Source organism: Streptomyces sp. 5-10, from assembly GCF_014712245.1.
Taxonomy (GTDB): Bacteria; Actinomycetota; Actinomycetes; order Streptomycetales; family Streptomycetaceae; genus Streptomyces; species Streptomyces violaceusniger.
This window is the reverse complement of record NZ_JACVYG010000009.1, coordinates 1-57,671: the sequence shown is the minus strand read 5'-3', so window position 1 is coordinate 57,671 and position 57,671 is coordinate 1. Positions and strand designations below refer to the sequence as shown.

The 57,671-nt window shown below is 70.9% G+C and carries 48 protein-coding genes and 1 tRNA gene (1 of these 49 running past the window's edge); 32 read left to right on the top strand and 17 right to left on the bottom strand.

What is annotated here, in order from left to right; all coding sequences use genetic code 11:
* Window positions 1-157 carry the 5' portion of a hypothetical protein gene (locus IEJ02_RS13795; RefSeq protein WP_191065268.1) on the bottom strand. 53 nt of this gene lie to the left of the window's left edge, so the window shows 157 of its 210 coding nt (coding positions 1-157); it begins with the start codon at window positions 155-157; its stop codon lies beyond the left edge, outside the window.
* Between the two features lie 172 nt (window positions 158-329).
* Between IEJ02_RS13795 and IEJ02_RS13790 the strand changes: the two genes are divergently transcribed.
* The 4 genes from IEJ02_RS13790 to IEJ02_RS13775 all read left to right on the top strand — a co-directional run bounded on the left by IEJ02_RS13790 (window position 330) and on the right by IEJ02_RS13775 (window position 4,678).
* On the top strand, window positions 330-1,325 hold the full coding sequence (locus IEJ02_RS13790; protein ID WP_191065132.1) for an AraC-like ligand-binding domain-containing protein: 996 nt from the start codon (window positions 330-332) through the stop codon (window positions 1,323-1,325).
* 92 nt (window positions 1,326-1,417) lie between these two features.
* On the top strand, window positions 1,418-1,705 hold the full coding sequence (locus tag IEJ02_RS50375; RefSeq protein ID WP_191065131.1) for a lactococcin 972 family bacteriocin: 288 nt from the start codon (window positions 1,418-1,420) through the stop codon (window positions 1,703-1,705).
* 157 nt (window positions 1,706-1,862) lie between these two features.
* Window positions 1,863-3,968, top strand: a complete 2,106-nt coding sequence (locus IEJ02_RS13780) for a bacteriocin-associated integral membrane family protein (protein ID WP_191065130.1) — start codon at window positions 1,863-1,865, stop codon at window positions 3,966-3,968.
* 71 nt (window positions 3,969-4,039) lie between these two features.
* Window positions 4,040-4,678 carry an ATP-binding cassette domain-containing protein gene (locus IEJ02_RS13775; RefSeq protein ID WP_191065129.1) on the top strand — a complete coding sequence of 213 codons (639 nt, stop codon included), beginning with the start codon at window positions 4,040-4,042 and terminating at the stop codon, window positions 4,676-4,678.
* A gap of 80 nt (window positions 4,679-4,758) precedes the next feature.
* Here the strand turns inward: IEJ02_RS13775 and IEJ02_RS13770 are convergent.
* Window positions 4,759-4,843: transfer RNA gene (locus IEJ02_RS13770), tRNA-Leu, on the bottom strand.
* A 243-nt stretch (window positions 4,844-5,086) separates the two neighbouring features.
* Here IEJ02_RS13770 and IEJ02_RS13765 point away from each other — a divergent pair.
* Window positions 5,087-6,424 (top strand): M20/M25/M40 family metallo-hydrolase, encoded by a 1,338-nt coding sequence (locus tag IEJ02_RS13765; RefSeq protein WP_191065128.1) that lies wholly within the window; start codon window positions 5,087-5,089, stop codon window positions 6,422-6,424.
* Between the two features lie 365 nt (window positions 6,425-6,789).
* Window positions 6,790-7,689, top strand: a complete 900-nt coding sequence (locus tag IEJ02_RS48485; protein ID WP_223863776.1) for a chaplin — start codon at window positions 6,790-6,792, stop codon at window positions 7,687-7,689.
* 180 nt (window positions 7,690-7,869) lie between these two features.
* Here IEJ02_RS48485 and IEJ02_RS13755 read toward each other — a convergent pair whose 3' ends face one another.
* On the bottom strand, window positions 7,870-8,058 hold the full coding sequence (locus IEJ02_RS13755) for a DUF5703 family protein (protein WP_014059547.1): 189 nt from the start codon (window positions 8,056-8,058) through the stop codon (window positions 7,870-7,872).
* A 47-nt stretch (window positions 8,059-8,105) separates the two neighbouring features.
* Here IEJ02_RS13755 and IEJ02_RS13750 point away from each other — a divergent pair, with 47 nt between their 5' ends.
* Window positions 8,106-8,798 (top strand): hypothetical protein, encoded by a 693-nt coding sequence (locus IEJ02_RS13750; RefSeq protein WP_191065127.1) that lies wholly within the window; start codon window positions 8,106-8,108, stop codon window positions 8,796-8,798.
* A 339-nt stretch (window positions 8,799-9,137) separates the two neighbouring features.
* On the opposite strand, the gene IEJ02_RS13745 is transcribed toward IEJ02_RS13750, so the two are convergent.
* Window positions 9,138-11,750 (bottom strand): helix-hairpin-helix domain-containing protein, encoded by a 2,613-nt coding sequence (locus tag IEJ02_RS13745; RefSeq protein WP_191065126.1) that lies wholly within the window; start codon window positions 11,748-11,750, stop codon window positions 9,138-9,140.
* Entirely contained in the window at window positions 11,747-12,727 is a 981-nt protein-coding gene (locus IEJ02_RS13740) for an aldo/keto reductase (RefSeq protein ID WP_191065125.1), read from the bottom strand. The genes IEJ02_RS13745 and IEJ02_RS13740 overlap by 4 nt, the downstream gene beginning before the upstream one ends.
* A 127-nt stretch (window positions 12,728-12,854) precedes the next feature.
* Here IEJ02_RS13740 and IEJ02_RS13735 point away from each other — a divergent pair, with 127 nt between their 5' ends.
* Both IEJ02_RS13735 and IEJ02_RS13730 read left to right on the top strand, forming a co-directional pair.
* A complete protein-coding gene (locus IEJ02_RS13735) occupies window positions 12,855-13,904 on the top strand; it encodes an LLM class F420-dependent oxidoreductase (RefSeq protein ID WP_191065124.1) in 1,050 nt (349 codons plus the stop codon).
* A 239-nt stretch (window positions 13,905-14,143) separates the two neighbouring features.
* The gene (locus tag IEJ02_RS13730; RefSeq protein WP_191065123.1) at window positions 14,144-14,950 is read left to right on the top strand and encodes a ferritin-like domain-containing protein; all 807 of its coding nucleotides are present in this window, start codon (window positions 14,144-14,146) and stop codon (window positions 14,948-14,950) included.
* 63 nt (window positions 14,951-15,013) lie between these two features.
* Here IEJ02_RS13730 and corA read toward each other — a convergent pair whose 3' ends face one another.
* Window positions 15,014-16,006, bottom strand: a complete 993-nt coding sequence (corA, locus tag IEJ02_RS13725) for a magnesium/cobalt transporter CorA (protein ID WP_191065122.1) — start codon at window positions 16,004-16,006, stop codon at window positions 15,014-15,016.
* A 99-nt stretch (window positions 16,007-16,105) separates the two neighbouring features.
* Here corA and IEJ02_RS13720 point away from each other — a divergent pair, with 99 nt between their 5' ends.
* The 4 genes from IEJ02_RS13720 to mshC all read left to right on the top strand — a co-directional run bounded on the left by IEJ02_RS13720 (window position 16,106) and on the right by mshC (window position 19,859).
* On the top strand, window positions 16,106-16,801 hold the full coding sequence (locus IEJ02_RS13720; protein ID WP_191065121.1) for a histidine phosphatase family protein: 696 nt from the start codon (window positions 16,106-16,108) through the stop codon (window positions 16,799-16,801).
* Window positions 16,802-16,924: 123 nt separating this feature from the next.
* Window positions 16,925-17,515: a DUF3090 domain-containing protein gene (locus tag IEJ02_RS13715; protein WP_137977274.1), complete on the top strand. Its 591-nt coding sequence runs from the start codon at window positions 16,925-16,927 to the stop codon at window positions 17,513-17,515.
* Window positions 17,479-18,411: an SCO1664 family protein gene (locus IEJ02_RS13710; protein WP_191065120.1), complete on the top strand. Its 933-nt coding sequence runs from the start codon at window positions 17,479-17,481 to the stop codon at window positions 18,409-18,411. The genes IEJ02_RS13715 and IEJ02_RS13710 overlap by 37 nt, the downstream gene beginning before the upstream one ends.
* 218 nt (window positions 18,412-18,629) lie before the next feature.
* A complete protein-coding gene (gene mshC, locus IEJ02_RS13705) occupies window positions 18,630-19,859 on the top strand; it encodes a cysteine--1-D-myo-inosityl 2-amino-2-deoxy-alpha-D-glucopyranoside ligase (protein WP_191065119.1) in 1,230 nt (409 codons plus the stop codon).
* A 174-nt stretch (window positions 19,860-20,033) separates the two neighbouring features.
* Here the strand turns inward: mshC and IEJ02_RS13700 are convergent, their stop codons facing one another.
* A complete protein-coding gene (locus IEJ02_RS13700; RefSeq protein WP_191065118.1) occupies window positions 20,034-21,203 on the bottom strand; it encodes a PAC2 family protein in 1,170 nt (389 codons plus the stop codon).
* Between the two features lie 218 nt (window positions 21,204-21,421).
* Between IEJ02_RS13700 and IEJ02_RS13695 the strand changes: the two genes are divergently transcribed.
* The 7 genes from IEJ02_RS13695 to IEJ02_RS13665 all read left to right on the top strand — a co-directional run bounded on the left by IEJ02_RS13695 (window position 21,422) and on the right by IEJ02_RS13665 (window position 29,290).
* Window positions 21,422-22,861: an enolase C-terminal domain-like protein gene (locus tag IEJ02_RS13695; RefSeq protein WP_191065117.1), complete on the top strand. Its 1,440-nt coding sequence runs from the start codon at window positions 21,422-21,424 to the stop codon at window positions 22,859-22,861.
* Window positions 22,858-23,634 (top strand): SDR family NAD(P)-dependent oxidoreductase, encoded by a 777-nt coding sequence (locus IEJ02_RS13690; RefSeq protein WP_191065116.1) that lies wholly within the window; start codon window positions 22,858-22,860, stop codon window positions 23,632-23,634. The genes IEJ02_RS13695 and IEJ02_RS13690 overlap by 4 nt, the downstream gene beginning before the upstream one ends.
* A gap of 100 nt (window positions 23,635-23,734) precedes the next feature.
* Window positions 23,735-24,769 (top strand): sugar ABC transporter substrate-binding protein, encoded by a 1,035-nt coding sequence (locus IEJ02_RS13685; RefSeq protein WP_191065115.1) that lies wholly within the window; start codon window positions 23,735-23,737, stop codon window positions 24,767-24,769.
* Between the two features lie 2 nt (window positions 24,770-24,771).
* Window positions 24,772-26,358, top strand: coding sequence for a sugar ABC transporter ATP-binding protein (locus IEJ02_RS13680; protein ID WP_191065114.1), 1,587 nt, complete (start codon window positions 24,772-24,774; stop codon window positions 26,356-26,358).
* The gene (locus IEJ02_RS13675) at window positions 26,355-27,389 is read left to right on the top strand and encodes an ABC transporter permease (RefSeq protein WP_191065113.1); all 1,035 of its coding nucleotides are present in this window, start codon (window positions 26,355-26,357) and stop codon (window positions 27,387-27,389) included. The genes IEJ02_RS13680 and IEJ02_RS13675 overlap by 4 nt, the downstream gene beginning before the upstream one ends.
* 16 nt (window positions 27,390-27,405) lie before the next feature.
* Window positions 27,406-28,413: an aldo/keto reductase gene (locus IEJ02_RS13670; RefSeq protein WP_191065112.1), complete on the top strand. Its 1,008-nt coding sequence runs from the start codon at window positions 27,406-27,408 to the stop codon at window positions 28,411-28,413.
* A 25-nt stretch (window positions 28,414-28,438) separates the two neighbouring features.
* Complete coding sequence (locus IEJ02_RS13665; protein WP_191065248.1) at window positions 28,439-29,290, top strand: amidohydrolase family protein; 852 nt, start codon at window positions 28,439-28,441, stop codon at window positions 29,288-29,290.
* Between the two features lie 306 nt (window positions 29,291-29,596).
* Here IEJ02_RS13665 and IEJ02_RS13660 read toward each other — a convergent pair whose 3' ends face one another.
* From IEJ02_RS13660 to IEJ02_RS13635, 6 genes are all read right to left on the bottom strand, one after another.
* On the bottom strand, window positions 29,597-30,268 hold the full coding sequence (locus tag IEJ02_RS13660) for a FadR/GntR family transcriptional regulator (RefSeq protein WP_137977271.1): 672 nt from the start codon (window positions 30,266-30,268) through the stop codon (window positions 29,597-29,599).
* 146 nt (window positions 30,269-30,414) lie between these two features.
* Window positions 30,415-30,885, bottom strand: a complete 471-nt coding sequence (locus IEJ02_RS13655; RefSeq protein ID WP_191065111.1) for a hypothetical protein — start codon at window positions 30,883-30,885, stop codon at window positions 30,415-30,417.
* Between the two features lie 375 nt (window positions 30,886-31,260).
* The gene (locus IEJ02_RS13650; RefSeq protein ID WP_191065110.1) at window positions 31,261-32,874 is read right to left on the bottom strand and encodes a glycerol-3-phosphate dehydrogenase/oxidase; all 1,614 of its coding nucleotides are present in this window, start codon (window positions 32,872-32,874) and stop codon (window positions 31,261-31,263) included.
* A gap of 3 nt (window positions 32,875-32,877) precedes the next feature.
* The gene (glpK, locus tag IEJ02_RS13645; RefSeq protein ID WP_191065109.1) at window positions 32,878-34,425 is read right to left on the bottom strand and encodes a glycerol kinase GlpK; all 1,548 of its coding nucleotides are present in this window, start codon (window positions 34,423-34,425) and stop codon (window positions 32,878-32,880) included.
* A gap of 33 nt (window positions 34,426-34,458) precedes the next feature.
* Window positions 34,459-35,253, bottom strand: a complete 795-nt coding sequence (locus tag IEJ02_RS13640) for an MIP/aquaporin family protein (RefSeq protein ID WP_191065108.1) — start codon at window positions 35,251-35,253, stop codon at window positions 34,459-34,461.
* A gap of 275 nt (window positions 35,254-35,528) precedes the next feature.
* A complete protein-coding gene (locus IEJ02_RS13635) occupies window positions 35,529-36,293 on the bottom strand; it encodes an IclR family transcriptional regulator (protein WP_191065107.1) in 765 nt (254 codons plus the stop codon).
* Between the two features lie 238 nt (window positions 36,294-36,531).
* Here IEJ02_RS13635 and metH point away from each other — a divergent pair, with 238 nt between their 5' ends.
* The 4 genes from metH to IEJ02_RS13615 all read left to right on the top strand — a co-directional run bounded on the left by metH (window position 36,532) and on the right by IEJ02_RS13615 (window position 44,479).
* Window positions 36,532-40,035: a methionine synthase gene (metH, locus tag IEJ02_RS13630; RefSeq protein ID WP_191065106.1), complete on the top strand. Its 3,504-nt coding sequence runs from the start codon at window positions 36,532-36,534 to the stop codon at window positions 40,033-40,035.
* Window positions 40,036-40,192: 157 nt separating this feature from the next.
* Window positions 40,193-40,894, top strand: a complete 702-nt coding sequence (locus IEJ02_RS13625; protein WP_137977266.1) for an HAD family hydrolase — start codon at window positions 40,193-40,195, stop codon at window positions 40,892-40,894.
* A gap of 338 nt (window positions 40,895-41,232) precedes the next feature.
* Entirely contained in the window at window positions 41,233-42,831 is a 1,599-nt protein-coding gene (locus IEJ02_RS13620) for an ABC transporter substrate-binding protein (protein WP_191065105.1), read from the top strand.
* Between the two features lie 52 nt (window positions 42,832-42,883).
* Window positions 42,884-44,479, top strand: coding sequence for an ABC transporter substrate-binding protein (locus IEJ02_RS13615; RefSeq protein WP_191065104.1), 1,596 nt, complete (start codon window positions 42,884-42,886; stop codon window positions 44,477-44,479).
* Window positions 44,480-44,582: 103 nt separating this feature from the next.
* Here IEJ02_RS13615 and IEJ02_RS13610 read toward each other — a convergent pair whose 3' ends face one another.
* Both IEJ02_RS13610 and IEJ02_RS13605 read right to left on the bottom strand, forming a co-directional pair.
* Window positions 44,583-45,254: a response regulator gene (locus IEJ02_RS13610; protein ID WP_009719179.1), complete on the bottom strand. Its 672-nt coding sequence runs from the start codon at window positions 45,252-45,254 to the stop codon at window positions 44,583-44,585.
* A 185-nt stretch (window positions 45,255-45,439) separates the two neighbouring features.
* Window positions 45,440-46,327: a RecB family exonuclease gene (locus IEJ02_RS13605; protein ID WP_370467037.1), complete on the bottom strand. Its 888-nt coding sequence runs from the start codon at window positions 46,325-46,327 to the stop codon at window positions 45,440-45,442.
* Between the two features lie 129 nt (window positions 46,328-46,456).
* On the opposite strand from IEJ02_RS13605, the gene IEJ02_RS13600 reads away from it, so the two are divergent.
* The 3 genes from IEJ02_RS13600 to IEJ02_RS13590 all read left to right on the top strand — a co-directional run bounded on the left by IEJ02_RS13600 (window position 46,457) and on the right by IEJ02_RS13590 (window position 49,543).
* Window positions 46,457-47,707: a site-2 protease family protein gene (locus IEJ02_RS13600; protein ID WP_191065103.1), complete on the top strand. Its 1,251-nt coding sequence runs from the start codon at window positions 46,457-46,459 to the stop codon at window positions 47,705-47,707.
* 68 nt (window positions 47,708-47,775) lie between these two features.
* Complete coding sequence (locus IEJ02_RS13595; RefSeq protein WP_191065102.1) at window positions 47,776-48,780, top strand: tRNA (adenine-N1)-methyltransferase; 1,005 nt, start codon at window positions 47,776-47,778, stop codon at window positions 48,778-48,780.
* A 175-nt stretch (window positions 48,781-48,955) separates the two neighbouring features.
* Window positions 48,956-49,543 (top strand): hypothetical protein, encoded by a 588-nt coding sequence (locus IEJ02_RS13590; protein WP_317985789.1) that lies wholly within the window; start codon window positions 48,956-48,958, stop codon window positions 49,541-49,543.
* An 18-nt stretch (window positions 49,544-49,561) separates the two neighbouring features.
* Here IEJ02_RS13590 and IEJ02_RS13585 read toward each other — a convergent pair whose 3' ends face one another.
* The gene (locus IEJ02_RS13585; protein WP_137977259.1) at window positions 49,562-49,852 is read right to left on the bottom strand and encodes a ferredoxin; all 291 of its coding nucleotides are present in this window, start codon (window positions 49,850-49,852) and stop codon (window positions 49,562-49,564) included.
* Between the two features lie 257 nt (window positions 49,853-50,109).
* Here IEJ02_RS13585 and arc point away from each other — a divergent pair, with 257 nt between their 5' ends.
* From arc to prcA, 5 genes are all read left to right on the top strand, one after another.
* On the top strand, window positions 50,110-51,876 hold the full coding sequence (arc, locus tag IEJ02_RS13580) for a proteasome ATPase (RefSeq protein ID WP_137977258.1): 1,767 nt from the start codon (window positions 50,110-50,112) through the stop codon (window positions 51,874-51,876).
* A gap of 259 nt (window positions 51,877-52,135) precedes the next feature.
* Entirely contained in the window at window positions 52,136-53,647 is a 1,512-nt protein-coding gene (dop, locus tag IEJ02_RS13575) for a depupylase/deamidase Dop (RefSeq protein ID WP_137977257.1), read from the top strand.
* Between the two features lie 135 nt (window positions 53,648-53,782).
* The gene (locus IEJ02_RS13570; protein ID WP_020872584.1) at window positions 53,783-54,001 is read left to right on the top strand and encodes a ubiquitin-like protein Pup; all 219 of its coding nucleotides are present in this window, start codon (window positions 53,783-53,785) and stop codon (window positions 53,999-54,001) included.
* 109 nt (window positions 54,002-54,110) lie between these two features.
* Entirely contained in the window at window positions 54,111-54,956 is an 846-nt protein-coding gene (gene prcB, locus IEJ02_RS13565) for a proteasome subunit beta (RefSeq protein ID WP_191065100.1), read from the top strand.
* A 54-nt stretch (window positions 54,957-55,010) separates the two neighbouring features.
* Window positions 55,011-55,778, top strand: a complete 768-nt coding sequence (gene prcA, locus IEJ02_RS13560) for a proteasome subunit alpha (protein ID WP_191065099.1) — start codon at window positions 55,011-55,013, stop codon at window positions 55,776-55,778.
* 853 nt (window positions 55,779-56,631) lie between these two features.
* Here the strand turns inward: prcA and IEJ02_RS13555 are convergent.
* A partial coding sequence (locus IEJ02_RS13555; RefSeq protein ID WP_223863772.1) for a LacI family DNA-binding transcriptional regulator occupies window positions 56,632-57,671 on the bottom strand: 1,040 nt, incomplete at its 5' end.

Below are 57,671 nucleotides of genomic sequence, written 5' to 3'. Positions count from 1 at the left end.
TCGTGGTGACGACGAAGGCCACATCGGCCATCGCGAGCTCCTGAAAGAGGTCGGGGGAGATCCGCGAACAGCGGATCGAACGGTCAACGCAAGAAGGAAACCCCGGCCCATGGCCGGATCCGACCGTCGTTGACGGGTCCCATACGGCGATCAGCACGCCTTTGACGCGACTCTTACGGACCCGTCCGCCATCTCGATCATGGCGCGTCGCGCCCTGCGCTCCGGCGTCCGCCTCCACCAGTTGTCCGACGGCGCCCTTTTCCGGCAGGTCCGCGGCAGGGAACGTGATAGCGACGGTACAAACCAGGTAAAGAGGGGGACCGGGTTCAATGCTGGAGAGGGTGTTCGATTGTCAGGACCTGCCAGTGGCGGACCGTGTGGAGGCGTGGCGTGACATCACGGCAAGCGCGCTGATACCCAATGAGTTCATCATCGACCGTGCGGTTGAATTCCGGGCTTCGCTGGAAGCCGCGGACTTGGGCGGGGCGCAGGTGACCGCCTTGACCTACGCGTCCATGGAATCACGACGGACACCTCGGCTGATCCGCCAGTCCGACCCCGAAATGTATGCCGTGGGACTCATCCACCGCGGTCATCAAGTTATCCACCAGGAGCGGTGCGAAGCGTCACTCGGGGCAGGCGATCTCGTGGTGTATTCCACCTCCCACCCCTACGCGGCGGTGGTGGATGCCAGGCAAGGCACAGCAGCGTCGGTAGTGGTGCAGATTCCTCGAGCGATGGTGCCGCTGTCGTCGCACCACGTGGACCGGGTGATGGCCGCCCGGTTGTCGGGACGCGAGGGTGTGGGAGGCCTGCTCGCCGGCTTTCTCACTCACCTGGCCACCGACCCCAGCCCCTGCGGGCCCGCCGACGGTCAAAGGCTGGGCAATGTACTTGTCGACCTGATCACCGCATGGCTGGCCCATCACGCTGATGCCACGGACCAGACACCCACCGAAACCCGCCAGCACATGCAATTCCTGGAGATCCAGGACTTCATCCATCGGCATCTGGGCGACGTCGAACTCTCTCCTGCCACTATCGCCGCCGCTCACCACATCTCGCTGCGCAGCCTGCACCGTCTCTTCCACCATCACGCTCACGGTGCCACCGTGGCCTCCTACATCCGCCGCCAGCGCCTGACTCGCGCCCGACGCGATCTCGCCGACCCAAGCCTGGTCACACGACCTGTCCACGCGATAGCGGCCCGTTGGGGCTTTGTCCGGCCCGCCGACTTCACCCGCGCCTTCCGCACCACGTACGGGACCACCCCCACCGACTACCGCCATGCATCCCTGCGCGCGCATCCTGGCATCCAGCGCTAAGCGGTTGGCGCGGAGTGCTATCCACACGCCGCGAGCCTCTCGGAAGAGTGAAGGCGCTCAGAAGGGATCTGAGCGTAGGGAGGGGCACAACAGTGAGAAAAACGATCGCGAAATTCGGGGTCGCCGTCGGCGGCCTCATCCTGGTCACCGCCACCCCTGCTCTCGCCACCATCACCTATCCGCCCGAGGGTGGAACGTGGGACCACGGGATCAGCCCCGGCATCGTGTGGTCGAACTACCAACACGACAGCAAGTGCCACGGCTCGACCTCGGTGGGCGCGTACACCGACCGCAGCCCCAACACGCCGGCCGGCCAGGTGTCGTACACCAGCGCCAACGCGAAGGTCAGCGGCAACAAGGCGTACTACCGCATCTGCTGATCCTCCGCCGGTGGCCGAGCGACGAACTCGCTGAAGCTCATGCGCCTGTGGGGGCGGCCTGAGCAGCCGTGTTCTCACAGGCGCAGGAGACTCCTCATCAGCAGCGCCACCCCGATCTGCCGTACGCCAAGCGCTCCGCATAGGGAACAGGCAGGCGATGTTGCACAGAGGTATCACGTTCGTCCATGCCGCGGCCCTGGCTTTCGCGGCGCTGCTGGCGTTCCTCGTCGTCTCGGACCTCGACGAGAAGATGGTCCTGGGCAACCGGGCAGTGCTGTTCGTTGACGCGTCAGACGGGTCCACGAGCGGTGGAGAGGTGGCGCGAGCGCTCACGGAGTTCGCGGCCGCACGAGGGGCCGTGATCGGGCGTGAGCTGCCCGATCTGGAGAACTCCGAGGGACGCCGCCATCTGTACCTCGCGGTGGGCGAACCACGATCCGCCGCGGCTTCCTGGCTGAAGGACGGTTACCCGAACTTCGGCCGACGGGTCGTCACCGAGGTCCACCCGATGGCTGAGCTCGGCAACCGCGACCCGCGGGGCATCTACTACCTCTTCGGCCGTCGGCCGGCGGACCAGGACGTCATCGCGGAGTTCGCCTCCCTGGGCCTCAAGGCCACCATCAGCCACCCCCTGTCCTTCTCCGAGCTGCGGACCAGCTACGCGGGCAGCTCCCTGTCCGAGGCCTTCCTGATCACGGCCCTGGCCTTGGTCACGCTCACCGGCGCGAGTGTGCTCCTGAGCGCGAAGGCCTACGGGATACTCAGGCTCCAGGGCGTGTCCTTCACCGAGGCGTTGCTGCGGGACCTGCGAAAACTGTGCCGATTCTGGCTGATTGCCGCGGGCGTACTCGCGGCAGTGGTACTGCTGGCGCTCCGCGGTTTCAACGGGTGGGCGCGCCTGGGGCTGTACACGGCCGTCGCCGCCGCTTTGGCCGTGGTACTGGAGCTGATCGTCATCGCGGCGCACGCCACCGTGCTCGGGCTGACCTTCCGGACCGCGCTGCCGGCGGCCCTCAAGGGGGAGGTTCCCGCACGAGCCGCCTCCCTGACCGCCTATGCGGTGCGGATCCCGGCACTCCTGTTCACCGTCGTCCTCATCGCCACGGTCGTCGCGGCGGGCCAGGACCTTCTGGAACGGCGGCAAGCTTGGGAGACCTACGCCCGGGTGGGAGACGCGACCGGGATCCGGATCAACGGAAGCGTGGGAATCGACGAGATCCCGAAGATGGAACGGACGGTGGGGCACCGGCTGCATCAGGCGGACAAGGACGGAAAGATCATCATGGCGGGGCGGCTCTGGCTGAGTGAGCTCTTCGGCAAGGGGCTTCGGGGAGAGTTGCTCGTCGTGAACGAGAGCTTCCTGGCTCGGCAGCCCGTCCTCGGCGCGGACGGGCAGCGTTACCTGCCCGGGGACCGGCAGGGGAAAGCCGTCCGCGACGACCCGGTACGCCTCCTCGTTCCCGAGCGCCTCGCAGCTCACCTGCCGCTCTTCCGGCAAGGGGTGCCCGGAATCCTGCGTCCGGAGGATCCCGGACGCATCACGCAGAGCGAGATCGAAACCCGCCTTATGAAAAACAGCCAGCGGATCTTCGCGTATACGCCCGGGGAGGAGACCAACCGCGATGGCACCGATGTGGACCGTTCTTTCGTGCGTGACCCGGTCCTCCTCGTCGTCCCCAACGGGTCCGACTACCTGACCGAGATCAACTACTACGCCTTCGCGACGCGCAACCAGGTGCTGTTCCCCGACCCGAGGGATGTCCACGACATCCTGCGGAAGGACGAGAGGATGCGGACGTATATCGCCGCGCTCCTTCCGGCGAAGCAGAAGGCGGCGGTCGCCATGCGCGACGTCACATACGCGTTCCGGCTCCGGGTCCTGGAACTCGTCGCGGGATTGGCCGTGCTGCTCATCACCGCCATCGGCGTGTGTATCGTCCACGCCCGCAAGAACGCGCAGACCATCTTCGTCCGGCACCTCAGCGGCTGGTCGTTCGCGGCCACCCATCGGGTCCTCTTGGCGGCGGAGGCGGTCGTCGCCGTCCTCATCCTCGTCTGGCTCCCGGCGCGGACCTGGTGGAAGAACCAGGACCTCGCTCGGTGCTCGGCACGATGTATCCCCGACCCCCGGCCTCCCGCGGAGATCACGCGGCTGGACGTGGCGGCCGCGGGCGGCCTCGCCGCCGTCACATTCGGCACCGTCCTCCTGGTACTCGTCCTCATCCACCGCGGCATCGTCACGGCGGGCAGCAGTGAAGCCTGAGCCTCTGGCCCACACGCCGAGCCCGCATCGCCCGTCTCGTCACCTTCACCGCAGGTATCAGGAGCCCCACAGTGATCGACATTGAGAATTTGGCCAAGTGCTTCGGGCCCCACACCCTGTGGTCGGATGTCAACCTCACCGTTCACGGCGGGCAACTGCTCGCCCTGACCGGCCCCAGCGGCTCGGGCAAGTCGACGCTGCTCAACTGCCTCGGGCTGCTGGACGCCCCCACATCCGGGGTCATTCGCCACCAGGACAGGGAAGTCACCCGGTTGCGACCGCGGCAGGCCCGGCTCTTCCGCCGGGATGTCCTCGGATACCTCTTCCAGAACTACGCCTTGATCGACAACGCCACTGTCGCCGCCAACCTGGAAGTCGTCGCGAAGCCGCGGCACGGATCGCGCCGGAGGACGAAGACCGCCATTCCCGAGGCGCTGGAACGTGTGGGCCTCGCGGGACGCGCGAGGGAAAAAGTCTCCCGCCTCAGCGGTGGCGAACAGCAGCGTGTGGCGCTCGCCCGGCTCATGGTCAAACAGCCGTCTCTGGTACTCGCCGACGAACCGACGGGAGCTCTGGACCACGACAACACCGCGATGGTCGTGAAGATCCTCCGCGAGCTGAGTGACTCGGGTTGCGCGGTCGTCATCGCCACCCACGACGACTATGTGCGTGATCAATGCGATACCGAGTTTCAGGTGGGCTCTCGATGAGAGAGCCCACCCTTCACGGGAAAAACGACTCGAGCGGGCCGAGGCGACGCTCGACCCGCACAAGTTGGGGATGCGGTCTGTGTCCGAGGGGGGACTTGAACCCCCACGCCCGATAAAGGGCACTAGCACCTCAAGCTAGCGCGTCTGCCATTCCGCCACCCGGACCAGGTGTCTGTCGGTCGGCCCGTGGCCGTTCCGACAGGGAAAACCATAGCAAACATCGGGACGTGGTCGATCACGGCCGGTCGTGCCCCCGGGGTGCCCGGGTGGGCGGGCTGTGTGACGGGGGCATGACGGCGGTATTGCCGCCTTGGGCTGGGCGGGCGAGCGGAGGAGGATGGGCGGGTGACCCCTGCCGCGGGGTCCGTGGCAGGGCGTTCCGCGGCAGCGCAACGACGAGGAGGCATCGTGAGTGAGTCGCTTTCGGGCGCGACGACGACCGGGACGGTCAAGGGTGAGGACGAGGTGGTCGACCTCTGCCGTGACCTGATCCGGATCGACACCAGTAACTATGGCGACCACTCCGGCCCCGGTGAGCGCGCGGCCGCCGAGTACGTCGCCGAGAAGCTGGCCGAGGTGGGACTCGAGCCCAAGATCTTCGAGTCGCACAAGGGCAGGGCGTCGACCGTGGCACGGATCGAGGGAGAGGATCCGTCCCGTCCCGCGCTGCTCATCCACGGCCACACCGACGTCGTACCGGCCAATGCCGAGGACTGGACCCACCACCCCTTCTCCGGCGAGATCGTGGACGACTGCGTCTGGGGCCGGGGCGCGGTGGACATGAAGGACATGGACGCGATGACGCTCGCGGTCATCCGGGAGCGGCTGCGCAGCGGCCGCAAGCCCCCGCGCGACATCGTGCTGGCCTTCCTCGCCGATGAGGAGGCGGGCGGGGTCTACGGGGCCAAGCACCTGGTCAACAACCACCCCGAGCTCTTCGAGGGCGTGACGGAGGCGATCGGCGAGGTCGGCGGCTTCTCCTTCACCGTCAACGAGCAGCTGCGGCTCTATCTGATCGAGACCGCCCAGAAGGGCATGCACTGGATGCGGCTCACGGTGGACGGCACCGCGGGGCACGGCTCGATGACCAACAACGACAACGCCATCACCGAGCTGACCGAGGCGGTCGGGCGGCTCGGGCGGCACAAGTTCCCGGTGCGGGTCACCAAGACCGTACGGTCCTTCCTGGACGAGCTGTCCGACGCCCTCGGCACCCCGCTCGACCCGGAGAACATGGACGAGACGCTCGCCAAGCTGGGCGGCATCGCGAAGATCATCGGGGCCACGCTCCAGAACACCGCCGCCCCGACCATGCTCAGCGCCGGCTACAAGGTCAACGTCATCCCGGGGCAGGCCACGGCGCATGTGGACGGGCGCTTCCTGCCGGGGTTCGAGGAGGAGTTCCTGGCCGACCTCGACCGCATCCTCGGCCCGCGGGTCCAGCGGGAGGACGTGCACGCGGACAAGGCGCTGGAGACCACCTTCGACGGGGCGCTGGTGGAGGCCATGCAGTCGGCGCTGAAGGCCGAGGACCCGATCGCCCGCGCCGTGCCGTACTGCCTCTCGGGTGGTACGGACGCGAAGTCCTTCGACGACCTCGGCATCCGCTGCTTCGGCTTCGCGCCGCTGCGGCTGCCCCCGGAGCTGGACTTCGCCGGGATGTTCCACGGGGTCGACGAGCGGGTGCCGGTGGACGGGCTGAAGTTCGGTGTGCGGGTGCTGGACCGGTTCCTGGACGCCTGCTGAGCCGAGCCTGCTGAAGTGGGCTGCTGGGCCCGCTGAGGACTGACCCGATCGGCCTAATCGATCACACATACCGAAGGGACCAAAAAGGGTGAATGGTGTCGTAGCTTGATAGCTTGATTGCTCCCTCCTCGTTACATGGTGTGCGCGGCTCGTAACCGGGTCGCGATGCCGACAAGGGGGTGGGTGCTGTGCCCCGCCTTCGGCAACTACCGCAACGATCACGTGACATGGGTCACGGTCCACCGGGGTGTGATCCCGGGCGGTTTCGGAGTGTGCGCGCTCCGGGGCCGCTCGGGGATGGGGGTGCGGGCGAGACCGCCCGCGCGCGCTCCGGCCGGGACGGAAGGCTAGGGGAGCAGAAAGTTATGCGACAGGTTGCGAAAAAGGGCCTGATCACCGTAGCCGCGGCCAGCGGCGTTCTCGCCGTGACCGGCGGCTATGCCCACGCGGCGGGTTCGGGCGCCGACGGTGGCGCCGCGTATTCGCCGGGCGTCGTCTCGGGCAACAACATCCAGGCCCCGGTGCATGTGCCGGTGAACCTGTGCGGGAACACGGTGAGCGTCGTCGGCGTCCTCAACGGCGCGGGCGGGGGCGAGTGCGGAGACCGGTCCGGCGGCGGCTCGGGCGGCTCGTCCGGCGGTGGCGGCGCCCAGTCCGGCGGCTCGCAGGCGCAGGGCAGCAGCGGCGATTCGTCGGGGATCGGTTCCGGCAACAACATCCAGGCCCCGATCGGCGTTCCGGTCAATGTGTGCGGGAACAACATCAGCGCGGTCGGGTACGGGAACAGCAGTGACGGCGGCGGCTGCGGGGAGACGGTGCCGGCGGTGCCGGAGAACCCGGGGGAGCCGGGTGAGCCTGGCAACCCGGGGAATCCCGGCAACCCCGGTAACCCGGGGAACCCGGGGAACCCGGGGAACCCGGGGAACCCGGGGAACCCGGGCCAGCCTGGCAACCCCGGTAACCCTGGCAACCCCGGCAACCCGGGTCAGCCTGGGAACCCGGGGAATCCCGGCAACCCCGGCAACCCGAGCAACCCGGGGGGCTCGAACCCCGGTGGTGGCTCGGAGCAGCCCGGACACTCCTCGCACGGCCACCAGGCCGGGCACACGGGAGCCCACGGCCTCGACCCGTCCGCGAACCTCGGCGGCAAGGAGCAGCTGGCCCACACCGGCGCGGGCTCCGTCGAGCTGGCCATTCCGGCCGCCGCGGGCATGCTGCTGGCGGGCACGGTGCTCTACCGCCGGGCCCGCGCCGCACAGCGCTGATCACACCCCGCGCCGAGGGGCGCTGACAGGCGCCGGGCGGTGACACCACCGCACCACACACCGTGCACCGCACCTCACACGCCGCGCATCACACACCGGATCTCACACTCCGGGTGACCGTGGCGTCACTCCGGGCGGGCCCCGCGGTCGGCGGGGCCCGCCCGGCCATGTCCCGGCCCGCTACCAGGTCGCCCGAAGCTGGCGGATGATCCGGCGCCGCAACCGCACTCTGCGGCTGCCGTCGGGGTTGAGTCTCAAGCGATCCAACTCCCAGTGTCCGTACTCGGCATGGTCGGTGAGCAGGCGGGTTGTGGCCTTGCGGGAAACGCCGCGCGGCACATACACATCACAGAATTCGTATTCCGGCATCGCATCTATTGTGCGGGAACTGCCCTGCTACGGATAGCGTCTGCACTATGTCTGATGCTGCGCAGCCATCCGCTGCCGAGGTACGTGCCGCCGCTGAAGCGGTGAAAGCCGCACTGGATCGTCACCTCGACGCTGTCGAACGCCGGTCGGGGGAAGGCGATCCGGCCGTCTACGCCGCGTTCAACGAACTGGCCGCGGCAGCCGAGGTCTACGACGAGCTGCTCTATGACGCCTACGACGAGGTGACGCCCTTCGAGATCCCTGGTGACGACCGCCTCCCCGCCTACGCCGGGCCGGAGGAGCCGAGCGCGCTGAGCGTGCTGATCCGCAGGGACTACGTCGTCGCCGAACCGCAGCGACTGCTCTCGCAGGCGCAGCGGATCGCCGACCTGGATCCGGACATCGACACGGGGAACGACAAGCAGGGCGGCGGGGCGGCCGCCGGGGAGAGCGTGCACACCGCCCTGGGGGTGGTCTTCGGCGAGTTCGAGCCGGACGAGATCGCCTCTCGGCACAAGGAGTTCGGCCTGGAGGAGGGCGATTCCACGCTCTGGGTGGTGGCGGCCGAGGAGCCCCCGGAGCCGGGGGAGTGGCTCTCCGCCCCCTTCGACCAGGCGGATCCGCATATGGTCGTGTGCCGCTTCGACATGAGTTCGGTCTTCGACGAGGAGCTCGAGGACGACGAAGAGCTCGAGGAGGAGGACGAGGACGACCTGGAGGTCCTGGAGCCGGGCAGCTGAGGTCCGGGGCTCGGGGCCGCTTGGCCCTGGGCCGCTTGGTTTCGGATCGCTCGGCCCCGGAGTGCCCGGGGCCGGAGCACCCGGGCCCGGGCGCTCCGCTTCGGCCCGGCCCGACCGCTCGACTCCGGATCGCCTGGCTTCGGACACCGGTTCGGGATCGCTCGGCCCCGGACCAGCCGGTCCCGGATCTCTGGTCCGGGACCGTTCCGCTTTGGGCTCCTCGGTTTTGGGTCGCTCGGAACCGGGGTGCGTGGCTCCGGGCATCCGGCTTCGGACGTCCCGGCCCCGGATCGCCTGACCGCGAGGTCGGCTGATCCGGGGCCTGCCGCGGACCGTTGGTCAGCCAGTAGGCGCGGGTGGGACCTGGGCCTGGAGGAGGGCGCGCAGGCGGGTGGTGCGGTCCTTGAACGGGGTTTCCGCCACCGCTCGCGGCAGCGCCGCCTCCGCGCCGTGCACCACCGAGAGGTGGCGCTCACCGCGGCCGAAGGCCGTGTAGACCCAGGCGCGGGTCAGCCCCGCCGTGGCGTCGCCCGGCAGCACCACCACGGCCGCGGGCCAGCGCGCTCCCGCCGCCTGGTGGGCGGTGAGGGCCCAGCCGTGCCGCACCAGCTCGCCGACCTGCTCGCGCGCCACCACGACCGGCGTGCCCGCGCAGTCCAGACGCAGCCCCTCGGCGTCCGCCGAGACCACGGTGCCCGGCACCGTACGGCCCGGGGCCGGGGTGTACGCCACGCGGTCGCCCGGGTCGAAGCCGCCGAACCGGCCGGGGCCGGGGTTGAGGCGGTTCTTCAGGGCCGCGTTGAGCGCGCGGGTGCCGGCCGCGCCGCCGTGGCCCGGGGTGATCACCTGGGTCTGCTCCGGCGGGACGCCGATCGCACGGGGCACCGAGTCGGCGACGAGCTGCACGGTGCGGTGCACCGCCTCGCCCGCGTCCCGCACGGGCACGATCACGACCTCCTTGCCGGGCGCCTCCACCTGGCTGAGCTCGCCGATCCCGATGCCGGAGACCAGCTCGCCGATGGGGCCGGGGTCGGGGGTGCGGGAGACGACCTGCGGGCAGCGGCGGGCCGCCACCAGGTCCGCGAAGACCCGGCCGGGACCGGCCGACCACAGCACCCCGGGATCCCCGCTGAGCACCAGACGGGCGCCGTCCGGCAGCGACTCGACCAGCATCGCGGCCGTTTCCACATCGAGCTGCGGGGCGTCCAGCACGGCGAGCAGATCGAGCGCCAGCGCGCCCTCCTCATCGCGTCCGGGGCCCTCGGCGTCGGCCAGCAGCCCGGCGACCGTGACGGCCGCCGAGGCGGCCTCCGGTGCCGCGTCCGGTGCCGCGTCCGGATCTGCCGCCGGGCCTGCCTCCGGGCCGGTGCCCGGTGCCTCGCTCAGTGCCGCTCCCAGCCGCCGCCTGCCGTCCTCGGTGTGCGCGGCCGCGTAGGCCCGCAGGCCCATCGCGCGGGCGGCGGCGACCAGCGCCGCCGGTTCGGCGCGCGCCGCCTCGCCACCGCTGTGGGCGACCAGGCCGTGGGCCGCGACGGTACGGATGAGCTCCGCGGCGGAGGCGGACGGCGCGGCGGCAGCCGCGCCCTCCCACTCGGCACCGCCCGCCGGCGCCTCGCCGTCCTGTGCGGGGGCGAAGGTGCTCGCCAGCCGGGCGAGACCGTCGGCCAGGCTCTCCTCCGCCAGGGCATAGCGGTCCAGCCCCAGCAGCACCCGCACCGGCTGCTCGGCGTCCTCGTCCTCGGCCGCCCGGGGACGGGCCCCCGCCGGGGCGTCGAGCGCGTCCTGGAAGACCAGCACCGCGCCCTCCGCGATCGCGGTGCGCAGCGCCTCGTCCGGGTCCGGCACGGACGCCTTGGCGAGCGCCTCGCGCAGCGCGGACGACTCCAGCGCGGTGTGCCCCTCGAGGGCGGCGCGCTCCAGCAGCCAGCCGGTGAGCGCCAGCGCACGGCGCTCGTCGCCGGGCTCGCAGGCCGGGCCCAGGAGGGAGCGGGCGAAGCCGTCCGCCTGGTCGGGGCGTACGCCGGGCACGGCCAGCAGCTGCCAGGGGTCCTCGCGCAGCATCTCGGCGGCGTGCTCCCCGAGCGTTTCGGCGACCTTCCCGGCCAGGGCCTCGGGGGCCCCGCCCGCCGCGAGCACCTCCCGGACGTCGCCACTGCCGGGGACCTCGCCCCCCGGCCCACGCGCCGGACGGGCCGACGGCGGACGTACGGGAGCGGGCGCGGAGGTGTGCGCGGAGCCGGGCGCCGCCGCACGGGCCCGCTCCCGGGGAGCGGCGGAAGCGGCGGGGGCAGCGGGGGTGGCTTGGGCCGCCGGACGCGCTGCCGGGGCGTCGTTGAAGAACGACGCCGCCGACCGCTCACCGCTCTCCACGGCCCGCACAGCGGCAGCCAGCGCCTCAGCCGCCGCCGACCGCCGCCCCTTGCCCCCACCGCCGGATGCGTCCTGTCCGGCGGTGGGGGAAGCACCATCCCCCGCCCCCGCGTCGCGGCTCGCCCCGGCGTCGCCCTGGCTCGCCGCTGGGCCGGACGCGCCGTGCCCGGCCGGGGCCCGTTCTGGGGTGCCGCCCTCGGTGTGGGGGCTCGCCCCGGCGTCGCCGGGCTCGTCCTGTCCGGCGGGGGTGGGAGCACCTGCTCCCGCGCCATCGCCCGCCTCGTCCGGCCCCGGCGATTCCGCGTCCCCGGAGCCCCGGCCCGCTCCTGGGCCGGGTGTGCCCTGTCCAGGGGACGAGCCCTGCTCACCCGTCGCGGGCCCATCGGCCTCGCCTGCCGGGGGCTGTTCGCCTCCGGTGCCTTGGGCGCTGCGCGAGCTCGCTCCTGCGCCAGGGGCCCCTGCCTCGTCGGCCCCGCCCTGTCCGGCGGGTCCGGCGGCCGCGGTCGCCTCCGCGTCGGTTCCGTCCGCGTCGGCCTCCTCGGGCGCGGGTGTGGCGTCGCCGGCGAGGCGGTCGGTACTCACAGCGTGCTCCAGTCCTGATCGGGATAGCGGTGCACGGGCGCCGACACATCGTCGAGCGCCTGGCAGATCTCGTCCGGAAGACTAAGGGCCTCCGCCGACAACGCCGCCCTCAGCTGCTGGGCGTTGCGCGCGCCGACGATCGGGGCGGTGACGCCCGGGCGGTCGCGGACCCAGGCCAGGGCCACGTTGAGCGCGGTGGTCGCCAGGCCGTCGGCGGCTATGGCGACCGCCTCGACGATCCGGCTCGCCTCCTCGTCCAGATACGGCTCGACGAACGCCGCGAGCTCGGAGGCGCCGCGCGAGTCGGCGGGCGTCGCATGGCGGTACTTGCCGGTGAGCACACCGCGGCCGAGCGGCGAGGACGGCAGCAGCCCGACGCCCAGGTCGAGCGCGGCGGGCAGCACCTCGCGCTCCACACCGCGCTGGAGCAGCGAATACTCCATCTGCGTGCTGGCCAGCCGGGTGTGCGCGCCCGAGGAGGCCAGCTGCCAGGTGGCGGCCTTCGCGAGCTGCCAGCCGCTGAAGTTGGACACCCCCACATAGCGGGCCCGCCCGCTGCTCACCGCGATGTCGAGCGCCTGCAGCGTCTCCTCGAGCGGGGTGAACGGGTCGAAGGCGTGCACCTGCCACAGGTCGACATAGTCCGTGCCCAGCCGCTCCAGGGAGGCGTCCAGCGCGGCCAGCAGATGGCCGCGCGAGGCGTCGAAGCGGCGGTCGGGGTCGGGCACGCTGCCCGCCTTGGTCGCGATCTGGAGATCGCGCCGGGGCAGCAGCCCCTCCAGCAGCTGCCCCAGGAGGTATTCGGCGCCGCCGTCCGCGTACACATCCGCGGTGTCGACGAGTGTCCCGCCCGCCTCCCAGAACGCCTTGAGCTGATCCGCGGCGTCGTGTTCGTCAGTGTCCCGCCCCCAAGTGAGCGTGCCGAGCCCGAGCCGGGAGACGCGCAGGCCCGTGCTGCCGAGGTGCCTTAGCTCCATGAACGTCGAGATTACTGGCCGGAAAGCGGCCCGTGGCAGCCTGTGGATAACCCACCCCTGACGTATCCGGGCCATGCGCGCTAGAGTCCCCGGAACAGCGACGTTACTGATCAGTAAGAGGTGCGGTATGAGGCTCGGCATCAACCTCGGCTACTGGGGCGCCGGAATGGACGCGGACAACCTCGCGGTCGCCCGTGAGGCCGATCGGCTAGGGTATTCCGTCTGCTGGGCCGCCGAAGCCTACGGTTCGGACGCCGCCACCGTGCTCGCGTGGGTCGCCGCGCGGACCGAGCGCATCGACGTCGGCTCCGCCATCTTCCAGATCCCGGCCCGTACCCCCGCCATGACGGCGATGACCGCCGCCACCCTGGACACCCTCTCCGGCGGCCGCTTCCGCCTCGGGCTCGGCGTCTCGGGGCCCCAGGTGTCCGAGGGCTGGTACGGGGTGCGGTTCGACAAGCCGCTCGCCCGCACCCGCGAGTACGTGGAGATCATCCGCAAGGCGATGTCGCGCGAGCGGCTGACCCACGAGGGCCGGAACTGGACCCTGCCGCTGCCCGACGGCCCCGGCAAGCCCCTCAAGCTCACCGTGCACCCGGTGCGGGAGTACATCCCGCTGTACATCGCGGCCATCGGCCCGAAGAACCTCGAGCAGACCGGCGAGATCGCCGACGGCGCCCTGGTCCTGTTCTACGACCCCGAGCACGCCGAGGAGACCACCCTCAGCTCCCTGCGCGCGGGCCGCGAGAAGGCGGGCAAGGACCTCGAGGGCTTCGACGTGGTGCCCACCGTCCCCATGGCCCTCGGCGACGACGTCCGCGCCCTCGCCGACCAGTTCCGCCCGTACACCGCGCTCTACGTGGGCGGTATGGGCAGCGCCAAGCAGAACTTCTACAACAAGCTGGCGCAGCGCATGGGGTACGAGAAGGAGGCCGCCGAGATCCAGGAGAAGTACCTCTCCGGGGACAAGGAGGGCGCCGCCGCGGCCGTCCCCCACGAGCTGATCGACTCCACCGCGCTGCTCGGCCCCGTCGAGCGCATCGCCGACCGCATGCAGGCGTACGCGGGGGCCGGGGTCACCACCCTGTCGCTCACGCCCGCGGGCTTCACGCTCGAGGAGCGGCTCGCCGGGCTGCGGGCGGGCGTCGAGGCACTGGAGCGGGCCGGGCTCGCGTAAGCGCCGAGCCAAGCGCGGCGCCGGGAACGTTCCGCGGCCGTGGTGGGGGCTCGGGGGTCTTCCCCGCCACGGCCGTCATCCAGCACAACGCCTCCGCCGCCCAGGGGTTACGCGGACGCGGCGTACGGAGGGGTCCCCCGTTCGGCCGAGCCGGATGCCCCAGCTGTTGCCGCCGTCCCCACCGGGCCGTTGACTTTTTCTGCGCGGCGGCGCAGGACCAGCGCACGGAGGTGGCGGCGATGCTCTCGGCGAAAAGCGTGTTCCAGGAGATCCTCGACAACGACGAGTCGTTCCGGCTCTTCTGCTCCGTCGCGGCCAGCGGGGAGGCCCAGGGAGGCTGGGAGAACGGCCGGATCGCCGCCCTCGTGCCCGAGAGCCGCCGCGACCTCGCGTCCAAGATCGCCCGCCATGGCGCCGACGAGGACAAACACGGCCGGATCTTCAACGCCCTGCTCCGCAGGCGCGGCCTGGAGCCCATGGAGGTGCCGCGCGAGACCGACTACACGATGCTCCTGGAGGCGCGCGGCATCGGCCTCGCCCATGACAAGCTGCGCCGCGACGAGCCGCTCACCGAGCACGACATCGTGATCTACCTCGCCCACAGCCGGGTCACCGAACAGCGCGCCTCCGCCCAGATGACGATGTTGCGCAGGTACTTCGGCGACCACCCCGACCTCGGCCGCGCGGTGCGCATGATCGCCGACGACGAGGACAACCACCTGGCCTACTGCCACGAGGAGCTGCTGCGCCTGGCCGCCGACGGATACGGCCGGACCATCCAGCGGACCCTGCGGGAGAGCGCGCTCGTCGAGATGGAGGTCTACCGGGACGTCAGCCTGGCCGTGATGGCCCACATGGGACGCCTTCTCGACTGGCCCAAGCCGAAGTCCGCGCTGCTCGCGGCCGGGATCCACGCCCTGTACGGGTACGAGCGGCTGGGCGGCTGGCGGCGCATGGTGGCACTGCGGATGCCCGAGCGGCGGAACGCGCTGGGCGGACCCGCGAAGACGGCTTCCGGCGCGCCCGAGGCGCCCGAGTTCGTCTGACCGGCCGGCCTCGCCGCACCGGCCCCCGCCCGAAGGCCCCACACCGGCCCCCGCCCGAAGACCTCAGAGCCACCCACGCCGCTTGAACCAGCGGTACAGCACCGCGATCACACCGGCCATGAGCACGACCACCCCCGGGTAACCCCAGGGCTGCTTCAGCTCCGGCATGTGGGTGAAGTTCATGCCGTAGATCCCGGCGATCATCGTCGGGACCGCGGCCATGGCCGCCCACGCCGAGATCTTCCGCATGTCGTCGTTCTGCCGCACGCCCATCTGCGCGAGATGGGCGGACAGGATGTCCGACAGCAGCCGGTCCAGCCCCTCCACGTGCTCGTTCACCCGGGTCAGATGGTCGCTGACATCGCGGAAGAACGGCCGGGAGCCCTCGTGTACGAACGGCACCCCGGCGCCGGTGAGCCGCTCCATCGGCTCCGCCAACGGCCCGGCCGAGCGGCGGAATTCCATCACCTCGCGCTTGAAGGCGTAGATCCGCCCGGCGGTGTTCTGCCCGGAGCCCGCGTTCGGGGCGAAGACCTCCGTCTCCAGCTCCTCCAGGTCCCCGTGCAGAGCGTCGGCCACGTCCAGGTAGTGGTCCACGACCGCGTCGGATACCGCGTACATCACCGCCGTAGGGCCGTGCTGGAGCACCTCGGGCATCTTCTCCAGCCGGTCGCGCACCGAGCCGAGCGGATTGGCCTGGCCGTGCCTCACGGTCACCACGAAGGAGTCACCGACGAAGACCATCAGCTCACCCGCGGTGACGTTCCCGGCCTTGTCGTCGTACTGCACCGGCTTGAGCACCAGGAACAGCGAATCGTCATAGACCTCCAGCTTCGGCCTCTGGTGGGCGCACAGGGCGTCCTCGACGGCCAGCGGATGCAGTCCGAACTCGCTGGTGACCAGCTCGAACTCCTTCTCGGTCGGCTCGTGCAGCCCGATCCACAAGAAGGCGTCCCCACTCGCGCGCGCCTCGTCCAGGGCGTCGGAGAAGTCGGCGGGTCCCTCGGTGCGGGCCCCGTCCCGGTAGATGGCACAATCCACGATCACGCTGCGCATTGTGCCTCGCGAGACGGCGATCGGCACAGGGGCACCCTGGCGCGGGATCGGTGCGCATCCGGAGCTGAGCGGCGCCGGAGGGGTCGTAGGGTGGCAGCCATGCCCATGCTGATCCTCGTACGGCACGGCCGGTCCACCGCCAATACCGCGGGCGTCCTCGCGGGCTGGACACCCGGTGTCGCGCTCGACGAGCGCGGTACGGCCCAGGCCGCGGCGCTGCCCGGCAGGCTGGCCGGACTGCCGCTCGCCGCCGCCGTCACCAGCCCCCTGCAGCGCTGCCGGGAGACGCTGGCCCCGCTGCTCGCCGCCCGCCCCGAACTGCCGCTGCACCCCGACGACCGGATCGGGGAGTGCCACTACGGCGACTGGTCCGGCCGGAAGCTGGCCGAGCTCGCCGATGAACCATTGATGAACATCGTCCAGCAGCATCCGTCCGCGGCCGCCTTCCCCGGTGGCGAGTCCATGCGCGCCATGCACGCGCGCGCGGTCGAGGCGGTGCGCGACTGGAACACCCGGATCGAGCGGGAGCACGGCGCCGACGCGGTCTATCTGATGTGCTCCCACGGGGACATCATCAAGGCGCTGGTCGCGGACGCCCTCGGACTCCATCTCGATCTGTTCCAGCGGATCTCGGTCGAGCCCTGCTCGGTCACCGCGATCCGCTACACCCCGACCCGGCCCTTCCTCGTCCGGCTCGGGGACACCGGGGACTTCGCCGGTCTGGTGCCGCGCGAGGAGAACACGGGCAACCGTGGCGGGGACGCGGCGGTGGGCGGCGACGCGGGAGCACCGTGATCGCCGTGCGCAGTAGGGTGGTGCCGCGGTGCGAGGGCGCCGTGACAGCCGTGACCGGGCGGTCGTGACACCCAGCGGTCAGCAGTCAGTCAGCCGAGCAGTCGAATCAAATGGAGCAGGACGTTGTCCCGTCAGGTGTTCCTCTATGACCCGCCGGACCGTTTCGTCGCCGGTACGGTCGGGCTGCCTGGTCGCCGTACCTTTTTCCTGCAAGCGTCCGCCGGTGGCCGGACCACCAGTGTCGCGTTGGAGAAGACGCAGGTCGCCGCGTTGGCCGAGCGGATAGACGAGCTGCTGGACGAGGTGGTGCGGCGCACCGGCGGAAACGCCCCGGTCCCCGCCGTCGCACCGGCCGAACTCAGCGACACCGGACCGCTGGAAGTCCCCGTGGAGGAGGAGTTCCGGGTCGGCACCATGGCACTCGCCTGGGACGGCGAGGAGCAGCGGATGATCGTCGAGGCGCAGGCGCTGGTCGAGCTGGAGGCCGAGTCCGAGGAGGACCTGGCCGAGGCCGAGGAGCGGCTGCTCCAGGACGATGTGAACGGCCCGCCCATGTTGCGGGTGCGGCTCACCGGGACGCAGGCGCGCGCGTTCGCCAAGCGCGCCCTGGAGGTCGTCAACGCCGGCCGGCCGCCCTGCCCGCTGTGCAGTCTGCCGCTCGACCCGGAGGGACACGTATGTCCGCGCCAGAACGGATACCGCCGCGGAGCCTGACGCCCGCCCGTCTCCCACCACCACCCGGGGCGGAGGCTTCGCGCCTCTTGCCCCCGGTCGAGTTGCTGGCTCACGGTGAGCTGACGGTGCGCGGCCGGGTCCGGGAGGCGTCCAACGCGGTGCTGTACTGCACGGTCGAGTACGAGGGCCACAGCGCCCCTTGCGTCTACAAGCCGGTGGCCGGGGAGCGGCCGCTGTGGGACTTCCCGGACGGCACGCTCGCCCAGCGCGAGGTCGCGGCGTACGAGATCTCCGAGGCCACCGGCTGGGGTCTGGTGCCGCCCACGGTGCTGCGCGACGGGCCGTACGGGCAGGGGATGTGCCAGCTCTGGGTAGAGGTCGAGACGGCCACCGGCGGTCCGGACGGGGCCGACGGCGGGCCGGACGGCGACGGCTCGGAGGAGACCGGGGGAGCGGAGCTGCTGGCGCTCGTCGAGGGCGATGAACCGGGCCCCGGCTGGAAGGCGGTGGGCTACGCCGAGGTCGGTGAGGGCCGTACGGCGCTGCTGGTCCACGCCGACGACGTACGGCTGCGCAGGCTGGCCGTCCTCGACGCGGTGATCAACAACGGCGACCGCAAGGGCGGCCATCTGCTGCCCGCCGCCGGTGGCCGGCTCTATGCGATTGATCACGGCGTGACCTTCAACGCCGACGACAAGCTGCGCACCCTGCTGTGGGGCTGGGCCGGGGAGCCGCTGCCGGAGGATGTGCTGGAGGTGCTGCGCGGGCTGGCGGGCCGGCTGGCCGACGGCGGCCCGCTGAGCGCCCGGCTGGCGGAGCTGATCACCGGGGCCGAGATCGAGGCCCTGCGGGCCCGTGTCGCCGCGCTGTTGCGGACCGGGAGGCACCCCGAGCCCAGCGGCCAGTGGCCCGCCATCCCCTGGCCGCCGGTCTGAGCGGACCGGCCCGCTCCGGTCGGGCGGGGCGGCCCGCACCGGGCCCTTACGGCCGTCCGATCCGGGGCCGGGCGGGGCCCGCCGCGCCCCGCCCGGAGCCCCCGGAGTGCGGTTCGGGCGGCCCAAGCAGCTCGCGGGCGTCCGCGCAAGACCGCCCTTCCGGCCAACACCACTGGTCCGGTTCGTATACGGACGCTGCATCCGGTTACGCTCATTGCATGTATGCCTGGCCCGCTTCTGAGGTTCCCGCCCTGCCCGGCAGTGGCCGCGACCTGAGCATTCACGACACCGCGACCGGGGGACGGATCACCCTGACCCCCGGTCCCGTCGCGCGCATCTACGTCTGCGGGATCACCCCGTACGACGCGACCCACATGGGTCATGCGGCGACCTACAACGCGTTCGACCTCGTTCAGCGCGTATGGCTCGACACCAAGCGCCAGGTGCACTACGTCCAGAACGTCACCGATGTCGACGATCCCCTGCTGGAGCGGGCGCAGGAGAACGGCGACGACTGGACGGCCCTCGCCGAGCGCGAGACCGCCCTCTTCCGCGAGGACATGACGGCCCTGCGGATGCTGCCCCCGCAGCACTACATCGGCGCCGTCGAGGCGATACCGGGGATCGTGCCGCTCGTGGAGCGGCTGCGCGACCTGGGCGCCGCCTATGAACTCGAAGGCGACATCTACTTCTCCGTGGAGTCCGACCCCTCCTTCGGCTCGGTCAGCCGGCTCGACGCCGAGGCCATGCGGCTGCTGTCCGCCGAGCGCGGCGGCGACCCGGAGCGCCCGGGCAAGAAGAACCCCCTCGACCCGATGCTGTGGATGGCCGCCCGTGACGGCGAGCCGAGTTGGGACGGCGGGTCGCTCGGGCGCGGCCGCCCCGGCTGGCACATCGAATGCGTGGCCATCGCCCTGGACCACCTCGGCATGGGCTTCGACGTGCAGGGCGGCGGGTCCGACCTCGCCTTCCCGCACCATGAGATGGGCGCCTCGCACGCCCAGGTCCTCACCGGTGAGCGGCCGTTCGCCAAGACGTATGTGCACGCCGGGATGGTGGCCCTGGACGGCGAGAAGATGTCCAAGTCCAAGGGGAACCTGGTCTTCGTCTCGGCGCTGCGCCGCGACGGCGTGGACCCGGCGGCCATACGGCTCGCGCTGCTGGCCCACCACTACCGCTCGGACTGGGAGTGGACGGACGGGCTGCTGCGGGAGGCCGAGGAGCGCCTCGGCCGCTGGCGTGCCGCCGTCTCGCGGCCCGACGGGCCCTCGGCGGACGCGCTGGTGGAGGAGATTCGCGGGGCGCTCGCGGACGACCTGGACTCCCCGGCCGCCCTGGCCGCCGTCGACCGCTGGGCCGCCGCGCAGTCGGCCACCGGCGGTACGGACGAGGGGGCGCCCGGACTGGTCTCGCGCGCCGTGGACGCGCTGCTGGGCGTGGCCCTTTGACGCGGCGTCGGGGCGCCGTGCCGCGACGGTGAACGCATGAGCCCGCGCCGGGGTCCTCCCGGGGCGGGCTTCTCGCCGTCTCGTACGCGGCATGCGCGGCGTATGCGGTGTGCGCGGCGTGCGTGGTGTGGCCGTCCGTGATGAGACGTCGTGCGCCGTGTGCGGCGGTCGTGGTTACCGGCCGGAGCCGGGCCCCTCGTCCCCGTCGCCATCCCGGTCCTCGGCGCCCTGGCCGTCGTCCGCCTCCTTGGCGTCGTCCGCCTCCCTCGCGCTGTCGGCGTCCTTGACCTCGTCCGCGGGCCCGGCCTCGTCCGATTCCTTGGCGTCGTCCCCGTCGCCGCCGGTGTCCTCGGCGTCGTCCTTGGCCACCTCGTCCTTGGGGGACGGCTTGCGCGGCCGCCCGTGGCCGGTGGACGGGTCGCGCAGATAGGGGGCGCCCGGGCCTCCCGTGCCGCCCTCCAGACCGCCGCTCTCGGTCGCGTGGCCGCCGGGGCCGGGCTGGCCGTCGCGCCGCCGCAGATAGCGCTCGAACTCGCGGGCGATGGCCTCACCCGACGCCTCGGGCAGCTCGGCGGTGTCCCGCGCCTCCTCCAGCGACTGGACGTACTCGGCGACCTCGCTGTCCTCGGCGGCCAGCTGGTCCACGCCCAGCTGCCAGGCCCGCGAGTCCTCGGTCAGCTCGCCGAGCGGGATGCGCACCGCGATGAGGTCCTCGAGGCGGTTCAGCAGCGCCAGGGTGGCCTTCGGGTTCGGCGGCTGGGAGACGTAGTGCGGCACGGCCGCCCACAGGCTCACCGCCGGGACGCCGGCGTGGGTGCACGCCTCCTGGAGGACCCCGACGATCCCGGTCGGGCCCTCGTAGCGGGTCTCCTCCAGATCGAGGCTGCGGGCCAGGTCCGGGTCGGAGGTGACCCCGCTGACCGGCACCGGCCGGGTGTGCGGGGTGTCGCCGAGCAGCGCGCCGAGGATGACGACCATCTCCACGCCCAACTCATGGGCGTAACCGAGGATCTCGTTGCAGAACGACCGCCAGCGCATGCTCGGCTCGATACCGCGCACCAGCACCAGGTCCCGGGACTTCTCCCCGGTGTCCGCCCGGACCACCGAGAGCCGGGTCGTCGGCCAAGTGATCTTGCGCACCCCGCCCTCCAGGGCCACGGTGGGCCGGTTCACCTGGAAGTCGTAGTAGTCCTCCGCGTCGAGCGAGGCGAAGACCTCGCCCTTCCACTCCCGGTCCAGGTGCCCGACCGCGGTCGAGGCGGCGTCTCCGGCGTCGTTCCAGCCCTCGAAGGCACAGATCATGACCGGGTCGATCAGCTCGGGAACCCCCTCAAGCTCGATCACCCAGCGCCTCCTTCCGACCGGGGCGGACGGATGGTGCCGCCTCCAGCTGCAGTTTCCCATTGCGTGCCACCCAAGCCTACGGCTTTCCGGGGCTCCGGCCGCAGCCCCTGTCCAGGAGCACTAGGAGATTCATCCGATCTGTCTCTCGAAAGTTCGGACGCACCTCTGGACGAAACCCTTAGGGCAGCGCTATACATCGGATCACCGCGAAAGGTCCGATGTTCTCTCTCGCGCATCGTTTCAGGGAGCCCCCATTGAGTCAGCGTCCATCCGTCACCGAGCTCGAGGTCCATGACATCCGGTTTCCCACCTCGGAGCAGCTCGACGGCTCGGACGCCATGAACCCGGACCCCGACTACTCCGCCGCCTACGTCGTGCTGCGCACGGACGCCGGAGAGGAGGGGGCGGCCTCCGAGGGCCACGGCTTCGTCTTCACGATCGGCCGCGGCAACGATGTCACCGCGGCCGCCATCCGCTCCCTGCGCCCCCATGTGGTGGGCCGCCCCGCGCCCCTGACCGCCGCCGAGCTCGCCGCCCTGCACCGCGAGCTGACCCATGACTCGCAGCTGCGCTGGCTCGGCCCCGAGAAGGGCGTCATGCACATGGCCGCGGGCGCGGTGGTCAACGCCGCCTGGGACCTCGCCGCCCGGCAGGCCGGAAAGCCCCTGTGGCAGTTCCTCGCCGAGATGTCGCCCGAGGAGCTGGTCGAGCTGGTCGACTTCCGCTACCTCAGCGACGCGCTCACCCCACAGGAGGCGCTCGCCATCCTGCGCGCCGCCGAGCCCGGCCGCGCCGAGCGCGCCGCGCGGCTGCGCGAGCGGGGCTACCCCGCCTACACCACCTCGCCCGGCTGGCTCGGCTACTCCGACGAGAAAATGATCAAGCTGGCGCAGGAGGCCGTCGCCGACGGCTTCGGCCAGATCAAGCTCAAGGTCGGGTCCGATCTGGACGAGGACCTCAGACGGATGCGGCTCGCCCGCGAGGCCGTCGGCCCGGACGTGCGCATCGCCGTGGACGCCAACCAGCGCTGGGACGTCGCGGAGGCGGTGCGCTGGATGAGCGCCCTGGCGCCGTACGACCCGCACTGGATCGAGGAGCCCACCAGCCCGGACGACGTCCTCGCCCACGCCGCCATCCGCGCCGGACAGCCGGTCAAGGTCGCCACCGGCGAGCACGTCGCCAACCGCGTGGTCTTCAAGCAGCTGCTCCAGGCCGAGGCGGTGGACTTCGTCCAGATCGACGCGGCACGGGTCGCCGGGGTCAACGAGAACCTCACGATCCTGCTGCTCGCCGCCAAGTACGGCCTTCCGGTGTGCCCGCACGCGGGCGGCGTCGGGCTGTGCGAACTCGTCCAGCACCTGGCCATGTTCGACTTCGTGGCCGTCTCGGGCAGCTGGGAGGACCGGGTCATCGAGTATGTCGACCACCTCCACGAGCACTTCGCCGATCCCGTAGTCATCGAGTCGGGCCGCTACCGGGCACCGACCGCGCCGGGCTTCTCCGCCCGTATGTACCCCGAGTCGATCGCCGCCTATCGCTATCCGGACGGGCCCGAATGGCAGGCCCGCCTCGCCCGGCCGGTATCGGCTCAGCCCACAGCGGCACCGTCCGCACCCGCACCGTCCGCACCCGCACACGCTCAGGAGGACCACCAGTGACCACCGGTGACTTCGAAGGGCTGGCCGCGCTCGTCACCGGCGGCGCCTCCGGCATCGGCGCCGCCATCGCCGCCACGCTGCGCGACCGGGGCGCGCGGGTCGCCGTGCTCGACCGCGATCCGTCGGGCGCCCCGGACGGCACGCTGCCGCTCAAGGCCGATGTCACCTCCGCCGAGGGGGTCAGGACCGCGGTGGACGCGGCCGTGGCCGAGTTCGGCGCCCTGCACACCGTCGTCGGCAACGCGGGCATCGGCGCGATCGGCAGCGTCGAGGACAACTCCGACGAGGAGTGGCACCGGGTGCTGGACATCAATGTGCTGGGCCTGGTCCGCACCGCGCGGGCCGCGCTGCCCCACCTGCGCGCCGCCGCGGCCGACCGGCCCGGCGCCGTGTCCATCACCCACACCTGCTCGATCGCCGCCACCGCCGGGCTGCCGCAGCGCGCCGCCTACAGCGCCAGCAAGGGCGCGGTGCTGTCGCTGACCCTCGCCATGGCGGCGGACCACATCCGCGAAGGGGTGCGCGTCAACTGCGTCAACCCCGGCACCGTGGACACCCCGTGGGTCGGCCGGCTGCTCGACCAGGCCCCCGACCCGGCGGCCGAGCGCGCCGCCCTGGAGGCCCGGCAGCCCACCGGACGGCTGGTCTCCGCCGACGAGGTGGCCGCCGCCGTCGCGTACCTCGCCAGCCCCGCCGCCGCGGCCGTCACCGGCACCGCGCTGGCCGTCGACGGAGGGATGCAGGGGCTGCGGCTGCGCCCCGCCTCCTCCTGAGACCACCGCCCGATCGCTTGAGACAACCGCACAATCGCCTCCGCCCGAGGCCGGCACCACCCGCACGACTCGACCCAGGAACGACCAAGGACGGGACTCGATGACGAGACTCCGCACCACCGGCACCGCCGCCTGCGCCGCGCTGCTGGCCGTCGCAGCGCTCACCGGCTGCAACCGAGAGAGCAATGGCGCCGGCGGCGGCAAGGTCGGCATCGACATGCCGCGGACGGACACCGACTTCTGGAACTCCTACCAGCAGTACCTGGAGAAGGGCATCGACAAGGGCACGGTCTCCGCGCTCCCGCTGTCCAACTCGCAGAACGACATCGGCAAGCTGGTCGCCAACGTCCAGGCGTTCACCGACCAGGGCGCCAAGGCGGTCATCATGGCCCCCCAGGACACCGGGGCCATCTCCTCCACCCTGGAGCAGCTGGAGGAGAAGAAGATCCCCGTGATCAGCGTGGACACCCGGCCCGACTCCGGCAAGGTCTACATGGTGGTGCGCGCCGACAACCGGGCGTACGGCACCAAGGCGTGCGAGTACCTCGGCGAGAAGCTGGGCGGCAAGGGCCGGATCGCCGAGCTCCAGGGCGACCTCAGCTCCATCAACGGCCGGGACCGCTCGCAGGCGTTCGCCTCCTGCATGAAGAAGAAGTACCCCGGCATCAAGGTGCACGAGCTGCCCACCGACTGGAAGGGCGATGTGGCCTCCGCCAAGCTGCAGAGCCTGCTGGCCCAGCACAAGGACGTGAACGGCATCTACATGCAGGCGGGCGGCGCCTTCCTGCAGCCCACGCTCGCGCTGCTGGAGCAGAAGCGGCTGCTGAAGCCCGCCGGTTCCGCCAAGCACATCACGATCATCTCCAACGACGGGATACCCGAGGAGCTGGACGCGATCCGCTCCGGGAAGATCGACGCCACGCTCTCCCAGCCCGCCGACCTCTACGCCCAGTGGGCCCTGAACTACGCGAAGGCCGCTCTGGACGGCAAGACGTTCAAACCCGGCCCCACCGACCACGGCTCCAAGATCGTCAAGATCGAGAACGGCCTGGAGGACCAGCTCCCGGCGCCGCTGGTCACCAAGGAGAACGTCGACGACAAGAAGCTGTGGGCCAACCAGCTCGAGAAGAAGTGACCATGGCCGAGGCCGAACAGCCCGCCGTCGTACGGGCCCAGGGCATCGTCAAACGGTTCGGGCCCACCGTCGCCCTGGACCACGCCCGGCTGGCGGTGCGGCCCGGGGAGGCCCATGCGCTCGTCGGGCGCAACGGGGCGGGCAAGTCCACGCTGGTGTCCGTCCTGACCGGGATGGAGCGCCCGGACGAGGGCGAGGTGACCTTCGCAGGCGAGTCCGCCCCCGGCTACGGCGACACCGCCGCCTGGCAGCGCAAGGTGGCCTGCGTCTACCAGAAGTCGATGGTGGTCCCGGACCTGACGGTCGCCGAGAACCTCTACCTCAACCGCTTCCCAGGCGCAGGGCGCATCCGCTGGCGCGCCCTGCGCGAGGACGCCCGCGCGCTGCTGGCCGAGTACGGCGTGGAGGTGGATCCGCAGACGCGGGCGAAGAACCTCAGCGTCGAGCAGCGGCAGTTCGTGGAGATCGCCCGTGCGCTCTCCTTCGGCGCCCGGCTGATCATCCTCGACGAGCCCACCGCCCAGCTCGACGCGGGCGGGATCGACCGGCTCTTCGCCAAGCTGCTTGAGCTGCGCCGGCAGGGGGTCGCGTTCCTGTTCATCTCGCACCACCTGCAAGAGGTCTACGAACTCTGCGACACCGTCACCGTCTTCCGCGACGCCCGGCACGTGCTGACCGCCCCGGTCGCCGGCCTCCCCAAGGAGGAGCTGGTGGCGGCGATGACCGGGGACGACGGCGGGGCGCCCGAGGGCGACTCCCGGGCCGTCGTCCGCGCTCCCGTCGCCCGTAAGGAGGCCGACCCGGACGGGGAGCCGGTGCTGCGCACCGAAGGGCTCGCCCTGGACGGCGAGTTCGACCCGCTGGACCTGGTGGTGCGCCCCGGCGAGGTGCTCGGCCTGGCCGGGGCCACGGCCAGCGGCAACACGGCGGTCGGCGAGACCCTGGTGGGGCTGCGCAAACCGGCCGGCGGGCGGCTGTCGGTGCGCGGCCGGCCGGTGCGCCCCGGCAGCGTGCCGCACGCCATCGACGCGGGCATCGGCTACGTCCCGGAGGACCGGCACGACCAGGGCCTGGTCCTGGGCCGCAGCGTCGCCGAGAACGCCACACTGACCGTCACCGACCAGCTCGGGCCCTACGGCACGGTGCTGCCCTCCCGGACCCGCGCCTTCGCCCAGCGGATGATCACCTCACTGGACATCAAGACCTCCGGACCTTCGCAGCCCGTTTCGGGTTTGTCCGGCGGAAATCAGCAGAAGGTCGTCATCGCGCGGGCGCTGGCCCGTGAGCCCAGCGTCCTGGTCGCGATCCGCCCGACCGCCGGGGTGGACGTGAAGTCCAAGGACGCGCTGCTCGGCGTCGTACGGGACGTGGCCGCGGCCGGGAGCGGCGCGGTCATCGTCTCCGACGAACTGGACGATCTGCGGGTCTGCGACCGGATCCTGGCGTTCTTCCACGGCCGGGTGGTCGCGGAGTTCGGCAGCGGCTGGAGCGACCGTCAGCTCGTGGCCGCCATGGAGGGCATCACGGAGCCGGGCACCAATGGCACGGCGGGGGACACCGAAGACCGCACAGAAGGAAGGCAGACATGACCGATACCGCACGGCAGCGCACCGCCGAGGCGGTGGCTGACGACCCGGCGGGGGGCCGGCCGCGGATCGACATCGCGCGGTGGCGCGATCTGTCGCTGGTCCCCGTGATCTTCGTCCTCGGGGTGATCGGCTTCATCGTCTCGCCCGCCTTCCTCACCGAGGACAACCTGATCGGCGTCGTCCAGCAGTCCACCGAGCTGGGGCTGCTGGTGCTGGGCGAGGCACTGATCCTGATCAGTGGGCGGATGGACCTCTCCCTGGAGTCGACCATCGCCGTGGCGCCGGTGATCGCCCTGTGGTTCGTACTGCCCGAGCACGGGGCGCGGTTCGAGGGCCTGGGGCTGCTGCCGGTGTGGACCGCGATACCGCTGTGCCTGGCGGTCGGGGCGCTGATCGGCGCGGCCAACGGCTTCCTGATGCTCAAGCTGCGCGTCAACGGCTTCATCGCGACCCTGGGCATGCTCACCATGCTGCGCGGTCTCCAGGTCGGCATCGCCGAGGGCCAGTCGATCGTCAACGTCCCCGAGTCCTTCCGCTACCTCGGCAAGGCCGAGTGGCTGGGCGTGCCCGCCGCCGTGTGGATCTGCCTGGGGCTGTACGCCCTCGGCGGCCTGGCGCTGGGCTATCTGCGGCACGGGCGCGCGCTGTACGCGATCGGCGGCAACCCCGAGGCCGCGCGCGCGGCGGGCATCCGGGTGGACCGGATCACCTGGATCGTGCTGAGCGTCGGCGGACTGCTGGCCGCCTTCGCGGGCATCCTGTACACGGGCCACTACGGCTCGGTCGCCGCGACCCAGGGCAACGGCTGGATCTTCCAGGTGTTCGCCGCCGCGGTCATCGGCGGGATCAGCCTCAAGGGCGGCCGCGGCACCCTCTTCGGGGCGCTCACCGGCGTGCTGACGCTGCAGCTGGTCGTCAATGTGATGACCCTCGGCGGGGTACCGCCCCTGTGGAACCAGTTCATCAACGGCTCGATCATCATCGTCGCGCTGATCATCTCCCGCTACGCCAGCGGCGAGAAGCAGGACTGAGAGCCGGGAGGAAGCCATGGCGGTCGACGGCGGACGGGCCCCGAGCGGCCCGCGCGAACTGGGGCGCTCGGGGGTGCGCGTACCACCCCTGGGCCTGGGCTGTGCGCCGCTGGCCAATCTCTACGAGGCGGTGCCGGAGGAGCGCGCGCTGGACACCGTAAGGGCGGCGTTCGACACCGGTCTCACCTATATGGACACCGCGCCGCACTACGGCGTCGGGCTGTCCGAGGAGCGGCTGGGGCGGGTGCTGGCCGGGCGCGACCGCGCCGGGTACACGCTCTCCACCAAGGTGGGGCGGCGGCTGCGGCCGCGCGCCCCCGGGGAGCCCGTCCAGGCGGACGGGTTCGCCGACACCCCCGACCGGGTCCGGATGTGGGACTTCACCCGGGACGGCATCCGCGCGAGCCTCGAGTCCTCCCTGGAACGGCTCGGGATCGACGCCGTGGACATCGTCTACCTCCACGATCCGGAAGACCACATCCGCGAGGTCTATGAGACGGGCTTCGCGGCGCTGGCCGAGCTGAAGCAGGAGAAGCTCGTCCGGGCCATCGGCTTCGGCATGAACCACAGCGACCTGCTCGCCCGGTTCGTCGCCGACTTCGACGTGGACGTCGTGCTGTGCGCCGGGCGCTGGACGCTGCTGGAGCGCACCGCCTTCGACGATCTGCTGCCGGTGTGCGAGCGGCGCGGCACCTCCGTGGTGGTCGGCGGGGTCTACAACTCCGGGCTGCTCGCCGACCCCGCCCCCGGGGCCCGCTACGACTACCAGCAGGCGCCGCCCGAACTCCTCGCACGGGCCCGGCGGCTGGCCGAGGTGTGCGCCGAGTTCCAGGTGCCGCTGCGGGCCGCCGCGCTGCGCTTCCCCTTCTGCCACCCCGCGGTGGCCGCTGCGGTGGTCGGCTGCGCCTCCCCGGCCGAAGTCCGGGACAATGCCGAGCTGTTCGCCCTCGACATCCCCGATGAGCTGTGGCAGGCCCTGGTCCGGCGCGGTCTGCTCGACGACGACATCCCGCTGCCGGTCTGAGCCCCCGAGGAGTGCCCGCGTGCCCGTGCCGCGCCGTATCGACGCCCATCACCACCTGTGGGACCTGACCCGCCGTGAGCAGCCGTGGATGGACGGCGCGTGGGCCGAGCCCATCCGCCGCACCTTCACCCCGGACGACCTCGCCCCGCACCTGGACGCGCAGGAGATCGACGCCACCGTCGTCGTCCAGTCCAGCTCCTCCGTGGAGGAGACCCGGGAACTCCTGGCCCTGGCCGGCGGATCGGACCGGATCGCGGGCGTCGTCGGCTGGGCCGACCTCACCGACCCCGGGGTGGGCGAGGTGCTCGCGGAGCTGGCCGCGGGGCCCGGCGGCGACCGGCTGGTGGGCGTGCGCCACCAGGTGCAGGACGAGCCGGATCCGCGGTGGCTGGACCGCGAGGACGCCCGCCGGGGGCTGGCCGCCGTGGCCGACGCGGGTCTGGTCTACGACCTGCTGGTCACCCCGCGCGAGCTCCCCGCGGCCCTGGACGCCGTCCGTGAGCTGCCGCAGCTGCGCTTCGTCCTCGACCACGCCGCCAAACCGCCCGTGGCGAGCGGGGAGCGCGACCCCTGGGCCTGGCAGCTGGCCGCGCTCGCGGCCCTGCCGAACGTCGACTGCAAGCTGTCCGGCCTGGTCACCGAGGCCGACTGGGACGGCTGGAAGCCCGAGCAGGTGCTCCCGTACGCCTGGCACGTGCTGGACGCCTTCGGGCCGGGCCGGGTGCTGTTCGGCTCCGACTGGCCGGTGTGCCTCCTCGCCGCCACCTACGACGAGGTGGTGGCCCTCGCGGACCGGGCCACGCTCCGGCTCGGCGAGGACGAGCGCGCCGCCGTCTTCGGCGGCAACGCGGCCCGCGCCTACGGTCTGGGAACCTAAGGGGTTTGCGGCGGATCGTGACGCCTGCGGCGGGCGGCTCCCCTACCCGCCCCTTCCCACACAGCGTCGATGTGCGGCTCCGCCGCGTGGGGGCTCCGCCCCAGACCCCGCTCCTCAAGCTCCCCCAGCTACCGCTGGGCGGTGCCCCCTGGAGAGGCTGGAGGGTGGGGCTCCGCCCCAGACCCCGGGGTCCATGGGCGAAGCCGCTGCCACGTGGCGGAGCCGCATATCGGTGCTGCGGGGCCCGCCGACGGGGGGTCTGGGGGCGGAGCCCCCAGCGGGGGCCGGGGCGGAGCCCCGGTGGGCTCACAGCGTGGAGCGCAGCCACTGCTCCACGCTCGCGATGTGCACCGTCGCCCAGGACCGTGCCGCCTCCGGGTCGCGGTCCCGCAGGGCGGCCAGGATCGCCCGGTGCTCATGGAGGGTGCGGCTGACCGCGTCCTCCTGCGTCAGACCGCGCCACACCCGCGCCCGGGTGGTGGGCCCGGAGAGCCCGTCGAGCAGCGAGCAGAGCACCGAGTTGCCCGAGGACTGGACGATGCCGCGGTGGAACTCCAGATCGCAGGCGACCAGCTCCTCCACCGAGGGCTGCTGCCCGAGCGCGTCCAGCTGCTCCTGGAGCCGGTCCAGCTCGGCGTCGCTGATCCGGGTGGAGGCCAGCGCGGTGGCCGCGGGCTCCAGGATCCGCCGCACCGCCAGGAACTCCAGCACCGTGTCATCGCGGTGGAAGTCCACCACGAAGCTCAGCGCCTCCAGCAGCAGTTGGGGATCGAGGCTGGTCACATAGGTGCCGTCGCCCTGCCGTACGTCGAGGATCCGGATCAGCGACAGCGCCCGGACGGCCTCGCGCAGCGAGTTGCGCGACAGCCCCAGATCGGCGGCCAGCTCGCTCTCCTTGGGGAGCCGGTCACCGGGGCGCAGCGCGCCCGAGACGATCATGCCCTTGATTTTTTCGATCGCCTCGTCGGTGACCGCCATGGTGGACCTCCCCGGGCCAAACATCCGATGTATCAGGTCCATTATGACGTGCTGGGACCGGCGGCGTCTGCCGGGGACGCCGCCGGTCCGCTGTGACCTTTTACCAGGGGGCCCGAGGCGGGCTCAGAGCCGGTTCATCGGATGGCTCAGAAGGTGAACGGCCCCGGGGACTGGGCCGAGGTGGCGGTGCAGTTCACCGTGATCAGCCCGAAGATGACCAGCTTGAGCGACTTCGCCTCCAGGACGTCGCCCGCGGCCACCGTGCCCTTGAGCGGGCCGGTGGTCACATTGGAGCCGGTCGGGATCGCCGGGTTGGAGCTCCCGGTGAAGGTCTTGGTTCCGCCGCCGCTCTTGGACAGCGTCAGCGTCGAGCTCACCGAGCCCGCCGGAACGTCGATCGGGGCCTTGATCGCCCCCGAGGACAGGGTGATGGTCGCGGAGGTCCCGCTCTGCGTGGCGGTCAGGCTGGCCAGGCCCGACCCGTACGTTCCGCAGTCGGCCGTGAGGGTGGCGGTCGTGGGGGTGACCGCGGTCGCGGTCGGTGCCAGCGCCAGCGCGCCGGCGGCCAGTGCTGCTGCTCCCATTGCCGTGCTGATCCCGAGCTTGATCCGTCTCATGGGATTGCCTTCCGGAGTGGGGGAAAGTGCGGCTGATGTGTGGGGGGTTCCCGCCCGTCATCCACGGGCAGGGAGTTCCCGCCCGTCATCCACGAGCGGAGGGTTCCCGCCCGTCGTCCACGGGCGATGTCATTGATGCGCGCACCGCCGAAGAAGGCAAGAGCGATTCAGCTGATTTTTAACGCGCGAGTAAGTACACCGCCCCCGGTGGATCGGCCGCCAACTGCCCTTGGCGCGCGGCGAGTTCGCACGATCACGCAAAGGCCCCGGGCGCGCGACGAGGGCGGCTGGGGCAATGAGCAGCTCGGGCGGCCGGGTGAGAAGACGTTTCTTCTCACCCGGCCGCCCGGGCCCGGGAAGGCGGCCCCGCGGGGGTCAGGGTCGCTTGGCCAGCAGATCCTCGACCCGGCTCCGGATGTCCTCGGAGTCCAGGCCGCGGATGGTCAGGGTGGTGCGGCGGCGCAGGACGTCGTCCGCCGTGCGCGCCCACTCGTAGTCCCGGGCGTAGACGACCTGCGCCCAGATCTCCGGGGCGTCGGGGTGGATGCGCTCCGCGAGCGCCGGGTCGCCGCCGGCCAGCCGGGCGATGTCGAAGGAGAGCGAGCCGTAGTGGGTCGCCAGATGGCGGGCGGTGTCGGCGGCCATCCGCGGGCCGGGGGTGCCGCCGTCCACCAGCAGCCGGTGCTCGACGGCGTGCGGGTTGGCCAGGCCCGGCAGCGGCATGTGCCGGGGCAGCTGCGTGACCGGCTCCATGTCGTCGGCGAGCGGACGGCCCGGCAGCTCGGCCAGCTTCCGCATCACGGTGCGGCCGATGTGGCGGAAGGTGGTCCACTTGCCGCCGGCTATGGAGAGCATCCCGCCCTTGCCCTCGGTGACCACCGTCTCCCGCTTGGCCTTGGCGGTGTCGCCCGGGCCGCCGGGCAGCACCCGCAGCCCCGCGAACGAATAGGTGATCAGATCGCGCGAGAGCTGCTGGTCGCGGATGGAGAAGGCCGCCTCGTCCAGGATCTGGGAGATGTCCGCCTCGTTGACCGCGACATCGGCCGGGTCGCCCTCGAACTCCTCGTCCGTGGTGCCCAGCAGCAGCATGTCCTCCCAGGGGAGGGCGAAGGTGATGCGGTACTTGTCGATCGGGGTGGCCAGCGCCGCCCGCCAGGGGGAGGTGCGCTTGAGGACCAGGTGCGCGCCCTTGGACAGCCGGATCGACGGCGCCGCGCCCGGGTCCTCCATCCGGCGCAGGTGGTCCACCCAGGGGCCGGTGGCGTTGAGCACCAGACGGGCGCTGACCCCGAACTCGGTGCCGTCGGTGCGGTCCTTGAGCTCGGCGCCGGTGACCCGGCCGTCGTTCTTGCGCAAGGCCATGACCTCGGCGTGGTTGAGGACGGTGGCGCCCGCCTCCACGGCCGCCCGGACCGTCATCAGGGCCATGCGGCTGTCGTTCATCTGGCCGTCGCCGTAGACCGCGACCGCCTTGAGACCTTCGGTGCGCAGTTCCGGGACGTCGCGCGCGGCCCGCTCGGCGCCGATCACATGGCCCACGCCGTCACGGAAGGCGGAGAGCGCCGAGTAGGCGAAGACGCCCGCGCCCAGCTTGGCCGCGCCGTGCGGACCGCCCTTGTAGACCGGCAGGTAGAAGGTGAGCGGGTTGGACAGGTGCGGGGCGACGGTACGGGAGACCGCGCGCCGCTCGAAGTGGTTCTCGGCGACCAGCTTGACCGCGCCCGTCTGGAGATAGCGCAGGCCGCCGTGGAGCAGCTTGGAGGAGGCCGAGGAGGTGGCGCCGGCGAAGTCACCGGCGTCCACCATCGCCACCCGCAGCCCGGACTGCGCGGCGTGCCAGGCAGTGGTGATGCCCAGGATGCCGCCGCCGATCACCAGGAGGTCGTACGTCGCCTTGGAGAGCTGTTCCCGGGTTTCGGCTCGGCTCGGGTTCGAACCGGCAGCCGGGTGCGTTCCGAGGGAGGACGGAACGCTCTGCAGGGTGGTCATTGATTACTCCTCGTCGTCGAGCCAGCCCATGGTCCGCTGCACGGCCTTGAGCCAGTTCTTGTACTCGCGGTCGCGGACGTCCGCGTCCATTCGGGGGGTCCATTCGGCCGCCCGGCGCCAGTTCGCGCGCAGGGCGTCGGTGTCCGGCCAGAAGCCGACGGCGAGACCGGCGGCGTAGGCGGCGCCGAGGCAGGTGGTCTCGGCGACCATCGGGCGCACCACGGGTGCGTCCAGGGCGTCCGAGAGGGTCTGCATCAGGAGGTTGTTGGAGGTCATACCGCCGTCGACCTTGAGCGCGGTGAGCTCGACCCCGGAGTCCTTGGTCATCGCGTCGACGATCTCGCGGGTCTGCCAGGCGGTGGCCTCGAGCACGGCACGGGCGATGTGCGCCTTGGTGACGTAGCGGGTCAGGCCCGCGATCACGCCGCGCGCGTCGGACCGCCAGTACGGGGCGAACAGGCCCGAGAAGGCGGGCACGAAGTACGCGCCGCCGTTGTCCTCGACCGAGCTCGCGAGGGTCTCGATCTCGGCGGCGCTGTTGATCAGGCCCATCTGGTCCCGCATCCACTGCACCAGCGAACCGGTGACCGCGATCGAGCCCTCCAGGGCATAGACCGGCTTCTCGTCGCCGATCCGGTAGCCGACGGTGGTCAGCAGCCCGTTGTAGGAGTTGACCGGCTTCTCGCCGGTGTTCATCAGCAGGAAGGTGCCGGTGCCGTAGGTGGACTTGGCCTCGCCCTCGGAGTAACAGGTCTGGCCGAACAGGGCCGCCTGCTGGTCACCGAGCGCGGAGGCGACCGGCACGCCCGCCAGGACGCCCTCCGCCGTGTGCCCGTAGACCTCGGCGGAGGAGCGTATCCGCGGCAGCAGGGCGGCCGGGATGTCCATCGAGGACAGGATCTTCTCGTCCCAGTCCAGCGTGTGCAGGTTCATCAGGAGGGTGCGGGAGGCGTTGGTGACGTCGGTGACGTGCACGCCGCCGTTGACACCGCCGGTCAGGTTCCAGATGACCCAGGAGTCCATGGTGCCGAAGAGGATGTCGCCCGCCTCGGCCCGCTCGCGCAGCCCCTCGACGTTGTCGAGCAGCCAGCGGATCTTGGGACCGGCGAAGTAGGACGCCAGCGGGAGGCCGGTCTCGCGGCGGAAGCGGTCCTGGCCGACGTTGCGGCCGAGCTCGCGGCAGAGGGCGTCGGTGCGGGTGTCCTGCCAGACGATGGCGTTGTGCACCGGCTCACCGGTGTTCTTGTCCCACAGCAGGGTGGTCTCGCGCTGGTTGGTGATGCCGATCGCCTTGACGTCGATAGCGGTGATCTCGGCCTTGGTGATGGCGCCGGCGACCACCTCCTTGACGTTCTCCCAGATCTCGGTGGCGTTGTGCTCCACCCAGCCGGGCTTGGGGAAGATCTGCTCGTGCTCCTTCTGGTCGACCGAGACGATGCGGCCGTCGCGGTCGAAGACGATGCAGCGGCTGGAGGTGGTGCCCTGGTCGATGGCCGCGATGAACGGTCCCTGACCGTGGGAGGAGGCGCTGGTGGTGTGGGTGTCGGTCATGATCTGCTGCTCTCCTGCGAGTGGTGGGGTGGACTAGGCGAAGGCGATCTCGTAGATCCCGCCCGCGATGGCGCCGCCGATGAGCGGGCCGACGACGGGGATCCAGGCATAGCCCCAGTCCGAGCCGCCCTTGTTGGGCAGCGGCAGGAGGGCATGGGCGATCCGGGGGCCGAGGTCACGCGCCGGGTTGATGGCGTAACCGGTCGGGCCGCCGAGCGAGAGGCCGATGCCGACCACCACGAAGGCGGTGATCATGACGCCGATGACGCCGAGGCCCTTGCCGTCGCCGTTGAGCCCCTGGGTGAGGATGGCGAGCACCAGCACGGTCGTGGCGATGATCTCGGTGGCCAGGTTCTGACCGACGTTCCGGATCTCCGGGCCGGTGGAGAAGATGCCCAGCACCGGTCCTGCGCCGGTGGTCCGCTGCCGGTCCGCCGCCACCGTGTCCTGGGCGCCCGGGCCGCCGACGATCTCGCGGTCGGTGAGATGGGCGTGGAAGTGGCCGAGGTAGGCGAGCCACACCAGCGACGCGCCGATCACCGCGCCGAGCATCTGCCCGAGGAAGTAGATGGGCACCTTGCTCCACTCGACGCCGCCCTCGATGGCGAGGCCGATCGTCACCGCCGGGTTCAGATGGGCCCCCGAGAGCGGCGCGGAGATATAGGCGCCGGTGAGCACGGCGAAGCCCCACCCGAGGGTGATGGCGACCCATCCGGCCGCGAACGCCTTGGATTGCTTCAAGACAACGCCGGCGACGACACCGCAGCCGAGCAGAATGAGAACGGCGGTACCGATGGTCTCGCCGATGAAGATGTCGGAGCTGGACACCCGCGACTCCTTTGTCCTTCGTCCAGGGGAAGGCGAACCCCCGGGTCTCTCCGGTGGTCCGCGCCCTCGTGGGAGGGCGTTGGTCGGCCCGCGGCGAGTCCACCATAGCGAATATTGTCGTCAGGTGTTCGACAATGCCGACCGATGAACGGCAGTTTTCTTCACGTCGAAGACCCCGTCAAGGGTCGTGTGAAGGAAAAATCGCACGTATGTGAAACCGTGATGAAGCAGGTCATGCGGGGATATGGGGGCAGATCCACCCGCGTTGGCGCGATTCAGAAACGCAGGGCACCCAGGTCCCGGGAGACGGCGCGCGCACAGTCCCGTACGGCCGCCACGAGCTCCGAGCGCAGCTCCCCGTCCTCGCACACCCGCTCGACCGCGCCCGTTATCCCCACGGCGCCCACGGGCAGCCGGCGCCGGTCGTGGATGGGCGCCGCGACCGATGCCACGCCCTCCCAGGTCTCCTCCACGTCGCAGCCCCAGCCGCGCGCCCGGGTCAGGTCCAGCACGCCCTCGAACTCGCGCTCCCCGGTCACCGTGCGGGGCGTGAACGCCTTGCGGTCGACCTCGGTCACCTCGCTGTGCGCGACCGGGTCGTAGGCGGAGAGCACCTTGCCCAGGGCCGTGGAGTGCAGCGGGTGCATGGCGCCGACCTCCAGCACCTGGCGGCTGTCGTCCGGCCGGAAGACATGGTGGACGATCAGCACGCCCCGCTGGTGCAGCACGCCCAGGTACACGCTCTCGCCGCTGGAGCGGGCCAGGTCGTCGGTCCACACCAGGGCGCGGGCGCGCAGCTCGTGCACGTCCAGGTAGCTGTTGCCCAGGCGCAGCAGCTCCGCGCCGAGCTGATAGCGGCCGGACGCCTCGTCCTGCTCCACGAACCCCTCCTGCTGGAGGGTGCGCAATATGCCGTGCGCGGTGCCCTTGGCCAGCCCCAGGGTGGAGGCGATGTCGGACAGTCCCAGACGTCGCTCACCACCGGCGAGCAGGCGTAGCATCGCGGCGGCGCGCTCCAACGACTGGATGTTCCGGGCCATCGCCAACCTCCTGACTGCGGTTCGACAATGCTGAACACTATCGGTCCATGTCGACTCGGTGGTACCTGACGGCCGTGTGTCGGCGATCAAGGGACCCACCAGGGGCCGATCGGCCGTGCTCATCCCGGCTGATGGAACGACCATCGTGAAATGACCACTGGCAGCTACCCTGGCGTGGTGCGCCGTCCCCAGGGGAGGGCGCAAAGCCGACAGCCGTCGCACTCCAGGGAGCACATCCATGGCCTCTCATACGCCATCGCCCACATCCGCCGCCCGAGCCGACGCGCTCCGCGAAGCGCTGGCCACCCGCGTGGTGGTCGCCGACGGCGCGATGGGGACGATGCTTCAGGCGCAGGAGCCCAGTCTCGACGACTTCCAGCAGCTCGAGGGCTGCAACGAGATCCTCAACATCACCCGCCCGGACATCGTCCGCTCGGTCCACGAGGCGTACTTCGCCGTCGGCGTGGACTGCGTCGAGACCAACACCTTCGGCGCCAACCACGCGGCGCTCGGCGAGTACGACATCCCCCACCGCGTCCACGAGCTCTCCGAGGCCGGCGCCCGGATCGCCCGTGAGGTCGCCGACGAGTTCGCCGCCGACGGACGCCAGCGCTGGGTGCTGGGCTCCATGGGCCCCGGCACCAAGCTGCCCACCCTCGGCCACGCCCCGTACACCACCCTCCGCGACGCCTACCAGGCCAACGCCGAAGGCATGATCGCCGGCGGTGCGGACGCCCTCCTGGTGGAGACCACCCAGGACCTGCTGCAGACCAAGGCCGCGATCATCGGCGCCCGCCGCGCCCTCGACGCCGCCGGCGCCAACCTCCCGGTGATCTGCTCGGTCACCGTCGAGACCACCGGAACCATGCTGCTGGGCTCGGAGATCGGCGCGGCGCTCACCGCCCTCGAGCCGCTCGGCATCGACATGATCGGCCTCAACTGCGCCACCGGCCCCGCCGAGATGAGCGAGCACCTGCGCCACCTCGCCCGCCACTCCCGGATCCCGCTGTCCTGCATGCCCAACGCCGGCCTCCCGGTGCTGGGCAAGGACGGCGCCCACTACCCCCTCAGCCCCGGCGAGCTGGCCGACGCCCAGGAGACCTTCGTCCGCGAGTACGGGCTCTCCCTGGTCGGCGGCTGCTGCGGCACCACGCCCGAGCATCTGCGCCAGGTCGTCGAGCGGGTCCGCGAGCTGACCCCGACCGAGCGCACCCCGCGCCCCGAGCCCGGCGCCGCCTCGCTCTACCAGACCGTGCCGTTCCGCCAGGACACCTCGTACCTGGCGATCGGCGAGCGCACCAACGCCAACGGCTCCAAGAAGTTCCGCGAGGCCATGCTCGAGGGCCGCTGGGACGACTGCGTGGAGATGGCCCGCGAGCAGATCCGCGAGGGCGCCCATCTGCTCGACCTGTGCGTGGACTACGTCGGCCGGGACGGCGTCGCGGACATGGAGGAGCTGGCCGGGCGGTTCGCCACCGCCTCCACCCTTCCCATCGTCCTGGACTCCACCGAGGTCGACGTCATCCGGGCCGGGCTGGAGAAGCTCGGCGGGCGCGCGGTCATCAACTCCGTCAACTACGAGGACGGGGACGGCCCCGAGTCGCGGTTCGCCAGGGTCACCCGGCTGGCCCAGGAGCACGGCGCCGCCCTCATCGCGCTGACCATCGACGAGGAGGGCCAGGCCCGCACGCCGGAGAAGAAGGTCGAGATCGCCGAGCGGCTGATCGCCGACCTGACCGGCAACTACGGCATCCACGAGTCGGACATCCTCATCGACACCCTGACCTTCACCATCTGCACCGGTCAGGAGGAGTCCCGTAAGGACGGCATCGCCACCATCGAGGCGATCCGCGAGCTCAAGCGGCGCCACCCGGACGTCCAGACCACGCTGGGCCTGTCCAACATCTCCTTCGGCCTCAACCCGGCCGCCCGCATCGTGCTCAACTCCGTCTTCCTCGACGAATGCGTCAAGGCGGGACTGGACTCGGCGATCGTGCACGCCTCCAAGATCCTGCCGATCGCGCGGTTCGAGGAGGAGCAGGTCAAGACCGCCCTGGACCTGATCTACGACCGCCGCGCCGAGGGCTATGACCCGCTGCAGAAGCTGATGGGGCTCTTCGAGGGCGCCACCGCCAAGTCCCTCAAGGCCGGCAAGGCCGAGGAGCTGGCCGCGCTGCCCCTGGAGGAGCGCCTCAAGCGCCGCATCATCGACGGCGAGCGCAACGGCCTGGAGGCCGACCTCGACGAGGCCCTCCAGGAGCGCCCCGCCCTCGACATCGTCAACGAGACGCTGCTGGACGGCATGAAGGTGGTCGGCGAGCTGTTCGGCTCCGGCCAGATGCAGCTGCCGTTCGTCCTCCAGTCCGCCGAGGTCATGAAGACCGCGGTCGCGCACCTGGAGCCGCACATGGAGAAGTCGGACGACGAGGGCAAGGGCACCATCGTGCTCGCCACCGTCCGCGGCGACGTCCATGACATCGGTAAGAACCTCGTGGACATCATCCTGTCCAACAACGGCTACAACGTGGTCAACCTGGGCATCAAGCAGCCGGTCTCCGCGATCCTGGAGGCCGCCGAGGAGCACGGCGCCGATGTGATCGGCATGTCCGGGCTGCTGGTGAAGTCCACGGTGATCATGAAGGAGAACCTGGAGGAGCTCAACCAGCGCAAGCTGGCCGCCCGGTTCCCCGTCATCCTCGGCGGCGCCGCGCTCACCCGGGCCTACGTCGAGCAGGACCTGCACGAGATCTACGAGGGCGAGGTGCGCTACGCCCGCGACGCCTTCGAGGGGCTGCGGCTCATGGACGCCCTGATCGCCGTCAAGCGCGGCGTGCCCGGTGCCACGCTCCCCGAGCTTCGGCAGCGCCGGGTGCCCAAGCGGGACGTGTCCGTGACCGAGCCGGAGCCGGAGGGCCCGTCCCGGTCCGACGTGGCCACCGACAACCCCGTGCCCACCCCGCCCTTCTGGGGCACCCGCGTCGTCAAGGGCATCCAGCAGGCCGACTACGCCTCCTGGCTGGACGAGGGGGCGCTGTTCAAGGGCCAGTGGGGGCTCAAGGAGGCCCGTACCGGCGACGGGCCGAGCTACCGGGAGCTGGTGGAGTCCGAGGGCCGTCCGCGGCTGCGTGGCTGGCTCGACAAGCTGCACACCGAGAACCTGCTCGAGGCGGCCGTCGTCTACGGCTACTTCCCGTGCGTCTCCAAGGGCGACGACCTGGTGCTGCTGAACGAGGACGGCAGCGAGCGCACCCGCTTCACCTTCCCGCGCCAGCGCCGCGGCCGCCGGCTGTGCCTGGCCGACTTCTTCCGGCCCGAGGAGTCCGGCGAGACCGATGTCGTCGGCCTCCAGGTGGTGACCGTCGGCTCGAAGATCGGCGAGGCCACCGCAGAGCTGTTCGCCGCCGACTCCTACCGCGACTACCTGGAGCTGCACGGCCTGTCCGTACAGCTCGCGGAGGCGCTGGCCGAGTACTGGCACGCCCGGGTCCGCGCCGAGCTGGGCTTCTCCGGTGAGGACCCGAGCGAGATGGCGGACATGTTCGCGCTGAAGTACCGCGGCGCGCGCTTCTCGCTGGGCTACGGCGCCTGCCCCGACCTGGAGGATCGCGCGAAGATCGCCAATCTGCTGGAGCCGGAGCGGATCGGAGTGAAGCTCTCGGAGGAGTTCCAGCTCCACCCCGAGCAGTCCACGGACGCCATCGTGATCCACCACCCGGAGGCGAAGTACTTCAACGCGCGGTAGACGCGGGGTAGCCCTCCGGCGGCCTGCCGTGACCGCCTTGGTTTCACCGAGCGCGTCGGCGCGGCGCGACGTAGACTGGTCGATCCGGTAGAGGCCGGTCGCCTTCCCGTCAGCGGAAGGGGGCCGGCCTTCGTGCCCCTTATCCGGAGGTGTTTGGATGACCAGCAGCATCCCCGCCGTCGACATCCGTACGGCCGAAGGCTCGGCTCTGCAAGCCGTTCTGCTCGACATGGACGGCACCCTGGTCGACACCGAGGGCATCTGGTGGGACGCGGAGGTCTCCATCTTCGCCGAGCTCGGGCACGCCCTCGCCGAGGAGTACCGCCAGGTCGTGGTGGGCGGCCCGATGTCCCGCAGCGCCCAGTTCCTGATCGAGGCCACCGGCGCCGAGATCGCCCTCGCCGAGCTCACCGGCCTGCTCAACAGCCGCTTCACCGAGCTGATCGACGGCAGTGTGCCGATGCTGCCCGGCGCCCGCCGGCTGCTCACCGAGCTGGCCGCGCACTCCATCCCCACCGCCCTGGTCTCCGCCTCCCACCGGCGGGTGATGGACCGCGTCCTGCGCTCGCTCGGCCCGGAGCACTTCGCCCTGACGGTCGCGGGCGACGAGGTCGAGCGGACCAAGCCGCATCCGGACCCCTATCTGCTCGCCGCGGCCGGGCTGGCCGCCGAGCCGGGGCGGTGCGTGGTCATCGAGGACACCGACACGGGCGTACGGGCCGCGGAGGCGGCCGGGTGCCGGGTGCTCGCGGTGCCGTCCGTGGTGCCGATCGAGCCCGCGGCGGGGCGTACGGTCATCGGCTCGCTCGAAGAAGTCGATCTCGATTTTCTGCGCACTCTGGTCACGGCGGTGCACTGATCGCGCACCGAGCGTATTCTTGTAAATTGCAAACTGAATAGCGCGGGCGGACTTTTCACGTTTCGTTGGCGACAACGGAACGTGATGTTTATCACTGCATATGCCGTGGACGAGTGCGCGGGTTGGCTGTCGCGCGCCCCGTCTGGTGCGTTTTGGGTGAGCCTTTGTGTCCGGATTGGTGGCATGGCGTACGAATCGCGGGTGCGTCCGGATATCGGTCCATGATCGCTCGTTATCGGGGCGTGATATCGCCTCAACTTCGTTGTGTCCGAGTATCACTGGCGCTGCGGACTAATCTCGTCGCGAGTAGTTGATCGATGGCAGGGAGACTCCCGACAATGACGCGCAAGTCGCTGGTGCTGCCGACCGTGGCCGGCCTCCTGATCTCCACGCTCGCCGCGTGCGGTGGTACCGACGGCTCGGGCTCGGACGGCAAGACGCTCGTCCTGGGCAGCACGGACCGCATCGAGGCGTCGAAGGTGGCGCCCGCGCCGCTGGATCCCGCCCTGGCTTACGACTTCGCGTCCTGGAGCGTGCTGCACAACGCCTTCCAGACGCTGATGCGGCTGCCCCGCTCGGGGACCGAGCCCATACCCGACGCGGCCGAGAAATGCGGCTTCCAGGACAGACAGAGCGAGCAGTACCGGTGCACCCTGCGCAGTGGGCTGAAGTTCTCCAACGGCCACGACCTCACCTCGAAGGACGTCAAGTTCTCCCTCGAGCGGGTGCTGCGCATCGACGACCCCAACGGCACCAAGTCCTTGCTGTCCAACGTGGACAAGATCGAAACCCCCAGCGACCGCGAGATCGTCATCCACCTCTCGCAGCCGGACGCGACCTTCCCGTCGAAGCTCACCACCCCGGCCGCCGCGATCCTGGACAGCGAGGTCTACAAGCCCGACGCGCTGCGCAACGGCTTCGAGATGACGGGCTCGGGCCCGTACACCGCCAAGACCGAGGTGCGCGACAACCGGCTGATGAAGGTCGTCTTCACCAAGAACTCCCACTACAAGGGTGATGTCGAGCCGAAGGCCGACAAGGCGGAGATGCGGTTCTACGACTCCGCGTCGGCCATGGAGAAGGCGCTGGTCAAGGGCGACATCGATGTCGTCCACCGCGGCTTCTCGCCCGATCAGATCGACAGGCTCAACAAGGGCGAGGTCAAGGGCGTCCGCCTCTTCGAGTCCTCCGGCCAGGGCATCCGCTACCTGGTCTTCAACACCTCCGACCCTAAGGTGAAGAACAAGGCGGTCCGGCAGGCCATCGCCCATCTCGTGGACCGCCAGGCGCTGGTGCGCGATGTGTACAAGCGGACGGCCGTGCCCCTCTACTCGATGATCCCCACCAGCATCTCCTCGCACATCAACTCGTTCCACAACGAGTACGGCGACCCGGATCCCGAGGAGGCCCGGCGCGTGCTGCGCAACGCCGGTATCAACACCCCGGTGAAGCTGACGCTGGCCTACACCACCGACCACTACGGCCCGGAGACGGCCGGGGAGTTCAAGGAGCTGCGCAAGCAGCTCAACGGCAGCGGACTGTTCTCCGTCACGATCAAGGGCTACCCGTGGCGGGACTTCCGCCCCGCGCTCGTCAAGCGCGAGTTCTCCGTCTCCGGGGCGGGCTGGCTCCCCGACTTCCCGGACCCCGACAGCTACACCGCGCCGTTCCTCACCAAGGACAACTGGCTCAACTCGCCCTACCGCAACAGCACCATCCAGGACGAGCTGATCCCCAAGACCCGGCAGGAGGCCCAGCGCAGCCTCGCCGACAAGGACTACCAGTCCATCCAGAACGCCGTCGCCAGCGATGTGCCCTACCTTCCGCTGTGGCAGGGCAACACGTACGTGGCCGCCCGCGGGAACGTGACGGGCGCCGAGTACGCTTTCGACTCCTCGACCATGCTGCAGCTGTGGGAGCTCGGTAAGAGCGACTGAGGACGACTTACGGGGGTCGGACACGAAGACGTCGAGTGTGTGAGGAATACCGTTGAGGAAACGTGATCAGTGGCTGGCGGCTCCCCTCGGGGCAGGGCTGGCCGCTGCCCTGCTCACCGGCTGCGGCAGTGAGGACGGGGACGCGGCGGGCAGCGGCGAGCACGTGGTCATGGGGATGTCGGACGAGGTGCTCGCCACCGATCCGGCGTCCGGCTACGACCCCGGCTCCTGGCTGCTGTTCAACAACGTCTTCCAGTCGCTGCTGAGCTTCCCGAAGGGCAGCACCACCCCGCAGCCGGAGGCGGCGGAGAAGTGCTCCTTCAAGGACAAGACCAGCCGGGTCTACTCCTGCACCCTGAAGAACGGCCTGACGTTCACAGACGGCCACCCGCTCACCTCCGAGGACGTCAAGTACTCCTTCGAGCGGACCAAGCGGATCAATGACCCGAACGGCCCGGCGCTGATGCTCACCTCCATCGGGAGCATCGACACCCCGGACAAGCGGACCGTCGTCTTCCGGCTGAAGAACTCCGACGCGACCTTCCCGCAGAAGATCGCCTCCGGTGCCGGGTCCATCGTCGACCACGAGGAGTACCCCGCCGACAAGCTGCGCACGGACCACAAGGCGGTCGGCTCCGGCGTCTACAAGCTGGACTCCTTCACCAAGGACGAGGCGGACTTCTCCGTCAACGACGGCTACCAGGGGCCCGCCAAGCCGAAGAACTCCGGGCTCACCCTGAAGTTCTTCCACGGCGGGCAGGCGCGGCTGAAGTCCGCCGTGCAGAAGGGCGATGTGGACCTCGCCTACCGCGGGCTGGCCATGCGCGACCTCGCCGACCTCCAGGCCCAGAGCCTCGGCGGCGGCAAGAGCCTCAACGTGGTCGAGGGCACCGGCGCCGAGGTCCAGCACCTGGTCTTCAACATGAAGGACCCGGTGGCGGGCAAGCTCGGGGTGCGCAAGGCCATGGCGTACCTCATCGACCGCTCCACCCTGGTGCGGGATGTCTACAAGCGCACCGCCGAGCCGCTGTACTCGGTGGTCCCGGCCGGTATCACCGGCCACAACACCGCCTTCTACGACAAGTACGGCGACCGCCCGCAGCCCGAGAAGGCCAAGCAGGCGCTGCGGGACGAGGGGATCACCGGCAAGGTCAAGCTGACCCTGTGGGGCACCCCGATCCGCTACGGCCCCGGCACCGTCCCGGGTCTGCGCCGGATCGCCGAGCAGCTCAACGCCAGCGGGCTGTTCGACGTCGACGTGAAGAGCGCGGACGTCGCCACGTACGAGAAGGGCGTCGCCGGCGGGAAGTACGGCGTCTATGTGAAGGGCTGGGTGCCCGACTACCCGGACCCGGACAACTTCGTCGCCCCGTTCTTCGGCGCCGGCAACGTCCTGGCCAACCACTACACCTCGCCGCGGCTGACCGCGCAGCTCATCCCCGCCACCGCCGAGCAGCCCAGCCGCGAGGCCACGGTCGGCGACTTCCAGCGGATCCAGGACATCATCGCCGACGAGGTGCCGATGCTCCCGCTGTGGCAGGGCAAGCAGTACGCGGTGGCCCAGGACGACATCACCGGGCTGCAGTGGACCCTCGACTCCTCGACGGTCTTCCGCTTCTGGGAGATCGGCAAGTCGTCCAACGACTGACGGGCTGATGGGCTGGTGGAGCTGACGGGCTGCCGGGGACGACGGGCTGACGGGGCGGCCGACCGATCGGCCGTCAGCCCCGCCCGAGCCGCCCCGGTGACGCCTACTGCGCGCCGGGGCGGACCAGCCCGCTCTCGTAGGCGTAGACGGCGGCCTGCACCCGGTCGCGCAGCCCCAGCTTGGTCAGCACATGGCCCACATGCGTCTTGACCGTGGTCTCGCTGACGAACAGATCGGCGGCGATCTCCGCGTTGGACAGCCCCCGGGCCACCAGCTTCAGCACCTCGACCTCGCGCTCGGTCAGCGTGTGCAGGGTGTCCGGCACCGGCTCCTCGCCCGACGGCAGATGCCCGGCGTACTTGTCCAGCAGCCTGCGGGTGATGCTGGGCGCCAGCATCGCCTCGCCCGCCGCCACCACGCGGATGGCCTGCACCAGCTCGGTGGCGGGCGCGTCCTTCAGCAGGAAGCCGCTGGCCCCGGCGCGCAGCGCCTCCACCACGTACTCGTCCAGGTCGAAGGTGGTCAGCACCAGCACCTTGGCCGGGCCGTCCCGCCCCGGACCGGTGATCTGACGGGTGGCTTCCACGCCGTCCATCCGCGGCATCCGGATGTCCATCAGGACCACATCGGGTTGCAGCGCCCGCACCTGGTCGAGGGCCTGCAGACCGTCCCCGGCCTCCCCGACGACCGCCAGATCCTGCTCCGCCTCCAGGATCATCCGGAAGCCGGTGCGCAGCAGCGGTTGGTCATCGACCAGTAGGACGCGGATCGCCACGGGAACTCCTTCTCCTAGACCGCGCCCATTCTGCCCGCCCGTCGCCCACCACCACCCTCAGGGGGCGCTACGCGGCACCTCTTTTCTTGCCCGTCGCCCACCACCACCCTCAGGGGGCGCTACGCGGCACCTCTTTTCTTGCCCGTCGCCCACCACCACCCTCAGGGGGCGCTACGCGGCAGTCTTCAATTCCGGGGCGGCACCACCGCCAGCGGATACGGCGGCGGCGTACCACCGAATTCCGGACAGTGTGCCTGGTGGTCGCACCAGCCGCAGAGCCTGGTCTGCCGGGGCACGAAGGCACCGGTCTCCGTGGCCAGCCGGATCGCCTCCCACAGGGCCAGCACCTTGCGCTCCACGGCCCGCAGATCCCGCTCCTCCGGGTCGTACGTCAGCACATCGCCGCTGCCCAGATAGACCAGCTGGAGCCGCCTCGGGATCACCCCGCGCAGCCGCCACAGCACCAGGGCGTAGAACTTCATCTGGAACAGCGCCTCGCCCGCGTACTGCGGCGCGGGGGCCTTGCCCGTCTTGTAGTCCACGATCCGCACATCACCGGTGGGAGCGATGTCGATCCGGTCGATGATTCCACGGAGCGTCAGCCCGGACTCGAGCTCCGTCTCCACGAACAGCTCGCGCTCCGCGGGCTCCAGACGCGTTGGATCCTCCAGCGAGAACCACTGCTCCACCAGCGTCTGGGCCCCCGTCAGCCATTCGGCCAGCCGGTCCGGCGCCGGAGCGCCGTCCTCCTCCTGGAACAGCTCCGCAAGCTCCGGCTTGGCCGCCAGCAGCCGCTCCCACTCGCCCGGCACCATCGCCCGGGCCCGCGGCGCGGTGCGGTCGGCGGCCGGGGCGTCGAAAAGCCGCTCCAGCACCGCGTGGACCACCGTGCCGCGGGTGGCCGCCGCGCTGGGCTTCTCCGGCAGTTTGTCGATCACTCGGAAGCGGTACAGCAACGGGCACCGCATGAAGTCGGCCGCCCGTGAGGGTGACAGCGAGGCGGCGGGGGCGGACTTCGGTGGCCCGTCGGAGGGTTCGGCCTTCCCGGCGGTGGTTCCCGTGGTGGTTCCCATGGCGAAGACCCTACGACCCGCCACCGACAGCCGGACGCATACCATCGACGTTCGAGCCCCCGGCACTGCATGATCGTGGGGACCGTATCAAAAAGAAGGGTGCGACCGAGCATCCGACGAGGGGACACCGTGGACAACAGCGGGCAGCGGCAGTCCGACAACGGGGAATCGGACCGCGCGACCGAGCCCGAGGGCGACAAGCAGCCGCGCCCACGTGACGTGGGCGGCGGTTTTCTCATGGGCCGTCCCTTCGGCGTGCCCGTGTACGTCTCGCCCAGCTGGTTCCTGGTCGCCGCCCTCATCACCTGGGTCTTCGGCGGCCAGCTCGACCGGGTGCTGCCCGAGCTCGGCGCCGCCCGCTATCTGGTCTCGCTCTTCTTCGCGGTGGCCTTCTACGCCTCGGTGCTGGTGCACGAGCTTGCCCACACCGTGGCCGCGCTCCGTTTCAAGCTGCCGGTGCGCCGGATCCAGCTGCAGTTCTTCGGCGGGGTCTCGGAGATCGAGAAGGAGACCGAGACCCCCGGCCGGGAGTTCGTGCTCGCCTTCGTCGGCCCGCTGCTCTCCCTGGTCCTGTCGGGCGTGTTCTACCTCGGCATGATGGTCGTGGAGCCCGACACGGTGCCGGGGGTGCTGCTCGCCGGGCTGATGATCTCCAACCTGATCGTGGCCGCGTTCAACCTGCTGCCCGGGCTGCCGCTGGACGGCGGGCGGATGCTGCGCGCCGTCGTCTGGAAGCTCAGCGGCAAGCCCATGACCGGCACCGTCGCCGCCGCCTGGAGCGGCCGCGCGCTCGCCGTCGCGGTGCTCGTGGGGCTGCCGCTGCTCACCCAGGCGGGCGGGCTCGGCGAGGAGCCCCAGAGCTTCGGCAGCGTCGACTCGCTCACCGACGCGCTGCTGGCCGCCATACTCGCCGCGATCATCTGGACCGGCGCGGGCAACAGCCTGCGCATGGCCCGGCTGCGGGAGCGGCTGCCGGACCTGCGCGCCCGTACGCTCACCCGGCGCGCCGTCCCCGTGGCGGCCGACACCCCGCTCTCCGAGGCGCTGCGCCGGGCGAACGAGGCCGGGGCCCGGGCCCTGGTCGTGGTGGACGGCCACGGCGCCCCGACCGCCGTGGTGCGCGAGGCGGCCATCGTGGGCATCCCCGAGCACCGCCGCCCCTGGGTCGCGGTCAGCGGTCTCGCCCAGGACCTCAAGGACGGTATGCGGGTCTCCGCCGAGCTCACCGGCGAGGAGCTGCTGGACACCCTGCGGGCCACCCCCGCCACCGAGTACCTGGTGGTCGAGGAGACCGGCGAGATCTACGGGGTGCTCTCCACGGCCGATGTCGAGCGCGCCTTCGTGGCGGCCATGGCCAGGACCCCCTCGGGCCCCTCCTGAGGCGCCGGGCGTGGTCCGGGCGTTCGGGCGTGGTCCGGGCAGGGCGAAGTGCCCGGTAGGCTGTTCACATGTCCGAACCGACCGGTGCCGCCCGCCGTCGCGGGCCCTTCCAGGTCGGGGACCAGGTCCAGCTCACCGACCCCAAGGGACGCCACTACACCTTTACGCTCGAGTCCGGGAAGAACTTCCACACCCACAAGGGATCCTTCCCCCATGACGAGCTGATCGGTGCCCCCGAGGGAACCGTCGTGCGCACCACGGGAAACGTCGCGTATCTCGCGCTGCGCCCCCTGCTCCCCGACTATGTCCTGTCCATGCCACGCGGTGCCGCCGTGGTCTACCCCAAGGACGCGGGGCAGATCCTGGCGATGGCCGACATCTTCCCCGGCGCGCGCGTCGTCGAGGCGGGCGTCGGCTCCGGCTCGCTCTCCACCTTCCTGCTGCGGGCCATCGGCGACCAGGGCATGCTGCACTCCTACGAGCGCCGGGCCGACTTCGCCGAGATCGCCGCCCAGAACGTCGAGCGCTACTTCGGCGCCCCGCACCCCGCCTGGCGGCTCACCGTCGGCGACCTCCAGGACAACCTCAGCGACACCGACGTGGACCGCGTGATCCTGGACATGCTCGCCCCCTGGGAGTGCCTGGAGCCGGTGTCCAAGGCGCTCGTCCCCGGCGGCATCCTGTGCGCGTACGTCGCCACCACCACCCAGCTCGCCCGCACCGTGGAGGCCATCCGCGAGCACGGCACCTTCAACGAGCCGTCGGCCTGGGAGACCATGGTGCGCACCTGGCACGTGGAGGGCCTGGCGGTACGGCCCGACCACCGCATGATCGGCCACACCGGCTTCCTGCTCACCGCCCGCCGGCTCGCGGACGGCGTGGAGCCCCCGATGCGCCGCCGCAGGCCCGCCAAGGGCGCCTACGGCGAGGACTACGTGGGCTGGGGCACCGCCAAGGACGCCAGCGCCGCCAAGGACGCAGCCGCTGCCAAGGACGCCGGTGCCGGGGACGCCTCAGGAGCTGACAGGCGCCCCTCCGGCGGTCAGGACGACACCCCCTCCGGCGACGCCTGACGGCCCTCCGGAACCGGTCCGACGGCCGCCCGAGGCCCGTCCGACGGGAACCGGCGCCACAACGGCTCGGCGCGGCCACCGAATTCCCCGTGTGAGGGCGGTGGCCGCGCCCCTGTGAGATGTGGCACGATGCGGTTCATCTCCCGCCTCAGCCCCTCACATGGAGTCATCCCGCGTGCAGCCTCTGGGCCCGGATCTCGCGCACACCCAACCCCGTCCGGTGCACTGGGTGGCGACCGCGGCCGCCGTGGCCGCCGTCATCGCCGGAGGGTCGTTCTTCCAGCCCTCCGACGCCAAGGCCAACACGTCCACCACCGCCTCCGCGCCGGGCACCGGGAGGCTCCCGGCGGCCAAGGCCCCCGACCCCCGCGCCGCGGATTATCCGATGGACTGCGGGCGGGCCCGGCCCGACGTCATCGACCGGGGCTCGGCGGACCTGGACGGGGACGGGCGGCCGGAGACCGTCGCCGTGGTGCGCTGCCCGACCGCTTTCGGCACCCCGCCCAGCGGCGTCTATGTGCTCTCCCAGCCGGCCGGCCGCGCGGGCGCCGCGCCCCGCGTGGTGGCCACCTTCGTGGATCCGAAGGAGGGGATGAGCATCAGCGATTTCGCGGTGCGCGGAAAGAAGGTTTCGGCCACGTTGCTGGGATACTCGTCGGCCAAGGTCCCGCGGTGCTGTCCGGATCTGCAGCGCAAGGTCAACTGGCGGTGGCGGGACGGAAAGTTCGTACTGAAGGCGCTGCCGGTCCCGGGGAGTGTGTGAGCGGTTACTCGCGGTGTGTCACTCCGCGTCGGGCCCGTAGACCTCGACCCGGTCCGTGACGCGGCGTACATGGATGCAGTCGCCCGGGCACTCCTTGGCGGAATCCCTGACCTCGGTCAGCAGGGCCAGGGGGACCGGGGTGGTCGCGCCCTTGTCCTGTAGCAGCTCATCGTCGGCGCTCTTGACGTAGGCTAGACCGTCGATGTCGAGTTCGAAGACCTCGGGAGCGTACTGGGCGCAGATGCCGTCCCCGGTGCACAGGTCCTGGTCGATCCAGACCTCAAGATCGCCGAGTTCCTCGTTCCGCACGGTGTGCCCCCTGCTGTTCCTTCGATACGCGATTCAACATTGTCTAAATATCGCCAACCCTGACGGGTGTTGACCGTGTCGACGATACAACCGCTCGCTTTCCGATGTTGTTGGGTGGGTATTCACCTGGCGTGAGGGAGTGCGCAAGGGTGAAGATCGGACACACGCCGACCGGGTTTGTGATCTAGGGGTTTCAACCCGCACCGGCCCAGGTAGGGTCAGGAAGCGTCCAGCTCCCCTTGGAGGAGGTGAGGACCGTGGCAGCCCACGACGACGACATCAACCGCGGCATCCGGCCGGGGCGGGGGTCTGACGACCCTGCCGGCCAGGTTGCCTATCTCGAGCAGGAAATCGCCGTCCTGCGCCGCAAGCTCGCCGACTCTCCGCGTCATACGAGGATTCTCGAAGAGCGGATCGTCGAGCTGCAGACCAATCTGGCGGGAGTCTCCGCACAGAACGAGCGGCTCGCGAACACACTCCGTGAGGCCCGCGACCAGATCGTGGCCCTCAAGGAGGAGGTCGACCGGCTCGCACAGCCGCCGGCCGGTTTCGGAGCCTTTCTGCAGGCGAACGAGGACGGTACGGCCGACATCTTTACCGGGGGCCGTAAACTCCGGGTGAATGTCAGCCCAAGCGTCGAGCTCGACGACCTCAAGCGCGGCCAGGAGGTCATGCTCAACGAGGCGCTCAATGTGGTCGAGGCCATGGAGTTCGAGCGCGCCGGGGACATCGTCACCCTCAAGGAAGTCCTTGAGGACGGCGAGCGCGCCCTGGTGATCGGGCACACCGACGAGGAGCGGGTGGTGCGGCTTGCGGAGCCGCTGCTGAGCACCACCATCCGGCCCGGTGACGCCCTGCTGCTCGAGCCCAGGTCCGGCTATGTCTACGAGGTGGTACCGAAGAGCGAGGTCGAGGAGCTCGTCCTCGAAGAGGTACCGGACATCGACTACAACAAGATCGGCGGTCTGGGAAACCAGATCGAGCTGATCCGCGACGCGGTCGAGCTCCCGTATCTCTACCCCGACCTCTTCAAGGAGCACGAACTGCGGCCGCCCAAGGGTGTGCTGCTGTACGGCCCGCCCGGCTGCGGCAAGACGCTGATCGCCAAGGCCGTGGCCAACTCCCTTGCCAAGAAGGTCGCCGAGGTGACCGGCAAGCCCGCGGGGAAGAGCTTCTTCCTCAACATCAAGGGCCCCGAGCTGCTCAACAAGTACGTCGGTGAGACGGAGCGGCACATCCGGCTGGTCTTCCAGCGGGCTCGGGAGAAGGCCAGCGAGGGCACGCCCGTCATCGTCTTCTTCGACGAGATGGACTCCCTCTTCCGCACCCGTGGCTCCGGGGTCAGCTCGGACGTGGAGAACACCATCGTCCCCCAGCTGCTCTCCGAGATCGACGGTGTGGAGGGCCTGGAGAACGTGATCGTCATCGGTGCCTCCAACCGCGAGGACATGATCGACCCGGCGATCCTGCGCCCCGGCCGCCTCGATGTGAAGATCAAGATCGAGCGTCCGGACGCCGAGGCCGCCAAGGACATCTTCTCGAAGTACCTGACGGAGTCCCTGCCCATCCACACGGACGACCTCTCCGAGCACGGCGGGTCGCCGAAGGCCGCGATCGGCGGGATGATCCAGTCGGTGGTCGAGCAGATGTACACCGAGTCCGAGGAGAACCGCTTCCTGGAGGTCACCTACGCCAATGGCGACAAGGAAGTCCTCTACTTCAAGGACTTCAACTCCGGCGCCATGATCCAGAACATCGTGGACCGTGCCAAGAAGATGGCGATCAAGGACTTCCTGGACCACAACCAGAAGGGCCTTCGCGTCTCCCATCTGCTCGCCGCCTGCGTGGACGAGTTCAAGGAGAACGAGGACCTGCCCAACACCACGAACCCGGACGACTGGGCCCGGATCTCCGGTAAGAAGGGCGAGCGGATCGTGTACATCCGCACCCTGGTCACCGGTAAGCAGGGCGCGGACACCGGACGCTCCATCGACACGGTGGCGAACACCGGTCAGTACCTGTAACACCGCGGTCCGGCTGCGGATGTCCTGGACGGGGCATCCGCAGCCGGATGCGCTTTTCGGACCGCATTCTTCGTATGAGTCCTACGAGCCCGACCGGAGCAATGACTGTAATGATCTCCGCAGCACCGCTTGGCCGTTCTAGGCTCTTCGGTACCGCAGTATCGCGGCACGAAGGATCGGGGGCCGCGGATGGACCGGGAGCGCAGCGGTACTTGAGCGCCGATCCCAGCCGGGGGCGGCGCCGGGCAAGGAGGGCCGCATGACCGTACGGCGCGTGATGGGAATCGAGACGGAGTACGGGATCTCCGTCCCGGGGCACCCGAACGCCAATGCCATGCTCACCTCATCCCAGGTCGTCAACGCCTACGCGGCGGCGATGCACCGGGCGCGCCGCGCCCGCTGGGACTTCGAGGAGGAGAACCCGCTGCGGGACGCCCGCGGATTCGACCTCGCGCGCGAGTCCGCCGACGCCAGCCAGCTCACGGACGAGGACATCGGCCTGGCCAATGTGATCCTCACCAATGGCGCGCGGCTCTATGTGGACCACGCCCACCCCGAGTACTCCGCCCCCGAGGTCACCAACCCCCGGGACGCGGTGCTCTGGGACAAGGCGGGCGAGCGCATCATGGCCGAGGCCGCGGTGCGCGCCGCCGAGCTGCCCGGTGGACAGCCCATCCACCTCTACAAGAACAACACCGACAACAAGGGCGCCTCCTACGGCACGCACGAGAACTACCTGATGAAGCGGGAGACCGCCTTCTCGGACATCGTGCGCCACCTGACGCCCTTCTTCGTCTCCCGCCAGGTCGTCGCGGGCGCGGGCCGCGTCGGCGTCGGCCAGGACGGCCATGAGCACGGCTTCCAGATCAGCCAGCGGGCGGACTACTTCGAGGTCGAGGTCGGCCTGGAGACCACGCTCAAGCGCCCGATCATCAACACCCGCGACGAGCCGCACGCCGACGCCGAGAAGTACCGCCGGCTCCACGTGATCATCGGCGACGCCAACCTCTCCGAGCTGTCGACGTACCTCAAGCTGGGCACCACCGCCCTGGTGCTGTCGATGATCGAGGACGGCTTTATCGCCGTGGACCTCGCGGTGGACCAGCCGGTGCGCACCCTGCACCAGGTCTCGCACGACCCGACGCTGCGCCGTCTCGTCACGCTGCGCAGCGGCCGTACGCTTACCGCGGTGCAGCTCCAGATGGAGTACTTCGAGCTCGCGCGCAAGTACGTCGAGGACCGCTACGGCGCGGACGCCGACGAGCAGACCCGGGACGTCCTGGCCCGCTGGGAGGACGTGCTGAACCGGCTGGAGCGCGATCCCATGAGCCTGTCCGGCGAGCTGGACTGGATCGCCAAGCGGGAGCTGCTCGAGGGCTACCGCCGCCGCGACGCCCTGGAGTGGGACGCGGCCCGGCTCCACCTGGTGGACCTGCAGTACGCCGACGTACGCCCGGACAAGGGCCTCTACAACCGGCTGGTGGCCCGCGGCAAGATGAAGCGGCTGCTGGACGACCAGGACGTCGCGCGTGCCCAGAACAAGCCCCCGGAGGACACCCGCGCCTACTTCCGCGGCCGCTGCCTGGAGCAGTACGCGGACGACGTGGCCGCGGCCTCCTGGGACTCGGTGATCTTCGACCTCCCGGGCCGTGACTCCCTGCAACGGGTTCCCACCCTGGAGCCGCTGCGCGGCACCCGCAACCACGTCAAGGAGTTGCTGGACCGCTGCCGCACGGCCGAGGACCTGGTCCGGGTGCTGTCCGGAGGCTGAAATGCCCTTGGGCCGGGAATCATCGAGGTGGCCTCCGTGCGTTGTAGCGAGTGGGAGGCCGATGTCGGACCCTGCTTGTAGGGTCTGATCTTGAGACCGATCGAATCAGCGGGCGAACCGAGCGGGGTGAGGGAAATGGCGACCAAGGACACCGGCGGCGGTCAGCAGAAGGCGTCGCGCTCGACCGAAGAGGTCGAGGAGCAGACGCAGGACGCGCAGGCCGCGGACGACCTCAAGGAACGGCAGGAGAAGCTCTCGGACGACGTCGACTCCGTGCTGGACGAGATCGACGACGTGCTCGAGGAGAACGCGGAGGACTTCGTGCGGTCTTTCGTCCAGAAGGGCGGGCAGTAAGGCGCGTCTTCTCCGTCCTGCGTCCCCGCGAAGGGGACGCAGGACGGATGACTTCCATGGCCAGGGGTATGGTCCGTGCATCATTTCAAGATCTGGTGGAAGGAAACGTGTGGAAGCCAACACTCGTAGCACAGGGCGTCTGCCGGCTGCCTTCCTGACGCCCGGCTCCTCGTCGTTCATGGACTTCCTGGGCGAGCACTCGCCCGAGCTGCTTCCGGGGAACCGTCCGCTGCCCCCGGTGCAGGGCGCCATCGAGGCCCCCCACGGCACCACCATCGTGGCGGTGACCTTCTCCGGCGGCGTGGTGCTCGCCGGTGACCGCCGCGCCACCATGGGCAATGTCATCGCGCAGCGTGACATCGAGAAGGTCTTCCCCGCCGATGAGTTCTCGGCGGTCGGGATCGCGGGGACCGCCGGTATCGCGGTGGAGATGGTCAAGCTCTTCCAGCTCGAGCTGGAGCACTTCGAGAAGGTCGAGGGCACCGTGCTCTCGCTCGAGGGCAAGGCGAACAGGCTGTCGACCATGATCCGCGGCAACCTCGGCATGGCGATGCAGGGCCTCGCCGTGGTCCCGCTCTTCGCGGGGTGGGACGTCGACCGGGAGAAGGGCCGCATCTTCTCCTACGACGTGACCGGGGGGCGTTCGGAGGAGCGCGGCTTCGCCGCCACCGGCTCGGGCTCGATGTTCGCCCGGGGCGCGCTCAAGAAGCTCTATCGCGAGGATTCGACCGAGGAGCAGGCCGCCACGGCCGTGCTCCAGGCGCTCTATGACGCCGCCGACGACGATTCGGCCACCGGAGGGCCGGATCTCGCCCGCCGCATTTATCCGATCATCACCTCCCTCACCGAGGATGGTTTCAAGAGGTTCAGCGAGGACGAGGTGTCCGAACTCGCCCGCGCCATCCATGAACGGCGCCTCGAAGAGCCGGACGGCCCCCGCGCCGCCCTGCTCTGATCAGAACGGTCCAACCGGAATGCATTCGCCAATGACAGAAGGGACGGACAGCCGGTGACGACGCCGTTCTATGTTTCTCCTCAGCAGGCTATGGCCGACCGCGCGGAATACGCCCGTAAGGGCATCGCGCGCGGCCGCAGCGTGGTCGTGCTGCAGTACGCCGACGGCATCGTCTTCGTTGCGGAGAACCCGTCCCGCGCGCTGCACAAGGTCAGCGAGATCTATGACCGGATCGCCTTCGCGGCGGTCGGTAAGTACAACGAATTCGAGAATCTGCGCATCGGCGGTGTCCGTTACGCCGATCTGCGTGGCTATACCTATGACCGCGAGGATGTCACGGCCCGCGGGCTGGCGAATGTCTACGCCCAGACCCTGGGCACGATCTTCTCCAGCGCCGCCGAGAAGCCGTACGAGGTCGAGCTGATCGTCGCCGAGGTCGGGGAGGGCCCCGAGGACGACCAGATCTACCGGCTTCCGCACGACGGCTCCATCGTGGACGAGCACGGCTCGGTCGCCGTCGGTGGCAACGCCGACCAGATCAGCAGCTACCTCGACCAGCGCCACCGGGACGGCATGACCCTCGCCGAAGCCCTCAAGCTGGCCGTCGACTCGCTCTCCCGTGACAACAACGGCGGGGAGCGCAGCCTCACCGCCGAGCAGCTGGAGGTCGCGGTCCTGGACCGCACACGCCCCCAGAAGCGCAAGTTCAAGCGCGTCCTGGGCCGCCAGCTCTCCCGGCTCCTGGAGCCCGGAGAGGGCGGGGCCGACGCGGAGGCGTCGGCCGAGTCCTCGGAGGAGTCCTCCTCGGAGTCCGAGGACTGACCCACCCGCCGCCGTTCCGTCTCAACGCCCACCGCCGCCCCGGCCCGCCGGGGCGGCGGTGGGCGTTATGGGACCGTGAAGGGGCACTCGCCCCGGCCGGTGACCCAGAGTGTTTCGGCGTCGCGTCAGCGTCAGCGTCGGCCCAGCGGGCCGGCCGCGCACAGGTCCTCGCCGGTGGGCGAGCGGCGCCGGGGACGACCCTGAACCCGGCGGACCCGGTGGACCCGGCCGACGATGTGGCCCCGGGGGCTGCCCCGAAGGGGCGGCCGCACCGGGGGCGGCCGCGGCGGTGGCCTCGCAGTGGCCGGTCTGCCGCTCCCACCGCAGCCGGGCCGCAGGTCGTCGGGGGCGGCCACGGCACCGGCCGGGAGGCCCTCTCGCGACCGGTGCGAGGCGGCGCGCGCACACCCGGTCCGGCCGGGGAGTTCCCCAGGGCGCGGCGTGGCCGGTCGGCCGGTGGCCCCGGCGCGCGGTCACGCGCGGAGTGGGCCGTGTGCCCGGATCGTCCTGGCGTCCATCACCGTCGAACAGGACGCGGCGACCGGCCCCGCGAGCAGACCCGTGCGCGGATCGCCGAGCCGGCCCGCACCGGCGCCCTTCCTCCACGGCGGCCCGGCGGTCATGCCCGAAGTGGGGCGCGCGGTCGGCCTGCCCCCCCGGCCCGTCCCCGTGGCGGTGGGCCGGGGTCAGCCCGTCCCCGCCGCTGTCCCGGGGGGCGGTGGTCCGGGGCCCGGTGAGGGATACGGGGGTGGGGCGTGGAGTCCCGGGTCCGGGTCAGGGTCGCGGGGGTGGGGCGTGGAGTCCCGGGGCCGGGTCAGGGTCGCGGGGTGGGGCCGTGGAGTCCCGAGGCCGGTCAGGGTCGCGGGGGTGGGGCCGTGGAGCCCCGGGGGACCAGGTCGACGGGGAGCACGGTGTCCTGGGGGGTCTCGCCGTCCAGGAGCGTCATCAGGGCCCGCATACCGGCCGCGCCCACCGCCTCCGCCGACAGCCGGACCGTGGTCAGCTCCGGCTCCACCGCCGTGGCCAGGGCCAGATCGTCGAAGCCGGTCACCGAGATGTCGTCGGGGATCCGCAGCCCCAGCCGCCGGGCCGCCTTGCAGGCGCCCGCGGCCACGATGTCGTCGTCGCAGACGAGCGCGGTCGGCCGGGGCCCTGGGCGGCCCAGGACGCGCTCGGCGGCCCGGCGGCCCTCCTCGACGCTCAGCCCCGCCGGCTCGGCGCTCAGCGCGGCGCCCGGGACCCCGTCCACCGCCTCCGCCAGGGCCCGGGCGCGGACCCGGAAGGTCCAGGAGTCCACCGCCGCCGCGAGATGGGCCACCCGGCGGTGGCCGAGCCCCAGCAGATGCTCCGCCACCTGCCGCGCCCCGTCCGCGATGTCCAGGTTGACCGTGGCCGCCGCGGCCGCGTCGTCCGGGTCGCTGTCGAGCATCACCAGCGGCAGTCCGCCGCCGCGCACCACGACCAGCGCGTCGGCCGCCATGGAGGAGGCGATCACCCCGTCCAGCGAGGCGCGCGCTGATTCGAACGGGTCCCGGGCCGGGCCCACTCCCTCGGGGGACGGATAGAGCACCACACCGAAGCCGTGGTCGGCGGCGACCCGCTCGGCGCCGGTGTAGACGCGGGCGAAGAACTCGGTCGTCAGCGCGGGCACCACCAGCAGCACGGTCCTGGTGCGGCCCAGACGGAGGCTGCGGGCCGCGAGGTTGGGGCGGTAGCCCAGATCCCGCGCGGCGGCGCGCACGGTCTCCACGGTGCGCTCGGAGACCCGTCCGGGCCACTTCTCCCCGAGCACCAGGGACACGGTCGCCTGGGACACGCCCGCCGCGCGCGCCACGTCCCGGCTCGTCGCCCGTCCAGCCGCCGGGCGTCCCGCTGCCGGGCGTCCCGCTGCCG

Bases quoted from the DNA above. Each gene is read 5' to 3' on its own strand.
- IEJ02_RS13790 (WP_191065132.1), top strand. From the start codon at position 330: ATGCTGGAGAGGGTGTTCGATTGTCAGGACCTGCCAGTGGCGGACCGT.
- IEJ02_RS13780 (WP_191065130.1), top strand. From the start codon at position 1,863: ATGTTGCACAGAGGTATCACGTTCGTCCATGCCGCGGCCCTGGCTTTC.
- IEJ02_RS48485 (WP_223863776.1), top strand. From the start codon at position 6,790: ATGCGACAGGTTGCGAAAAAGGGCCTGATCACCGTAGCCGCGGCCAGC.
- IEJ02_RS13755 (WP_014059547.1), bottom strand. From the start codon at position 8,058: ATGCCGGAATACGAATTCTGTGATGTGTATGTGCCGCGCGGCGTTTCC.
- IEJ02_RS13750 (WP_191065127.1), top strand. From the start codon at position 8,106: ATGTCTGATGCTGCGCAGCCATCCGCTGCCGAGGTACGTGCCGCCGCT.
- IEJ02_RS13740 (WP_191065125.1), bottom strand. From the start codon at position 12,727: ATGGAGCTAAGGCACCTCGGCAGCACGGGCCTGCGCGTCTCCCGGCTC.
- IEJ02_RS13735 (WP_191065124.1), top strand. From the start codon at position 12,855: ATGAGGCTCGGCATCAACCTCGGCTACTGGGGCGCCGGAATGGACGCG.
- IEJ02_RS13730 (WP_191065123.1), top strand. From the start codon at position 14,144: ATGCTCTCGGCGAAAAGCGTGTTCCAGGAGATCCTCGACAACGACGAG.
- corA (WP_191065122.1), bottom strand. From the start codon at position 16,006: ATGCGCAGCGTGATCGTGGATTGTGCCATCTACCGGGACGGGGCCCGC.
- IEJ02_RS13720 (WP_191065121.1), top strand. From the start codon at position 16,106: ATGCCCATGCTGATCCTCGTACGGCACGGCCGGTCCACCGCCAATACC.
- IEJ02_RS13710 (WP_191065120.1), top strand. From the start codon at position 17,479: ATGTCCGCGCCAGAACGGATACCGCCGCGGAGCCTGACGCCCGCCCGT.
- mshC (WP_191065119.1), top strand. From the start codon at position 18,630: ATGTATGCCTGGCCCGCTTCTGAGGTTCCCGCCCTGCCCGGCAGTGGC.
- IEJ02_RS13695 (WP_191065117.1), top strand. From the start codon at position 21,422: ATGTTCTCTCTCGCGCATCGTTTCAGGGAGCCCCCATTGAGTCAGCGT.
- IEJ02_RS13685 (WP_191065115.1), top strand. From the start codon at position 23,735: ATGACGAGACTCCGCACCACCGGCACCGCCGCCTGCGCCGCGCTGCTG.
- IEJ02_RS13680 (WP_191065114.1), top strand. From the start codon at position 24,772: ATGGCCGAGGCCGAACAGCCCGCCGTCGTACGGGCCCAGGGCATCGTC.
- IEJ02_RS13675 (WP_191065113.1), top strand. From the start codon at position 26,355: ATGACCGATACCGCACGGCAGCGCACCGCCGAGGCGGTGGCTGACGAC.
- IEJ02_RS13670 (WP_191065112.1), top strand. From the start codon at position 27,406: ATGGCGGTCGACGGCGGACGGGCCCCGAGCGGCCCGCGCGAACTGGGG.
- IEJ02_RS13660 (WP_137977271.1), bottom strand. From the start codon at position 30,268: ATGGCGGTCACCGACGAGGCGATCGAAAAAATCAAGGGCATGATCGTC.
- IEJ02_RS13655 (WP_191065111.1), bottom strand. From the start codon at position 30,885: ATGAGACGGATCAAGCTCGGGATCAGCACGGCAATGGGAGCAGCAGCA.
- IEJ02_RS13650 (WP_191065110.1), bottom strand. From the start codon at position 32,874: ATGACCACCCTGCAGAGCGTTCCGTCCTCCCTCGGAACGCACCCGGCT.
- glpK (WP_191065109.1), bottom strand. From the start codon at position 34,425: ATGACCGACACCCACACCACCAGCGCCTCCTCCCACGGTCAGGGACCG.
- IEJ02_RS13635 (WP_191065107.1), bottom strand. From the start codon at position 36,293: ATGGCCCGGAACATCCAGTCGTTGGAGCGCGCCGCCGCGATGCTACGC.
- metH (WP_191065106.1), top strand. From the start codon at position 36,532: ATGGCCTCTCATACGCCATCGCCCACATCCGCCGCCCGAGCCGACGCG.
- IEJ02_RS13625 (WP_137977266.1), top strand. From the start codon at position 40,193: ATGACCAGCAGCATCCCCGCCGTCGACATCCGTACGGCCGAAGGCTCG.
- IEJ02_RS13620 (WP_191065105.1), top strand. From the start codon at position 41,233: ATGACGCGCAAGTCGCTGGTGCTGCCGACCGTGGCCGGCCTCCTGATC.
- IEJ02_RS13605 (WP_370467037.1), bottom strand. From the start codon at position 46,327: ATGGGAACCACCACGGGAACCACCGCCGGGAAGGCCGAACCCTCCGAC.
- IEJ02_RS13595 (WP_191065102.1), top strand. From the start codon at position 47,776: ATGTCCGAACCGACCGGTGCCGCCCGCCGTCGCGGGCCCTTCCAGGTC.
- dop (WP_137977257.1), top strand. From the start codon at position 52,136: ATGACCGTACGGCGCGTGATGGGAATCGAGACGGAGTACGGGATCTCC.
- IEJ02_RS13570 (WP_020872584.1), top strand. From the start codon at position 53,783: ATGGCGACCAAGGACACCGGCGGCGGTCAGCAGAAGGCGTCGCGCTCG.